Genomic DNA, 53,932 nt, shown 5'->3' with positions numbered 1-53,932 from the left:
TCGCGAATTTCGCGACGCTGGGCCTGACGAACGCCCTGGTGATTGGTGGCGCCGAGCTCGACCGGAACTTCAAGCTGGCCGCGACCAACATCCCGAACATCGACGTGCTGCCCATCCAGGGCATCAACGTATACGACATTCTGCGCCGCGGCACGCTGGTCCTTTCGAAGGCCGCCGTCGAGGCTCTCGAGGAGCGCTTTAAATGACCGACCTTCGTCACTACGACGTAATCGTCAGCCCGGCGATCACCGAAAAGTCGACCATGGCTTCCGAGCAGAACCAGGTCGTCTTCAACGTCGCCAAGAAGGCGTCGAAGCCGGAAATCAAGGCCGCCGTCGAAGCGCTGTTCGGCGTCAAGGTGATGGCCGTGAACACGCTTGTCCGCAAGGGCAAGATCAAGCGCTTCCGCGGCACGATCGGCCGCCAGAGCGACGTCAAGAAGGCGGTAGTGACGCTGGCCGACGGCCAGTCGATCGACGTCGCGACGGGTCTCTGAGCAAGGCCGCGAGGACAGGACAATGGCACTTAAAAAATTCAACCCGATAACGCCGAGCACCCGTCAGCTGGTCATCGTCGACCGCTCGGGCCTCTACAAGGGCAAGCCCGTCAAGGGTCTGACCGAGGGCCTGACCAAGTCGGGCGGCCGTAACAATTACGGCCGCATCACTGCACGCTTCATCGGCGGCGGTCACAAGCGTTCGTACCGCATCATCGATTTCAAGCGCCGCAAGTTCGACGTCGTCGGCACGGTCGAGCGCATTGAATACGATCCGAACCGCACCGCCTTCATCGCGCTGATCAAGTATGACGATGGCGAACTGTCCTACATCATCGCTCCGCAGCGCCTTGCCGCAGGCGACAAGATCGTGGCTGGCGAAGCGGTCGACGTGAAGCCGGGCAATGCGATGCCGCTGGCCTCGATGCCGGTCGGCACGATCGTCCACAACATCGAGCTGAAGCCGGGCAAGGGCGCCCAGGTCGCCCGTTCGGCTGGCGGTTACGCCCAGCTCGTCGGCCGCGATCAGGGCATGGCGATCCTGCGCCTCAACTCGGGCGAGCAGCGTGTCGTTCACGGCTCCTGCATGGCTACCGTCGGTGCCGTGTCCAACCCGGACCACGGCAACATCAACGACGGCAAGGCCGGCCGCACGGTTTGGCGTGGCAAGCGCCCGCACAATCGCGGCGTGACCATGAACCCGGTCGACCACCCGCATGGCGGTGGTGAAGGCCGCACCTCCGGTGGCCGCCATCCGGTCTCGCCGTGGGGCAAGCCGACCAAGGGCAAGAAGACGCGGTCCAACAAGGCGACCGACAAGTTCATCCTGCGCTCGCGCCATCAGCGCAAGAGCTAAGAAGAGGTAACGCCAAGTGACTCGTTCTATTTGGAAAGGCCCCTTCATCGACGGCTACCTTCTCAAGAAGGTGGACAAGGTTCGTGAAGGTGGTCGCAATGAGGTGATCAAGATGTGGAGCCGTCGCTCCACCATCCTGCCGCAGTTCGTCGGCTTCACCTTCGGTGTCTACAACGGCCAGAAGCATGTTCCCGTCTCGGTGAACGAGGACATGGTCGGTCACAAGTTCGGTGAATTCGCTCCGACGCGGACCTATTACGGTCACGGCGCGGATAAGAAGGCGAAGAGGAAATAATCATGGGCAAGGCCAAAGCTCCGCGCAGGCTTGCTGACAACGAAGCGCGCGCCGTACTGCGCACGATCCGTATCAGCCCGCAGAAGCTGAACCTGGTTGCCGCGCTGATCCGCGGCAAGAAGGTCGCGACAGCGCTTTCCGACCTGGAATTCTCGGCCAAGCGGATTTCCGGCACGGTCAAGAAGACGCTGGAATCGGCGATCGCCAACGCGGAAAACAACCACGACCTCGACGTCGATGCGCTGATCGTGGCGGAAGCCTATGTCGGCAAGTCGATCGTCATGAAGCGGTTCCATGCCCGGGGCCGTGGTCGCGCCAGCCGTATCGAGAAGCCGTTCTCGCACCTCACGATCGTCGTTCGTGAAGTCGAAGAAAAAGGGGAGGCCGCATAATGGGCCAGAAAGTCAATCCGATCGGTCTTCGCCTCGGCATCAACCGCACCTGGGATTCGCGCTGGTTCGCGAACACCGGCGAGTACGGCAAGCTGCTGCATGAGGACATCAAGATCCGCAAGTACCTCGAGAAGGAGCTCAAGCAGGCTGCCATCTCGAAGGTCGTGATCGAGCGTCCGCACAAAAAGTGCCGCGTCACCATCCATGCCGCGCGCCCGGGTCTGATCATCGGCAAGAAGGGCGCCGACATCGAGAAGCTTCGCAAGAAGCTGATGGAGATGACCAAGTCCGAGACGCACCTCAACATCGTCGAAGTGCGCAAGCCGGAAATCGACGCGACCCTGGTCGCCCAGTCGATCGCCCAGCAGCTCGAGCGCCGCATCGCGTTCCGCCGCGCCATGAAGCGTGCCGTGCAGTCGGCGATGCGCCTCGGTGCCGAAGGCATCCGCATCAACTGCTCGGGCCGTCTCGGCGGCGCCGAAATCGCGCGCATGGAATGGTACCGCGAAGGCCGCGTGCCGCTGCACACGCTGCGCGCCGATGTCGACTACGGCACGGCCGAGGCGAATACGGCGTACGGCATCTGCGGCGTCAAGGTGTGGGTGTTCAAGGGCGAGATCCTCGAGCACGACCCGATGGCTTCGGAGCGCCGCGCGACCGAGGGCGATCATGCGCATGGCGGTGGTGGTGGTGATCGCGAACGCGGTCGTCGTCGCGAAAACGCCTGAGACATTTAGGAATTTGGAGTTAGAACGATGCTGCAGCCAAAGCGCACAAAGTTCCGCAAGCAGTTCAAGGGCCGTATCCACGGTACCGCCAAGGGCGGGACCAACCTGGATTTCGGTGGTTTCGGGCTGAAGGCGCTTGAGCCGAACCGCGTCACCGCGCGCGAGATCGAAGCGGCCCGCCGCGCGATCACCCGCGAGATGAAGCGCGCCGGCCGTGTCTGGATCCGTATTTTCCCGGATCTGCCGGTCACCTCGAAGCCGACCGAAGTCCGCATGGGCAAGGGCAAGGGCGCGGTCGACTACTGGGCGGCGCGCGTCAAGCCGGGCCGGATCATGTTCGAGATCGACGGCGTCAACGAAGAAACCGCCCGTGAGGCACTGCGTCTCGGCGCGGCCAAGCTCTCGGTCAGGACGCGCTTCGTACAGCGCATCGCAGAATAAGGACGGGCTGATCATGAAAGCCGAAGACATCCGGACCAAGACCCAGGACCAGCTGACCGACGACCTGGCCAGCCTGAAGAAAGAGCAGTTCAACCTGCGCTTCCAGAAGGCGACCGGCCAGCTCGAAAAGACCGCGCGCGTGAGGCAGGTCCGCAAGGACATTGCGCGTATCAAGACCATCGCTGCGGAAAAGTCCGCGGCTAAGAAGGCTTAAGGACGAAAACCATGCCAAAGCGCATTCTGCAGGGCACCGTCGTCAGCGACAAGAACGAGAAGACGGTTGTCGTCAAGGTCGAACGGCGCTTCACGCATCCCGTGATGAAGAAGACCGTGCGCATGACCAAGAAGTACAAGGCGCACGACGAGAACAACGCCCACAAGGTTGGCGATCAGGTGTTCATCCAGGAATCGAAGCCGATTTCCAAGGACAAGCGCTGGATCGTCGTGTCTTCGGACCAAGCCTGATCTCTGGGCGTAAACAAACGAATTTTGGACAGACCGGGGAGGGGTGAAGAACCCGTCCCGTTAGAAAAGAAGAAGGCGGCCAGTCATGATTCAGATGCAAACAAACCTCGACGTCGCGGATAATTCCGGCGCCCGTCGTGTCATGTGCATCAAGGTGCTGGGCGGCTCGAAGCGGAAATACGCTTCCGTAGGCGACATCATCGTGGTGTCGATCAAGGAAGCCATCCCGCGCGGCCGCGTGAAGAAGGGCGATGTGATGAAGGCGGTCGTGGTTCGCACGGCCAAGGACATCCGCCGCCCGGACGGCAGCGTGATCCGTTTCGACAAGAACGCGGCCGTTCTTGTCGACAACAAGAAAGAGCCGATCGGCACGCGTATCTTCGGACCGGTTCCGCGCGAACTCCGCGCCAAGAACCACATGAAGATCATCTCGCTCGCGCCTGAAGTGCTGTAAGGAGCCGGACCAATGCAGAAGATTAGAAAAGGCGACAAGGTCGTCGTGCTGGCTGGCAAGGACAAGGGCCGTTCGGGCGAAGTCCTGTCGGTTCAGCCGAAGGACGACACCGCGCTGGTGCGCGGCGTCAACATGATCCGTCGTCACCAGAAGCAGTCCCAGTCCCAAGAGGGCGGGATCATCACCAAGGAAGCGCCGATCCAGCTGTCGAACATCGCGCTGGCCGACCCCAAGGATGGCAAGCCGACCCGCGTCGGCTTCATCTTCCAGAAGGACGGCAAGAAGGTGCGCGTCGCCAAGCGCTCGGGAGAAGTCATCAATGGCTAAGGCTCAAACCAAGCAGGCGACTGCCCAGAACACGCCGCGCCTCAAGCAGGTCTACAACGAGACCATCCGCAAGGCCTTGCAGGAGCAGTTCGGCTACGACAACGAGATGCAGGTTCCGCGCATCGACAAGATCGTGCTGAACATGGGCGTTGGCGAAGCGACCGGCGATTCGAAGAAGCCTTCGATCGCGGCCGAGGATCTGGCGATGATCGCCGGCCAGAAGGCCGTCGTCACCCGCGCCCGCAATTCGATCGCGGGCTTCAAGGTCCGCGAGAAGATGCCGATCGGCGCCAAGGTCACGCTGCGCAAGGAACGCATGTACGAGTTCCTTGACCGCCTCGTGAACATCGCGCTGCCGCGCGTCCGCGACTTCCGCGGACTGAATCCGAAGAGCTTCGATGGCCGTGGCAACTACGCCATGGGCATCAAGGAACACATCGTGTTCCCGGAGATCAACTACGACAAGGTTGATCAGATCTGGGGCATGGACGTCATCGTTTGTACGACTGCGAAGACGGACGACGAAGCCAGGGCACTGCTCAAGGCCTTCAACTTCCCCTTCCGCCAGTAACGGCAGCGAGAAAAGGAAAAATCTGAAATGGCAAAGACCAGCTCAGTCGAGAAGAACAACAGGCGCCGCAAGCTTGCCGACCAGTACGGTCCCAAGCGCGCTGCCCTGAAGGCGATCATCATGGACCAGTCCAAGCCGATGGAAGAGCGCTTCCGCGCTCAGCTCAAGCTTGCCGCCATGCCGCGCAACTCGGCCAAGATCCGCATCCGCAACCGCTGCGAAGTCACCGGCCGCCCGCGTGCCTATTATCGCAAGCTCAAAGTATCGCGCATCGCGCTTCGTGATCTCGGCAATAACGGCCAGATCCCGGGCCTGGTCAAGTCGAGCTGGTAAGGAGGACATAACATGTCATTGAGCGATCCTCTCGGCGATATGCTGACCCGCATCCGCAACGCCTATGGCCGCAAGAAGTCGAGCGTGTCGACGCCGGCCTCGCGTCTGCGCACCCGCGTCCTCGACGTGCTGAAGGCTGAAGGCTATATCCGCGACTACAGCCAGACTGACTTCGACAACGGCAAGTCCGAAATCGAGATCGAGCTGAAGTATTTCGATGGAGCGCCGGTCGTGCGCGAAATCGCCCGCGTCTCGAAGCCGGGCCGCCGCGTTTACGTTTCGGCCAAGTCGATCCCGCATGTCGCCAACGGCCTCGGTATCGCCATCCTTTCGACGCCGAAGGGCGTGATGGCCGACCACGAAGCGCGCGAACAGAACGTCGGTGGCGAGATCCTCTGCCAGATCTTCTGATCCGGCAGCGTGATCCCGAAAAAAATGGAATCCGGTCTTCGGATCGTCCCGAAGACAGAGACCTGAAACAAGAGAAGTGACGAGGACAACAAAATGTCTCGTATTGGAAAGAAACCCGTTTCGCTGCCGCAGGGCGTGACCGCGACCGTCAACGGCCAGACCGTGACGGCGAAGGGCCCCAAGGGCGAGCTGAAGTTCGTGGTCAACGACGAAGTGCTGGTCAAGATGGAAGGCAGCGAGATCGCTGTCGAGCCGCGCGACCAGTCCAAGACTGCCCGCTCCAAGTGGGGCATGTCGCGCACGCAGATCGTCAACATCCTGCAGGGCGTCAAGGACGGCTTCGAGAAGAAGCTCGAGATCACCGGCGTCGGCTATCGCGCGGCCTTGCAGGGCAAGAACCTGCAGCTGGCGCTCGGCTTCAGCCACGACGTCGTCTACGAGACGCCGCAAGGCATCACCATCACCGTGCCGAAGCCGACCGAAATCACCGTTGCCGGTATCGACAAGCAGCAGGTCGGCCAGGTGGCCGCGGAAATCCGCGAATACCGCGGCCCCGAGCCCTACAAGGGCAAGGGCGTCCGCTATGCAGGCGAGAAGATCGTCCGCAAGGAAGGCAAGAAGAAGTAGTGGGTTTGGCCCCGGGAAGGTGCAGACTTTTCGGAAGGGGCCAAGCCAGGAAGTGTAACGCCGCGGGGAGCGGTCGCGGGAGGCGCTTTCGCCTACCGCACAGGGCGGCCCCCGTTTTCTGAAGGCAAGGAAGACCATCATGGGTACCAAGGAAGCCACTCAGCGCCGCGCGCAGCGCGTCCGCCGCCAGATCAAGAAGGTCGCCGGCGAGCGTCCGCGCCTGTCGGTTCACCGCACGTCGAAGAACATCTACGTCCAGGTCATCGACGACGCCAAGGGCCACACCATCGCTGCCGCCTCGACCCTCGAGAAGGACCTCAAGGGTTCGCTCAAAACCGGTGCAGATACCGCTGCCGCTGCCGCGATTGGCAAGCTGATCGCCGAGCGTGCCGCCAAGGCGGGAGTCAAGGAAGTCGTCTTCGACCGCGGCCCGTACATCTATCACGGCCGCGTCAAGGCGCTGGCCGAGGCGGCTCGTGAAGGCGGCTTGAGCTTCTAAGCCTGATCCGGACCGAAAGTCGGCAGAAAGTTGCAGACTTTTCGAAACGGATCATGCAAGGGAGTGATGATTTTCACCGTCGGCGACCCGCAATGAGGCGTCGGCATTCAGCAACCCGTGCTTCCGGAAAAGAACAAGGAACAGGATATGGCACAGGAACGTAGGGATGGCGGCCGCGGCCGCGATCGTGAAGAACGCGATGACGGCATGGTCGACAAGCTCGTCCACATCAACCGTGTCGCCAAGGTCGTCAAGGGCGGCCGCCGCTTCGGTTTTGCAGCACTCGTCGTCGTCGGCGACCAGAAGGGCCGCGTCGGCTTCGGTCACGGCAAGGCGCGCGAAGTGCCGGAAGCCATCCGCAAGGCAACCGAATCGGCCAAGCGCGACATGATCTTCGTGCCGCTGCGCTCGGGCCGCACGCTGCACCACGATGTCGAGGGACGCTGGGGCGCCGGCCGTGTTCTCCTGCGCGCCGCCAAGCAAGGTACCGGCATCATCGCCGGCGGCCCGATGCGTGCCGTCTTCGAGACGCTCGGCATGCATGACGTGGTCGCCAAGTCGATGGGTTCGTCGAACCCTTACAACATGGTTCGCGCCACTTTCGACGCGCTGAAGAGCCAGATGCATCCCAAGGATGTGGCTGCCGCGCGCGGCATCAAGTATTCGACCCTTCAGGCCCGCCGCGGCACCGCCGTCGCGGCTGAAGAATAGTCGATCTGACCAGGGATTTTGACCATGGCCAAGAAAGCAACCAAGACCATCACCGTTGAGCAGATCGGCTCGCCGATCCGTCGCCCGAAGGAACAGCGCGCGACGCTGGTCGGCCTCGGCCTCAACAAGATGCACAAGCAGCGCACGCTGGAAGATACGCCTTCCGTGCGCGGCATGATCGCTGCCGTCCAGCATCTCGTCCGCGTCGTGGACGAGGGCTGAGCACAGGCGCAGGAGAAGCAAGATGAAACTCAACGATCTGCGTGACAAGGACGGCGCGACGCATTCGAAGAAGCGTCTCGGCCGCGGCATCGGCTCCGGTTCCGGCAAGACTGCCGGTCGCGGCGTCAAGGGCCAGAAGGCGCGCTCCGGCGTCGCCGTCAACGGCTTCGAGGGTGGCCAGATGCCGCTCTATCGGCGCCTGCCGAAGCGTGGCTTCAACAACATCTTCGCCAAGAGCTTCACCGTCGTCTCGCTGGCCCGTATCCAGGCCGCTGTAGACGCCAAGAAGCTCGATGCGAAGGCGACCGTGACGGCCGAGGCGCTGGTAGCCGCCGGCGTCATCCGTCGCGTGAAGGACGGCGTGCGCGTGCTGTCGGACGGCGATCTCAAGGCGAAGCTCGCCTTTGACGTCGCCGGGGCCTCCAAGGCCGCGATCGAGAAGATCGAAAAGGCCGGCGGTTCGGTCAAGCTGCCGCAAGAGGCGGCCGCCGAGTAACAGCAATTTGAAGCGCGCTCGGCAAGGCCGGATCCGGTTTTGCTTTCGATCGCGCTTCGACCTGTTCAATATGGCGGCCGCGTCAACGCGGCCGCTTGCATGTTTACAGTCCGGAGCTTATCTCGTGAGCTTCGGTGACACGCGCCGCCTGACCTTAGGGCCATCAAGCGTGACCAAGCGGAGAATCGGGCATGGCTTCGGCTGCTGAACAACTAGCCTCGAATCTGAATTTCTCAGCCTTCGCCAAAGCGGAGGACCTGAAGAAACGAATCTGGTTCACCGTCGGCGCGCTGCTCGTCTACCGCCTCGGCACCTACATCCCGCTTCCCGGCATCAATCCCGATGCCTTCGCGCAGGCCTTCTCTTCGCAGAGCAAGGGCGTGCTGGGCATGTTCAACATGTTCGCCGGCGGCGCCGTGCAACGCATGGCGATCTTCGCGCTCGGCATCATGCCTTACATTTCCGCTTCCATCATCATGCAGCTGATGACCTCGGTCATCCCGTCGCTGGAAGCGCTGAAGAAGGAAGGCGAGCAGGGCCGCAAGGTCATCAACCAGTACACGCGCTACGGCACGGTGCTCCTGGCGCTGGTGCAGGCCTATGGTATTTCGGTCGGGCTTGAAGGCGGCAACGGCATCGTCAGCGATCCCGGCATGTTCTTCCGCATCTCGACCGTCGTCACGCTGGTCGGCGGCACCATGTTCCTGATGTGGCTCGGCGAGCAGATCACCGCGCGCGGCATCGGCAACGGCATTTCGCTGATCATCTTCTCCGGCATCGTCGCCGGCCTGCCGCATGCCATTTCCGGCACGCTGGAACTCGGCCGCACCGGAGCGCTGTCGACCGGCCTGATCCTGGCGATCATCGTGCTGGCCATCGTCGTCATCGCGCTCATCGTCTTCTTCGAGCGCGCCCAGCGGCGTCTGCTGATCCAGTATCCGAAGCGTCAGGTCGGCAATCGCATGTTCCAGGGCGACACTTCTCACCTGCCGCTCAAGCTCAACACGTCGGGCGTCATCCCGCCGATCTTCGCCTCGTCGCTGCTCTTGCTGCCGGCCACCGTCGCCGGCTTCTCGCAGACCACGAACATGCCGGCCTGGGCCAGCACCATCCTGGCCTCGCTCGGCCATGGCCAGCCGCTCTATATGTTGTTCTACGCGGCGATGATCGTGTTCTTCGCCTTCTTCTACACCGCGATCGTCTTTAACCCGAAGGACACCGCCGACCAGCTCAAGAAGCACTCCGGCTTCATCCCCGGCTATCGTCCGGGCGAGCGCACCGCCGACTATATCGACTACGTTCTTACCCGCATCACTGTCGTCGGTGCCATCTATCTGGTGCTGGTCTGTCTGCTGCCGGAGTTCCTGATCTCGGCGACTGGCGTACCATTCTACCTTGGTGGCACATCGCTTCTGATCGTGGTCAGTGTCACGCTCGACACGGTTGCGCAGATTCAGGGCCACCTGATCGCGCACCAGTATGAAGGCCTGATCAAGAAGTCGAAGCTGCGCGGGGGGAAGAAAGCCAGATGAGGTTGATTTTGCTTGGGCCGCCAGGAGCGGGCAAGGGGACACAAGCACAAAGACTGGTAGAGAGACACGGCATCCCCCAGCTTTCCACGGGGGACATGCTGCGCGCCGCGGTCCAGGCCGGTACCGAAGTCGGCAAGCGCGCCAAGGCGGTCATGGATGCCGGCGAGTTGGTCTCGGATGCCATCGTCAACGCCATCGTGGCCGAGCGCATTGACCAGCCCGATTGCGCCAATGGTTTCATCCTCGACGGCTACCCGCGTACGCTGGTGCAGGCTGATGCGGTTGAATCGATGCTTGACGAACGTGGCATCGCGCTCGACACCGTCATCGAGCTTGTCGTCGATGACAAGGCGCTGGTCGGCCGCATCGTCAAGCGCGCCGATGAGGCCAAGGCAGCCGGTCAGCCGGTGCGCAAGGACGACAATCCGGCGGTGTTCGAGGAGCGCCTGCGGGAATATTACAAGAAGACCGCTCCGCTGATCGGCTATTATTATGCCAAGCGCCGGCTGAAGAGCGTGGACGGCATGGCTGGTATCGATGCCGTGACGTCGGAGATCGAAGCCGTGCTCGCGGCGACGGTGAAAGAGGCCGCCTCGGCCAAATAGCGATTGTGCTTGACTGAAGCGGTCCGCTGGGGTATGGCGGCCCGTCTTCCTGTCAGGCATGGAGTTTGCTTGCCCGCAAGGGCGGGGCAGCCGTTTTTGACCAGGAAACTCCCGCAAGGGCCGGCCTCCACCGGACGCGGGGCAACGCAGACAGCGCCGGGCCTACCTTGTTTTGAAGGTGGCCGGCCCATATGGAGATGAGAAGAACATGGCTCGTATAGCCGGCGTCAACATTCCGACCAACAAGCGCGTTGTCATCGCGCTTCAGTACATTCACGGCATCGGCAAGAAGTTCGCCCAGGAAATCGTCGACAAGGTCGGCATCCCGGCCGAGCGCCGCGTCAACCAGCTGACCGACGCGGAAGTGCTGCAGATCCGCGAGACGATCGACCGCGACTATCAGGTCGAGGGCGACCTGCGCCGCGAAGTGTCGATGAACATCAAGCGGCTCATGGACCTCGGCTGCTACCGCGGCCTGCGTCACCGTCGCTCGCTGCCGGTTCGCGGCCAGCGGACGCACACCAATGCACGCACCCGCAAGGGCCCGGCCAAGTCGATCGCCGGCAAGAAGAAGTAATTTAGGGCAGTAAGGGAGTAAGGGAGTAGGGGAGTAAGGCAGTAGGGAATGCCCGGCAATCGGGTCGCACTTTCCCTACTCCCTTACTGCCCTATTCCCCACTCCCTTACCAAGGTGGAGCCGCTGGCATTACGGCGGTGTAGAGATCAACTGAAAGGAATACCATGGCCAAGGAAGCCGCTCGTGTTCGCCGTCGCGAACGCAAGAACATCTCGTCGGGCGTTGCCCACGTCAATTCGACCTTCAACAACACCATGATCACCATCACTGACGCACAGGGCAATTCGATCGCCTGGTCGTCGGCCGGCGCCCAGGGCTTCAAGGGTTCGCGCAAGTCGACCCCCTTCGCCGCCCAGATGGCTGCCGAGGATGTTGCCAAGAAGGCCCAGGAACACGGCATGCGCATGCTCGAGGTCGAGGTCTGCGGACCCGGCTCCGGCCGTGAATCGGCGCTGCGCGCCCTGCAGGCGGCTGGCTTCACCATCACCTCGATCCGTGATGTGACCCCGATCCCGCACAATGGCTGCCGTCCGCGCAAGAAGCGTCGCGTCTAGGGAATTACCGAACGCCGCGTGAACGCCAGAAGCGTTCCTCCGCGGTTTTCCAGGTCGCCCGCCACGATTGGATGGTGGCGGGTCAACGGAAGGAAAGCATCATGATCCAGAAAAATTGGCAGGAACTGATCAAGCCGAACAAGATCGAGTTCTCGTCGAAGAAGAAGACGCTGACCACGCTGGTGGCCGAGCCGCTCGAACGCGGCTTCGGCCTCACGCTCGGCAACGCGTTGCGTCGCGTGCTTCTGTCCTCGCTGCGCGGCGCGGCAGTCACCGCCGTACAGATCGACGGCGTCCTGCATGAATTCTCGTCCATCGCCGGCGTGCGCGAGGACGTGACCGACATCGTCCTCAACATCAAGGAAATCGCCATCCGCATGGAAGGCGACGGCCCCAAGCGCATGGTTGTGCGCAAGCAGGGCCCGGGTGCGGTTCTCGCCGGCGACATCCAGACGGTGGGCGACGTCGAGATCCTCAATCCGGATCACGTCATCTGCACGCTGGACGAGGGCGCTGAAATCCGTATGGAATTCACTGTCGATACCGGCAAGGGTTACGTGCCGGCCGACCGCAACCGCGCCGAGGATGCGCCGATCGGCCTGATCCCGGTCGACAGCCTCTATTCGCCGGTCAAGAAGGTCTCCTACAAGGTCGAGAACACCCGTGAGGGCCAGGTTCTCGACTACGACAAGCTGACCATGACCATCGAGACCGACGGTTCGATCTCGGGCGAGGACGCGGTGGCTTTCGCCGCCCGCATCCTGCAGGACCAGCTTGGCCTGTTCGTCAATTTCGACGAGCCGCAGAAGGAAGTCGCCACCGAAGCCGTCACCGAGCTTGCCTTCAACCCGGCGCTGCTCAAGAAGGTCGACGAACTCGAGCTTTCGGTGCGTTCGGCCAACTGCCTGAAGAACGACAACATCGTCTACATCGGCGATCTCATCCAGAAGACCGAAGCCGAGATGCTGCGTACCCCGAACTTCGGCCGCAAGTCGCTGAACGAGATCAAGGAAGTCCTGGCGGCGATGGGCCTGCACCTCGGTATGGAAGTGCCGGACTGGCCGCCGGAAAACATCGAAGACCTCGCCAAGCGTTACGAAGATCAATATTGAGGCTCCGAGGAGCTTCTCGAACCTGGAATGAAGGAGAAGAGCCATGCGCCATGGATTTAAAGGCCGCCGGTTCGCCCGCAGCATAAGCCATCGCAAGTCGATGTTTGCCAACCTTGCCGTGTCGCTGCTCGAACACGAGCAGATCGTCACCACCTTGCCCAAGGCGAAGGACCTGCGTCCGATCGTCGAGAAGCTGGTGACGCTCGGCAAGCGCGGCGACCTGCACGCCCGCCGCCAGGTGATCGCGCAGATCGGCAATGAAGGCGTCGTCAAGCGCCTGTTCGACACCATCGCGCCGCGCTACGCCACCCGCAACGGCGGCTATCTGCGCATCATGAAGGCGGGCTTCCGCCACGGTGACAATGCCGCGATGGCGGTCATCGAATTCGTAGACCGCGACACGGAGGCCAAGGGCGCCGGCGACCGCGCCCGCCTCGAAGCCGAAGGCACCGATGCGGAAGCCGCAGTCGCTTAAGGCTTCGCTTTTCAAATGATTTAAAGGGGCCTGCGGGCCCCTTTTTCATATTCTGGCTGCCTCGGCTGCTCCTGCGTCAAAATAATTCGATTTAATCGCCTTAGCCTTTCATTTTGCACATTCGTCGGGACAATGCGCCCCAACTCGCACGGAGGATTCGCAATGCGCGCTAAAAGACTGTCCCTGGTTCTGCTCTGCGCCTTTATGGCGTTCGCAACCACGCCGACAGTCCGGCAGGCATTGGCCGAGGATGCCCCCAAAGCCGATCCGGGCCTCTCCGACGTGCTCACCGACCTGCTGCACGGCGTCGAGGGCGAAAACGCCACCTCGGGCCCCGACAAGCGCGTGCCGTTCGGCCGTGAGGAGGTGCAGTTGTCGTTCGCGCCATTGGTCAAGCAGACGGCGCCAGCCGTGGTCAATGTCTATGCCTCGCAAACGGCCAAGGTCGTTTCGCCCTTCGAAGGCGATCCGTTCTTCGAAGAATTCTTCGGTCGCGCGCAGCCGCGCGCGCAGTCCTCCCTGGGCTCGGGCGTGCTTGTCGATCCGAGCGGCGTCATCGTCACCAATTTCCACGTCATCAAGAATGCCGACGAGGTGAAGGTCGCGACCGCCGACGGGCGCGAATTCACCAGCAAGGTGATGCTCAAGGACGAGACGCTCGATCTTGCCGTGCTCAAGATCGAATCCGACAAGCCATTCCCGGTCATCGCCATCGGCGATTCCGATGCGCTCGAAGTCGGTGACCTTGTGCTGGCCATCGGCAATCCTTTCGGTGTCGGGCAGACCACCACGAGCGGCATCGTTTCCGCACTTGCCCGCAGCCATATAGGCGTTTCGGATTCGGGTTATTTCATCCAGACGGACGCTGCCATCAATCCCGGCAATTCCGGCGGCGCGCTGATCAACATGGGCGGCCAGCTGGTCGGCATCAACACCGCCATCTTCAGCCGCAGCGGCGGCTCGATCGGCATCGGCTTTGCCATTCCTGCCAACATGGTGCGCGCTTTCGCCGATGCCGCCAAGGCCGGTCTCGATTTCTTCGAGCGGCCTTACATCGGGGCCGAGTTCGAAGCGGTGACGCCGCAGATCGCTGAATCGCTCGGCATGGAAAAGCCTGCCGGCGCGCTGGTCTCGTCCGTTGACGCGTCCGGACCGGCCGGCAAGGCCGGATTGAAGCCTGGCGATGTCGTCCTGCAGATCAACGGCAGGCCGGTCGAGAGCATCGAGGCACTGGACTATCGCATGGCGACGCTGTCGATCGGTACAAAGGCCAATTTCGCGGTGCTGACCAAAGGCCAGCAGGCGGCGATGGACATCGCGCTGGAACGCGCGCCCGAGGGTGCAAAACCCTCGGAGGTGACGCTGCATGGCCGCAGCCCCTTCTCGGGCGCCAAGGTTGCGGAATTATCGCCGCGGCTGGCTCAGAAGCTCGGCCTGCGCACCGACATCAAGGGCGTCACCGTGGTCGACATCAATCGCGATTCGCCGGCCGCCGATTTCGGCTTCCAGCCGGGCGACATCGTGCGCGAGGTCAACGGCACGACAATCGATACGGCGGCGACGCTGGCGCAGGCTTCCCAGCAGGATACGCGCTGGTGGCGCTTTACCGTCGAGCGCGGCGGGCAGATACTGCGCCAGGTGTTGCGTTACTGAGCTCGATCGCTGAAGAGATCGCGCTCCAAACCCAAAAAGAAGTGCATGGCCGATCTGTTCAGTGTCGATGAACCGGAAAAGGCGCCGCCAGGCCGGCCGCTGGCAGACAGGCTGCGCCCGAAAAACCTTGGCGAGGTCGTCGGCCAGGAGCATCTGACCGGCCCCGATGGTGCGCTGACCCGGCTGATTAATTCCGGTTCGCTCGGCTCCATGATTTTCTGGGGGCCGCCCGGCACCGGCAAGACCACGGTGGCGCGCCTGCTTGCCGGTGAAACCAGCCTTGCCTTCGAGCAGATTTCGGCGGTTTTCTCCGGCGTAGCCGACCTGAAGAAAGTGTTCGAGGCGGCCAAGCTGCGCCGCGCCAATGGCCGCCAGACCCTGCTGTTCGTCGACGAGATCCACCGCTTCAACCGCGCCCAGCAGGACGGCTTCCTTCCAGTCATGGAAGACGGCACCGTCGTGCTCGTCGGCGCTACCACCGAAAATCCGTCCTTCGAGCTCAATGCAGCTCTGCTGTCGCGTGCGCGCGTGCTGGTTTTCCATTCGCTTGGCGAGGAAAGCATCGCAAAGCTTCTGGCCAGGGCCGAAGAGACGGAGGGCAGGGCGCTGCCGCTCGATGATGAGGCGCGAGCGATGCTCATCCGCATGAGCGACGGCGATGGCCGGGCCTCGCTGACGCTGGCGGAAGAAGTGTGGCGCGCCGCCAAACCAGGCGAAGTGTTCGGCCCCGAAGGCTTGCAGCGCATCATCCAGCGTCGGGCGCCGATCTACGACAAGGGCCAGGACGGTCACTACAATTTGATCTCGGCGCTGCACAAATCCGTGCGCGGCTCCGATCCCGATGCCGCGCTCTACTACCTCGCGCGCATGTTCGACGCCGGCGAGGATCCGCTCTATCTCGGCCGCCGGCTGGTGCGCATGGCGATGGAGGACATCGGGCTGGCCGATCCGCAGGCGCTGGTCGTCGCCAACGCGGCCAAGGACGCCTACGATTATCTGGGTTCGCCCGAGGGCGAACTCGCCTTCGCCGAGGCCACCGTCTATCTCGCCACGGCGCCCAAATCCAACGCGGTCTACACCGCCTTCAAAGCGGCCACGCGCGCTGCCAAGGAGCACGGTTCGCTGCTGCCGCCCAAGCACATCCTCAACGCGCCGACAAAGTTGATGAAGGACGAAGATTACGGGGCCGGCTACCGCTATGATCATGACGAACCGGACGCGTTTTCCGGCCAGGACTATTTTCCGGAAAAGATGGGCCGCCAGACCTTCTACGACCCACCCGAACGCGGTTTCGAGCGCGATATCAGGAAACGGCTCGACTACTGGGCAAAGCTGCGCAAAGAGCGGGAATAGCAGGCTTGCGGCGGCCGGTGGCGGTTGCGGTACGAAACGAGGCGCGTGAGCCAGAGGTGCCGGCCACGCAGGCGCCTGAACCGCCGCCGCCCGCTCCCGCTGCCGTTCAGCCTCGACCTCCCGCTGCACCGGCCATGATCCGCCCGACGCAGATGCTGTCGGCCAGGGCGCTCGCTGATCCGCGCAGCCGGCAGGCGCGCGCCGATCTCAAAACCTTCGCCTCGGATGAGCGCATGGTGCAGTTGTGCAATCTCGAGGCCATGGATCAGATCCGCCAATGGCGCGCGGATTTCCAGCCGGACCGGGTGGTGCCTTATGCGACGGCACAGGAAAAGGTCACCGGGACGACAATCGCCGCAAACGGTGCGGCTTTCCGCAGTCGCGGAAAATGGTATGGTCTGAAATTCAGATGCCAACTGGCTGGGGGCGGCGAAAGCGTCGTCGGCTTTCAATTGGCGATCCCGTGCCCAGGGAAAAATGGGATGAGCTTGGCTTGCCGGCGGTGCATTGACCCCAACCGGCAAACTTGACAAGGCAGTCAGCCGGCCACGATGCCGTGGCCGTTGTGCGGCAACCCAAAAGACCTTATCAAGGCGCACGGCCGGGCGGTGGTCGTTGTCGTGATTTTGGCACTATTCATTCGCAACAGGATCGCGCTCGGCGCGTGGAAAAATGACAAAAACCCTTCGCAAGACCCTTCGCAAATTCGCCATTGCCATCCCGCTCCTTGCCCTTGGCTTCTATTTCATTCCGATCCTCACGACGATTTTCGTGGTTTGCGGCCTGATCGACGTGCTGCGCAACGACCGCAAGAATCTGTCCCTGTTCAGCGGCTATTTCCTGGGCAATGGCCTCTTCACCTGGCTGCTTTCGCCATTCAACCTGCTGGTCGACCTCCTGTGCTACAGAAATCCGGGCGTGTGGAAGCTGGAGCAGTTCCCTCAGGATTATCAGCGCGAAGTCAACGAGGTCTTGGATGTCTTCAAGGCGCGCAAGGCCGAAATCATCGCCGACATCGACGCCAATTTCGGCGCCGGCCGGCGCGGCATGTATGTCTACCAATGGTATGGCAAGCACAGGATAGACAACGTCGCCGAGTTCAACAAGGATTTCAAATACATCAAGACGATTGCCGTCTCGGTCTTCAGCAAGCGCGAATCGACCTCCTGGCACTTCGGACCGTTGCGGCTCAGCCTCCGCATCCTCTACAACCTCATTCCGATGAAGTCAGAGATCTTCGTCGAGTGCGGCAACGTCAAGAACTACTGGTACGACAATCCGCTGTTCATTTTCGACGACACGCTGCTGCATCGCTCGGTCAACGAGTATGACGGTCGTCGCTACTGCGTATTCATGGACATTATCAGGCCGTCCCCGGTCCCCAGGCTCATCGCCGGCCTTCTCGCCATCGTCTCGGTGAGCGTCGAGAGGATCAATTCGATGTTCTACAAGAACTGGAAGATGATCGGCTCGACCAAGCCGAAAAAAGCAGAAACCACCTGAGCTGGCAAGTTTTCGAACGTAGCCGGCGCGCCGGATAGGTATGAATAGTCGGGGACAGTATACGGCGATGTTCAATCTGCTTCTCGTGGCCGCCGGCGGCGGCATTGGCGCCGGCGTTCGCCATCTGACCAATATGGGCTCGCTGCGCCTTGTCGGTCCCAACTATCCCTGGGGCACGATGGCGATCAACATCGTCGGTTCGTTCGCGATGGGCCTGTTCATCGCCGCCCTGGCGCGCCGCGGCGGGTCTAACGAACTCAGGCTGTTTGTTGCCACCGGCATCTTAGGCGGCTTCACGACCTTTTCCGCCTTTTCGCTCGATTTCGCGACCTTGTGGGAGCGGGGAGCCACCTTGCCGGCGTTTGGATATGCGCTGGCCAGCGTGATTGGCGCCATCACTGCCCTGTTTTTGGGTCTTTGGCTCGCAAGAAGCCTGCCTTAATGCTATTGCCGCGCCGAGAGCAGGCCTGGGCCTGCCAGGAAACGGGTAAGCGAAAACAATATGGCAGGCGTTGAACAGATCACGGTGGAGGCCGGCGAGGCGGGCATGCGGCTCGACCGCTGGTTCAAGACCCATTTCCCGGGCCTTGGCTTTGGTCATCTGCAGAAGCTGCTTCGGTCCGGGCAGATCCGCGTCGACGGCGGCCGCGTCAAGGCCGACACCCGTGTCGAGCCTGGCCAGACGGTGCGCATTCCACCGCTGGAAGTGGACAAGAAGGGCGAAAGCCCGCTGACCGGCCATTCGATCCGCAACCAGGGCGACGCCGACGTCCTGGCAAAAATGCTGATCCATGAGGATCCGAAGGTCTTCGTCTTCAACAAGCCGGCTGGTCTTGCCGTGCAGGGCGGCTCGGGCGTCACCCGTAACGTCGACGACATGTTGGAAACCTGGCGCAACCAGAAGGGCGAGAAACCGCGGCTGGTGCACCGGCTCGATCGCGACACGTCTGGCGTGCTGGTCGTCGCCCGCACCCGGCTGGCGGCGATGAAGCTCTCCGAGGCGTTTCGCGCCCGCGAAACCAAGAAGACCTATTGGGCCCTGGTCAAGGGCGTGCCGCCCAAGCGCGAGGATAAGATATCGACCTGGCTGATCAAGGAAGCCACGCCGGATGGCGATCGGGTGCGCATTGCCAAGCACGGCGAAAAGGGCGCCGACCATGCCGTATCCTACTATCGCATCATCGAGCAGGCGGCGCAGGCGCTGACCTGGCTGGAGATGGAGCCCTATACCGGCCGCACCCATCAGTTGCGCGTTCATGCCGCCCATATCGGTTGTCCCATCATCGGCGATCCCAAATATTTCGAGGCCGACACCAACTGGGATTTTCCGGGGGGGATGCAGAATCGCCTGCATCTGCACGCGCGCCGCATCGTCATCCCGCATCCGGACCAAGGTTTCATCGACGTCACCGCGCCTATGCCGCCGCATATGCGCCAGAGCTGGAACCTGATCGGCTTCGACGACGCCAGTGCGGAGGATTGACCATGAGCGGCGCTGCCGATGCGCTCGACCGTCGCGATACGGTTGACATGGCGGCCGCCGCCATAATGGTCGGCCTGACGTTCTCCTGGGGCCTGAATTACGTCGCTGCCAAGATCTCCTATGCCGGCTATGATCCGGTTTTCCTGTCGATCGCGCGCTCGGTTATCGGCGGGCTCTGCGTCTTCCTCTGGTGCCGCTGGCGCGGCATTGCGCTTTTCAACGGGGACGGGACATTGCTCGCGGGCATTGCAGTCGGCGTGCTCTTCGGCATCGAGTTCCTCTGCCTTTATGTCGGGCTGGAGCACACCACGGTCGCCCGCAACACGCTGCTGGTCAACACCATGCCGTTCTGGATGCTGCTGGGAGGGCATTTCCTGCTCGGCGAGCCGATCAGCCTGCGTAAATCCCTTGGCCTTCTGCTTGCCTTTGCCGGCCTCGCCGCGGTCTTTTCCGACAAGCTCGGCGGCGGCGGGGACATGCTGTTCGGCGATCTGCTGAGCCTTGGCTCCGGATTCGTCTGGGCCTTGACCAATATCCTCATCAAGCGCTCGAAGCTGGTCGAGACGAGCGCCGAAAAGCTGCTGCTCTATCAACTCTCCGGCGCTGCGATGGTCGGCGTCCTGGTGTTGCCTCTGGCCGGCCCCTCCGTGCGCGATCCCACGCTGTTGCCGACTTTGGCCCTGCTTTTCCAGGCACTCTATATCGTCGCCTTCACCTATGTGTTGTGGTTCTGGCTGCTGCGGCGCTATCCCGCCTCCAGCCTGTCGAGTTTCACGTTCCTGTCGCCGGTCTTCGGCGTGCTGTGCGGCGCCCTGTTCTTGAACGAGCCGCTGACCATACGCATTTTTCTGGCACTTGGTCTCATTGCCGCCGGTCTGGTCATCGTCAACAGGCCGCCGCGCCAGCAGACGGCCGAAGGAGGCTGACATGCGCGATATCCTCAGCGATCTCGAGGCGGGGAAACTGCTCTCCGACCCCGATCCGGTGCGCCGCGCCCAAATCCAGATGAAGAAGCCGCTGCCGAAGCGTTTTTACAAGACCGTTTCGGTCGCGCGCGTCGATGCTGGCTTTGCCGTCCATCTCGACGGCAAGCCGGTGCGCACGCCGGGCAAGGCGCTGCTGACGCTGCCGACCGAGAAGGCGGCATCGCTGGTCGCCGATGAATTCGCCGCCCAGGGCGAGACCATCGATCCGGTGTCGATGCCGGTGATGCGTCTCGTCAACACCGCGCTCGACGGCGTCGCCAGCGATCCGCAGGCGGTGGTGGAGGACATACTGCGCTTTGCCTCGTCGGATCTGCTCTGTTATCGCGCCGACGCACCACAAGGCTTGGTCGAGCGGCAGAACGAGCTGTGGGATCCTGTCCTCGACTGGGCGCAGGCAGCACTCGGCGCTCGCTTCAACCTTGCCGAGGGCATCATCCACGTCGAGCAACCGCGCGAAACTATTGCTGTGCTGGGTGTGCATCTTGCCCAGCGCACCGAGCCGCTGCGCCTGGCAGCGATCCACGTCATGACCTCGCTGACCGGTTCGGCGCTGCTGGCGTTGGCCGTGGAGTTCGGCGAACTCGGCGGTGAGGCGGCCTGGACTGCCGGCCATGTCGACGAGGATTGGCAGATCGAGCATTGGGGACAGGATGCGGAAGCTGTCGCGCGCCGCTCCGCCCGCAAGCGCGACATGATGGCTGCCGTCGGTCTGATCGAGGCGCTCGAAGGCTGACCGGCCACCGCACCGCACCTAATACCAAAGTCATAATCCCAAAGTCATCTGCCGTTGGCAGGCGCTTTCTGTCATTTTTCCCGTGATTGCTGCCGCGAGTCTGCGTTCGGAAGAGAATGCGAACGCAAGGGCGCTGCATCGAGCACAAGGGTCTCACGGGAGGAGCATCTCAATGGCTATCGCATCGACCGCCAGCGGAAAGAGCCGCGGCATGACGCGAGAGGAGAAGAAGGTCATCTTCGCTTCTTCGCTCGGCACCGTTTTCGAGTGGTACGATTTTTATCTCTACGGGTCGCTGGCGGCTTTTATTGGTTCGACCTTTTTCAGCCCGACCATTCCGGAAGCGACGCGCAATATTTTCGCGCTGCTGGCTTTCGCCGCCGGCTTCCTCGTCCGTCCGTTCGGCGCTTTGCTGTTCGGCCGCATCGGCGACCTTGTCGGCCGCAAATATACCTTCCTCGTCACCATGACGATCATGGGCCTGTCGACCTTCCTGGTGGGCTTGCTGCCTGGTTATGCGAGCCTCGGCATCGCGGCTCCGGTGATCCTGATCATCCTGCGCATGCTCCAGGGCTTGGCACTGGGCGGCGAATATGGCGGCGCGGCCACCTATGTCGCCGAGCATGCGCCGGACGACCGGCGCGGCTACTATACGTCGTGGATCCAGACGACCGCCACACTCGGCCTGTTCCTGTCGCTGATCGTCATCCTGATCGTCCAGGGCTCCATGAGCAAGGAAACCTATGCCGCCTGGGGCTGGCGCGTTCCTTTCATCGTGTCGTTCCTGTTGCTCGGCATTTCCATCTGGATCCGGCTGTCGCTTTCCGAATCCCCCACCTTCCAGCGCATGAAGGAAGAGGGCAAGGGTTCCAAGGCACCGCTCTCGGAAGCCTTCGGCCAGTGGAAGAACGCCAAGATCGCGCTGCTGGCACTGCTCGGCCTTACGGCTGGCCAGGCCGTGGTCTGGTATAACGGCCAGTTCTACGCCCTGTTCTTCCTCCAGAACGTGTTGAAGCTGGACGCACAGTCGGTCAACATCATGATCGCCATCGCGCTTGCGCTGGGCTCCATCTTCTTCGTCGTGTTCGGCTGGCTCTCCGACAAGATCGGCCGCAAACCGATCATCATGGCCGGGCTCGCACTGGCGATCGTCTGCACCTTCCCGCTGTTCAAGGCATTGACCTGGGCCGCCAATCCGGCCCTTGCCGAGGCACAGCAGAGCACCCGCGCGACGGTGACCGCGGCACCCGGCGACTGCAGGTTCCAGTTCAATCCGGTGGGCACCGCCAAGTTCACGACGTCTTGCGACATCGCGACCTCGTTCCTGACCAAGAACTCGGTGCCCTATGACGTCGTTTCCACGGCGGCACCCGGTACGGCTGCTTCGGTCAAGATCGGCAATGAAACGGTGGCATCCTACGATGCTGTCGCCGCGGGCGACCAGGCCAAGGCCAAGGAGGCCGCCTTCGTCAAGGCCGTCAACATGTCGCTGCAGGACGGCGGATATCCGCTGAAGCGTGCTGCGATCAAGATACCGGACCAGAAGCTCGACGCGTTTGTCGCTGCCAATCCCGAACTGAAGCTCGACGCCGCCGCCATCCGCGCCGGCGAGAAGGCGACGGTTCCTACCGATCAGGCTATCAAGGACAAGCTTTTGACCGCCGACGAGGCTGCCGGTGCGCCTGAGGTCACCGTCTACAACATACCCGGCGGCGGTGCCTTCGCCATGTTCGCCGACCCTGCGGCCGTGAACTGGCCTATGACGATCGCCATCCTGTTCGTCCTCGTCCTGTTCGTGACCATGGTCTACGGTCCGATCGCGGCCATCCTGGTCGAGATGTTCCCGACCCGCATCCGCTACACCGGCATGTCGCTGCCCTACCATATCGGCAATGGCTGGTTCGGCGGGTTGCTGCCGGCGACGGTGTTCGCGCTCAGTGCCTACAGGGGCGACATCTATTATGGCCTCTGGTATCCCGTGATAATCGCGGCGATGTCGCTCGTCATCGGCATGATCTTCGTCAAGGATACGCTGGGCACGAACCTGGAGACCAAGCAGTAACGGGTCGGATCCACATGCATGAGAAAACCCGGCGCGAGCGATCGCGCCGGGTTTTCATATCGAGGCTGAAGATGCGTTCAGCTCTTCGGCTGCTGGTTTTCTTCCTCGACAGCGGCCTCGTGATACCAGCCATCGAAATCGGCATGCGTGTTACGCAGCGAGGCAAGCTCTGCCGCGAACTTGGCCTTCGCGCCTAAATTTGAGGCAGATACGCGGCCTGCAAGCGGGAACATCAGGATCTTTGCCGACGGACGGGCGAGGGTGACTTCCATTGGCGGTCTCCTTTCTTCTCCGAGGGTCAGTTGATTCAGCTTTTCCTCAAAATAGGTTCTGCGATTCATTTAGGCAATATGCTTATGAAAAGATCAGTTATTGCCTATTATTTGCGCAATCTCTGCGTCTGATCGATCCCGGCGCATTGCTGGGGCGGTGCAGTGAATTCACGGGAATCTTACGACCATTTTGTCGCACCGGTCGATGCCAGAGTGGCATATGAATTGCTTTTTACCACTCGGCAGGTCGGCTTGCTCCGGCCATGCGTCGACACCGCGTGCGGTGGTCAAGCACAACGAGAGGCTCTAGAATGACCAAATACAAGCTCGAGTATATCTGGCTCGACGGATACACCCCGGCCCCCAATCTTCGCGGCAAGACCCAGATCAAGGATTATGCCGAGTTCCCGAAGCTCGACCAGCTGCCGCTGTGGGGCTTCGACGGCTCGTCCACCATGCAGGCCGAGGGCCGAAGCTCCGATTGCGTGTTGAAGCCGGTCGCGCTTTATCCCGATCCGGCCCGCACCAACGGCGTTCTCGTCATGTGCGAAGTCATGATGCCCGATGGCGTCACGCCGCACGTGTCCAACAGCCGCGCGACCATTCTCGACGACGAGGATGCCTGGTTCGGTTTCGAGCAGGAGTACTTCTTCTACAAGGATGGCCGTCCGCTCGGTTTCCCCGAGAGCGGTTATCCCGCCCCGCAGGGCCCGTACTACACCGGCGTCGGCTATTCGAACGTCGGCAGCATCGCGCGCCAGATCGTCGAAGAGCATCTCGACCTCTGCCTTGCCGCGGGTATCAACCATGAAGGCATCAACGCCGAAGTGGCCAAAGGCCAGTGGGAATTCCAGATTTTCGGCAAGGGCTCCAAGAAGGCCGCCGATCAGATGTGGATGGCCCGCTACCTGCTCCAGCGCCTCACCGAAAAGTACGGCATAGATATCGAGTTCCACTGCAAGCCGCTCGGCGACACCGATTGGAACGGCTCGGGCATGCATTGCAACTTCTCGACCAAATATATGCGCGAAGTCGGCGGCAAGGGTTATTTCGAGGCCCTGATGGCGCAGTTCGAAAAGAACCTGATGGACCATATCGCCGTGTACGGCCCGGACAACGACAAGCGTCTGACCGGCAAGCACGAGACGGCCCCCTGGAACAAGTTCAGCTATGGTATCGCAGACCGCGGCGCCTCGATCCGCGTGCCGCATTCCTTCGTCAAGAATGACTACAAGGGTTATCTGGAAGACCGCCGCCCGAACTCGCAGGGCGACCCCTACCAGATCGCTTCCCAGGTCCTGAAGACGATCTCGCAGGTTTCGACAGGCGTATCGGTTTCGGCCGCTGCTTGATATTTCACGTCGGGCCTCAAGATCCCCGACAACCATGACGCGAGCCCCGGCGGGAGTTGCCGGGGCTTTTTCGTGTGACGATGGCGGGCACTATCGCATGCCGCTGTTTCCGTTCGCCGCTCCTCGTCTTCCTGGCTCCTGGCCTGGCAAAGCAAATTCCCCCAAAAAAAGTCAGGTTAAAAAGGGCGGCTCAAACCCATCCCGACAAGGCGGCTTTGGGCTGACGAAAGCATACCTTGGCGCCGGGCCGCAGGCTTCGAAATCCTCGAAAAAGCCCGGAAATCCGGCCATTCCGGCAAGAATGCCTGTCGACCGATCCTTTCATAAGCCCCTGTTCATACACCAAAATCGACCGTCTCGACGCCCGGCAGGCGACATTGACAGGCTGCGGCCCAACATGCGTATTCGCAGGCATTGGGGGATACGCCAAGCGGTGCTGTTCGAACGGGGCGGGGTTTCTTGAACGACAGCATTGGCGGGGGCGCCGGACGAGCGGGCATTGCAGCCTGAGGCAGTGTGCCGCTCGCTCCTGGCTTATCCCTTTACTTGCAAAAAGCGCATGCCGGATCGCGTGGCAGCCCAGCTTGGCTGGCTCAAGCCGGTCTGTGCCTCAGCGCAATCGACACGTGTGACGTGACCAGCCGACGGAACCTCAGCAGCCGGTGCGCCTTTCCAGTCGCTGGATCGGGCAGCATCCGATCGAACGCGTCAGTGTCCGCGGATTTGGCTGAACGGAAGCCTCGATATGAGCAAACAAAGAGGCCGGAAGAGGTTCATCTTCCGGCCTCGCATTTGCAGGCTGAATTGAAGCCGCTGGATCCGGGTTATGCCGGGTCCAGGGAGATCAAAAATCAGACCGAATAGTACATGTCGTATTCGACGGGATGCGGTGTCATTTCGAAGCGCATCACCTCGGCCATCTTCAACTCGATGTAGCTGTCGATCTGGTCGTCGTCGAAGACGCCGCCGGCCTTCAGGAAGCCGCGGTCCTTGTCGAGGCTCTGGAGCGCCTCACGCAGCGAGCCGCAGACGGTCGGGATCTTCTTCAGCTCCTTCGGCGGCAAATCGTAGAGATCCTTGTCCATCGGCTGGCCGGGATGAATCTTGTTCTTGATCCCGTCGAGGCCGGCCATCAGCATGGCGGCAAAGGCGAGATAGGGGTTCGCGCCCGGATCGGGGAAGCGGACCTCGACGCGCTTCGACTTTGGCGACGAGCCGAACGGGATGCGGCAGGATGCCGAGCGGTTGCGCGCCGAATAGGCGAGCAGCACCGGCGCCTCGTAGCCCGGCACCAGGCGCTTGTAGGAATTGGTCAGCGGGTTGGTGAAGGCGTTGATGGCCTTGGCGTGCTTGATGATGCCTCCGATATAGAACAGGCAGCTTTCCGAGAGGCCGGCATACTCGTTGCCGGCGAAGGTCGGCTTGCCTCCTTTCCAGATCGACTGGTGGACATGCATGCCCGAGCCGTTGTCGCCGAAGATCGGCTTCGGCATGAAGGTAGCGGTCTTGCCATAGGCATTGGCGACCTGATGCACGACATATTTGTAGATCAGCATCTTGTCGGCGTTGCGGACCAGCGTGTCGAACTTGATGCCGAGTTCGTGCTGGGCCGCAGCCACCTCGTGGTGATGCTTCTCGACTCGCACGCCCATCTCGGCGAGCACGGTCAGCATCTCGGAGCGCATGTCCTGCGCCGAATCGATCGGCGGCACCGGGAAATAACCCCCTTTGATGCGCGGACGGTGGCCGAGATTGCCGGTTTCGTAGTCGGTGTCGTCATTGGACGGCAGTTCGGTGGAATCGAGCCTGAAGCCGGTGTTATAGGGATCGGCTTTGTACTTGACGTCGTCGAAGACGAAGAACTCGGCTTCCGGGCCGACATAGATGGTGTCGCCGATCCCTTCCGACTTCATGTAGGCCTCCGCCTTCTTGGCAGTGCCGCGCGGGTCGCGGTTGTAGGATTCGCCCGAAACCGGATCGAGGATGTCGCATAGGATGACCATGGTCGACTGCGCGAAAAACGGATCCATGTGGACCGTTTCAGGATCGGGCATCAGCACCATGTCGGACTCGTTGATCGCCTTCCAGCCGGCGATCGAAGAACCATCGAACATCACGCCATCGGCGAACATGTCTTCCTCGACCTCGATGACATCCATCGTCACGTGCTGCAGCTTGCCCTTCGGGTCGGTGAAGCGCAGGTCAACGAACTTCACATCGTTGTCCTTGATCTGCTTCATGATGTCTTTGGCTGTCGTCATGTCATGTATCCCTGTGGTGACGTTTTTTAATAATGACGTTTCGGAAGATGGGCGAGGTGTCAGACCGCATCCATGCCGGTTTCGCCGGTGCGGATGCGCACAACTTCCTCGATGTTCGAGACGAAGATCTTGCCGTCGCCGATGCGCCCAGTCTGGGCCGCCTTGCGGATGGCTTCGATGGCGCCTTCGACCGCATCGTCGCCGAGCACGACCTCGATCTTCACCTTGGGCAGGAAGTCGACGACATATTCGGCGCCGCGATAAAGCTCGGTGTGGCCCTTCTGGCGTCCAAAACCCTTGGCCTCGGTCACGGTGATGCCTTGCAGTCCGGCCTCCTGAAGCGCTTCCTTCACTTCGTCCAGCTTGAATGGCTTGATGATCGCTTCGATCTTTTTCATGTAAAAAGTGGCCTCCACTGCCAAAAAAACGGGTTGTGAGCCCCGCTTGCGCCTCCATCAAGCACGAATTGTGCCAATTGGCGGGATTTCAAGCGGTGTCATTCGATTCCAGAACATGCCGCACGAAGATGCAAATTCGCATCGTTCACTGCATCCAGCGCGCGACGGATGCTGCAGCCTACGCGGCGTCGGTGTTTATGTCTGCCCGATATTTAGGCGTATTGCTTATTTGGTGGGCATTGCTCAGCTTGGCTGGGACCGCGCCAACTCCTCTGCGTTTGCGTCGAGCCGAAAACTGGACAATGCTTTATCGAATGCGGATCGGCAATCCATGAGCAACGAACTTCTTTCTCCCGAGGAGATGAGCGAGGCGGATCGGTTGACGATTGCCGCCGGCGCAATCGACGGCATCGGCCTGATGCGCCGTGCAGGCGAAGCCGTCGCGGCCGAAATTTTCAGGCGCGATCCGGCAGCGAAGCGGGTCCATGTGCTTTGCGGTCCCGGCAACAATGGCGGCGATGGCTATGTCGTGGCCCGCTGCCTGGCAACCGCTGGCGTCGACACGGTGGTCTGGGCGACGGGCACGCCGAAGCCGGGCAGCGATGCCGCGCTTGCCGCCGGCGAATGCCCGGTCAAACCTCGGCCGCTGGCGAATTTCGCGGCCGAAGCCGGCGCTGTCGTCGTCGACGCTCTTTACGGAGCAGGGCTGTCCAAACCGCTGTCCGGTGAAGCGGCGAGAACGGTTGGCGTGGTGACAAGCCTGGCCTTGCCGGTCGTCGCGGTCGATCTGCCATCAGGCGTTTCCGGGGACAGCGGCCAAGTGCTCGGCCATGCTTTTCGGGCTGGGGTCACCGTCACCTTCGCCCGCAAAAAACCTGGTCATCTTTTGCTGCCCGGGCGCGAGCTGTGCGGGGAGATCGTGCTCGCCGATATCGGTATCGCCGATGGTCTCATTGCCCGGATTCGGCCCCAGGCGTTCGAGAACTCGCCGGCGCTTTGGCTCAGCGCCTTTCCGATTCCGGGCGTCGATACGCACAAGTACAAGCGCGGCCATGTCGGCGTCTTTTCCGGCGGCCCGAGCGCCACTGGCGCGGCGCGGCTTGCGGCGCTTGCCGCGGCGCGAAGCGGGGCAGGGGCGGTCACCGTCCTGTCCCCGGCGAAAGCCATGCAGGTCAATGCCGCGCATCTGACCTCGATCATGCTGCGCAAAGCAAATGACAGCGCCGACATCGACGCCTTCATCGGCGAACGCCGGCCCTCCGCTTTTGTACTGGGCCCTGGCTTCGGTGTCGGTGAAAGAACGCGGAATTTTGCTCTCACGCTGCTTGCCGCTGGCCAGCAGCGGAACGTTTCCGCCTCGGTCGATGGTCTGGTGTTCGACGCCGACGCGATCACCTCGTTTCGCGAGAAGCCGGATGTCCTGTTCGAAGCCTCGCGCCAGCCGAGCGCGCCGTCGCTGGTGATGACGCCGCATAAAGGCGAGTTCGCCAGGCTGTTTGCTGACATCGCGGGTGGCGCCGTTTCGTCCAAGTTGGGCAGGGCTCGTATGGCCGCCACCCGTGCCAATGCCGTGATCGTCTATAAGGGCGCCGACACCGTAATCGCTGCTCCCGATGGCAAGGCCGCGATAAACTCCAATGGCGCGCCGTGGTTGGCAACCGCCGGTTCGGGCGACGTGCTCTCGGGGCTCGTGGCCGGCTTCCTGGCGCAAGGCATGCCGGCCTTCGAGGCGGCGTGCGCGGCGGTATGGATCCATGCCGAGGCCGGCAGCCGGTTCGGGCCGGGGCTGATCGCCGAGGATTTCCCGCTGGCGCTGGTGCCTGTGCTGCGTGAACTGGTGGCGGCTCGCGGCGCGCGCTGACTTGCCGCGACATTCAGCTTACAGCGGAATGTTGTCGTGCTTTTTCCAGGGGTTCTGCATGTCCTTGTTGCGCAGCATTCGCAGCGCGCGGGCGATGCGGCGGCGGGTCGAATGCGGCATGATCACCTCGTCGACATAGCCGCGCTCGGCGGCGACGAAGGGCGACAGGAAGCGGTCTTCGTAAGCCTTTGTATGAGCTGCGATCTTTTCGGCGTCTCCGATGTCCTTGCGATAGATGATCTCGACCGCGCCCCTGGCGCCCATCACGGCGATCTGCGCCGTCGGCCAGGCATAGTTCATATCGCCACGCAGGTGTTTCGAAGCCATCACGTCATAGGCGCCGCCATAGGCCTTCCTGGTGATGACGGTGATCTTCGGCACGGTCGCCTCGGCATAGGCGAAGAGCAGTTTGGCGCCGTGCTTGATCAGCCCGCCATATTCCTGCGCCGTGCCCGGCAGGAAGCCCGGAACGTCGACGAAGGTGACGATCGGGATCGAAAAACAGTCGCAGAAGCGCACGAAGCGCGCCGCCTTGCGGCTGGCGTCAGAATCGAGCACGCCGGCCAGCACCATGGGCTGGTTGGCGACGAAGCCGACCGTGCGGCCTTCAATACGTCCGAAGCCGGTGACGATGTTCTTGGCGAAACTTTGCTGGATCTCGAAGAAATCACCCTCGTCGGCGACTTTCAGGATCAGCTCCTTGATATCGTAAGGCTTGTTCGCGTTGTCGGGGATCAGCCGGTCGAGCGACAGATCGTGATCGGTGACCGACTGGTAGCATTCGATCTCGGGAATCTCCGATGTGTTCGAGGCCGGCAGCAAATCGACCAGCCGGCGCATCTGCAGCAGTGCTTCGACGTCGTTGTCATAGGCGCCGTCGGCGATCGAGGATTTCGTCGTGTGAACGGAAGCGCCGCCGAGGCTCTCGGCGGTCACCGTCTCGTTGGTGACGGTCTTCACCACGTCCGGTCCAGTAACGAACATGTAGGAGGTGTCGCGCACCATGAAGATGAAGTCGGTCATGGCCGGCGAATAGACGTCGCCGCCAGCGCAAGGCCCCATGATCACGGAAATCTGCGGAATGACGCCCGACGCCAGCACATTGCGCTGAAAGATCTCGGCGTAGCCGCCGAGTGCAGCCACGCCTTCCTGGATGCGGGCACCGCCGGCATCGTAGAGGCCGATGATCGGCGCGCGGTTGCGCAGCGCCATCTCCTGCACCTTGATGACCTTTTCGGCATGCGCTTCCGACAGCGAGCCGCCGAACACGGTAAAATCCTTGGCGAAAAGGTAGACGGGACGGCCGTTGACGGTGCCCCAGCCGGTGACAACGCCATCGCCGGCGATCTTGGTCTTTTCCATGCCGAAGTCGGTCGAACGGTGCTCGACATACATGTCGAACTCCTCGAACGAACCCTCGTCGAGAAACACCTCGATGCGTTCGCGGGCGGTGAGCTTGCCCTTCTTGTGCTGCGCGTCGATGCGAGCCTGACCGCCGCCCATGCGGGCGATCTCGCGACGACGCTCGAGTTCCTTCAGCACGTCCTTCATTCTCGATCTCCTGCGCGGGCTGCTTTGTGGTAATGATGCCCGCAGGTGAGCGCAAGCGTCGCTTTTTCGAGGCGTTTTGTTGCGCTGCAACATGATGCCCTTGCATTTCAGAGCGAACTCAGCCATATGCACGGCATAGGCGCTTGGGCCGGACCGATCCGGCCTTCTCCTCGAATGAGACTGGTTGCGTCTGTTTTCCCTCTTTCCTGCTGATCGGCCCCGATTGGTTAGCAAGGTGGCGAAAAAGCCCCGTGGCATGATGCCTGCGGGCACGACAGCGCAGCCGCGCGGACGAACACGTCCGCCGCCTTGTCGTTCCATGACAATTGATTCGACGGCAGGTTGCGCCCTGCCGCCATTGATGTTTGCGGCCAGAGGCCGCGTGAAAGAAGAATATTTTGACCAACGAAAACACTTTGCCCGGCAACGACACTGGAGAACTCTCCGGTTTCGCAGCACTGGGAATTACGGGTGCGCTGCTCAAGGCCACCCATGCCGCCGGCTTCACCGATCCGAAGCCGATCCAGGCTCAGGCGATCCCGCCGCAGATGGAAGGCCGTGACATTTTCGGCATCGCCCAGACCGGCTCCGGCAAAACTGCGGCCTTCGCGCTGCCGATCCTGTCGAAGATCATTGCGCTCGGCACCAAGCGCCGGCCGAAGACGGCACGCGCGCTGATCCTGGCGCCGACTCGTGAGCTCGCCGTGCAGATCGAGGACACCATCAAGATCCTCGCCAAGGGCGCGCATGTCTCGACCGCGCTCGTGCTGGGCGGCGTCTCGCGCTTCAGCCAGGTGAAGAAGGTTGCGCCTGGTGTCGACATCCTGATCGCCACGCCTGGCCGGTTGACCGATCTGGTGCGCGAAGGCGACCTCATGCTTGCCGACACCAAATGGCTGGTGCTCGACGAGGGCGACCGCATGCTCGACATGGGCTTCATCAATGACGTCAAGCGCATCGCCAAGGCGACCGCGCCGGACCGTCAGACGGTGCTGTTCTCCGCGACTATGCCCAATGAAATCGCCGAACTGGCGAAAGGCCTGCTGAAGAACCCAATCCGTGTCGAAGTCGCGCCGCAAAGCACGGCGGCGGCCGAGATCGCGCAGAGCGTCGTCCTTGCCCGCACCAAGCAGAAGCGCCAAGTGCTGTCGACGATGCTCGCCGACGAGACGATGAAGTCCGTCATCATCTTTTCGCGCACCAAGCACGGCGCCGACCGGGTAACCAAGGACCTCGAGCGCGACGGCTTCAAGGCCGCTGTCATCCACGGCAACAAGTCGCAGAATGCGCGGCAGAAGGCACTGAACGATTTCCGCGAGGGTTCGGTGCGCATTCTGGTGGCCACCGATATCGCCGCGCGCGGCATCGACGTGCCCGGCATCAGTCATGTCGTGAATTTCGACCTGCCTGATGAGGCGGAGAGCTATGTCCACCGCATCGGCCGCACCGGCCGCAACGGCCGGGACGGCATTGCGATTACGCTCTGCGATCCGTCCGAGAACAGCAAGCTGCGCCAGGTCGAACGCATCATCCGCGCCAAGCTGCCTGTTGTCGCCGACCATCTCGGCAGCCCCGATCCGCAGCGCAACCCGGCTGAGAAGAACGAGCGCTTCGAGCCTGCCAATGACCGAAACGACCGCAATGGCCGTCGCGACGGCAGGCGGCCGGGCGGCCAGAACAACGGCTCCGGCAAGAAGCGCTTCGGTGACAAGCCGGCCTTCGCTGGCGACCGCAAACCGGAAGGCGCCAAGCCCTTCAAGGGCAACAATAAACGCCGCTTCGGCGGCAAGCGGCCCGCGGCGCGGGCCGCGTAGGCAGGCCGCTTCGTATTGGCCGGGCATTTGCGTGCCCGGCTGGTCACCAGTGAGATAAAGGGCGACCGCGGTGAGGCTGCGGTCGCCCTTTCCGTATGGAAGCTCGGGCTACTTCGCGACCGCCTCGATCCAGACGGCAATTCTTTGTGCAAGGAAGGTCGTGGTCGATGGCGACAGGGCGTCGCCGGCGATGACGTGGTTGTCGGGATCGCCGGTATCGTCGACCGGAACCAGCTCGTGCGGCGCGCCCCAACGCCCGGCGATTTCACGCGTGCGGTCAGGCCGCACCACGCTGTCCGAATCCGAAAAGATGAAGAGGGCAGGGACCACCGCTTTCTCCACCGGCGCGCCATAGGCAAGTTCCGTCAGCGCCTGCATCGGCAGCGTCGCGGCAAGGGGATATCTGGTGGTCCAGAATTTCTCGTGCAGCGCGTTGCGCGGCATGAAGCTGCGCTCCTTGCCGGCGACGAGTTCGGCTATTTGTTTGCCCCATCGCATGGTCAGGATCCCGGCGCCCGACGCCTTGACGCCGAAATTCGGCGAGATGAACGCGATCGCCGCCACGCCGTCCGAAGCACCCGGTTGTGTTGCCGCCCAGGCCGCCAGCGAGCCGCCGGTCGAGGTGGAGATGACGATCACCTTGTCGCCGATGGCCCGGCCGATCGCGAGCGCCTCCTCATAGTCGTTGATCCAGGCATTGAGGCTGCCTTGCGTCATGGCCGCGCCATCCTGCCCGTGGCCGGTGAGGCGGGTGAAGAACAGATTGGCGTCGAGTTGGTCGGCAACCTCGTCGGGCAGCGGGCGGAGCTCGCCCTTCGACGCCGAAAAGCCGTGGATATAGACGATGGACAGCCGTGTCCTGGCGTGCACCATCGGATTGGCCCAGATGATCTCTTTCTCCAGCCCGTCACGGATGCCGGATATCGCCGCTTCCGTCCTGGCCACATAGGCCTGCGGATCGTCGCCGATTGCGGATGGATCGAAGCGGATCGTGGTGTCGACGGGAACCCGCGGGCCGAGCACGAAGGCCAGTGCGAGGATGGCGACTAACCCCAGCACAGCAAGCACGATTCGTCGCCCCATCGCAGACTCCAAACGCAACAACAACAAACCTACGGCGGTGGCGGGGAACAGGCAACGACCGGCCCGGCGATGAAGCCGCCGATCCGCTGGCTTCTATTCGCTCGGCGGCTTGCGGTCGTAATTCAGCGGCCGTGCCTTCCAGCTCGTCATGAGGCTGATCACGCCTCGGTACACCGGTCTCGGCAACAGGCTGAGCAGCTTCAGGGGCCAGCTCGTCCGGCGCGGGAATGTGACCTCGAAGCCGCCGGATTTGATACCCCGCACCATGCGCCGCGTCGCTCGGCTGACCGGCATCAGCCCCGGCATGGGCAGCATGTTCTTCTCGGTCAGCGGTGTGTCTATGAAGCCCGGATTCATGACCTGGACGCGCACGTTCATCTTGTCGAAATCGTATTTCAGCGATTCGGCCAGGATGTTGATCGCCGCTTTGGTGCCGCCATAAGCGGCCGTCGTCGGCCAGCCGAAATAAGCGGTGACCGAGCCGACCAGCACGATATGGCCGCGCGCCCGCACCCGCATGCGTTCGACGACCGGCACCAGCCCGTTGATGATGCCGAAATAGTTGACCTCGAAAGACCGGCGAAAATCGCTGACGACGAGAGCCTCGCCAGGCGTGGAAATGTAATTGCCCGCGTTTAAGACGGCGAGCACGATGGGGCCAAGCTCGTTTTCGATCGCAGCGACGGTTCTCGCCATGCGCGGCTCGTCGGTCACATCGCAGGGAAAAGCCTTGACCTTGCCTGGCATCTGCGCGGTCTCGACAATGAGCGTGTCGATCGGATCGCCATCGGGTGCGGTTACGGCCACCGCATAGCCCTGGGACGCAAGATCCCTGGCCAGCGAACGGCCGATGCCGCTGCTGCCTCCCGTGACCCAGGCGACGCCATGCTTCGGGTCGGCCCGATAAAGTGTCATGCTGCGCCCCGTCGAATTGTTCTTGGCTTTTGCTCTAACCGCGAAGAAATCGAATGAAAAGAGCGGTTTTCGATGCCGGTCCCAAATGAACCGCGCGGATACGCCCGGCACCAGGGAGAGGCCGGCGCAAATGCAGTGCAGAAAATGCGACTGGACCAGGCAAATTCTTGCCTTGAAACCGAAGCTTCGGGTTTCTAGGGTTTCGCCGCAGCTACACAAGGACTCCCGAATGCCCCGCTCCGTGATCGACGCTATCGGCAACACGCCATTGATCCGCCTCAACAGGGCTTCGGAAGAAACCGGCTGCGAGATCCTGGGCAAGGCCGAATTCATGAATCCCGGACAGTCGGTCAAGGACCGCGCCGGCCTGTTCATCATCCGCGATGCCGAAGAGCGTGGGCTGCTCAGGCCGGGCGGCGTCATTGTCGAGGGCACGGCCGGCAATACGGGCATCGGGCTGACGCTGGTCGCCAAGGCGCTCGGCTACCGCACCGTCATCGTCATTCCCGAAACGCAGAGCCAGGAGAAGAAGGACACGATCAAGCTGCTCGGCGCCGAGCTGATCGAGGTTCCGGCCGTGCCGTACAAGAACCCCAACAATTACGTGAAATTGTCGGGGCGGCTGGCTGAGCAAATGGCGCGTTCGGAGCCGAACGGCGCTATCTGGGCCAACCAGTTCGACAATGTCGCCAACCGCGACGGGCACATCCGCACCACGGCGCAGGAGATCTGGAGCCAGACCGGCGGCAAGGTCGACGGCTTCGTCTCGGCGGTCGGCTCGGGCGGAACGCTGGCCGGCGTCGCTTTCGGACTGAAGGCGAAAAGCAAGGACGTAAAGATCGCTCTCGCCGATCCGCTGGGCGCTGCGCTCTACAGTTTCTATACCAGCGGTGAGCTGAAATCCGAGGGCAGTTCGATCACCGAAGGCATCGGGCAGGGACGCATCACCGCCAACCTCGATGGGTTCACGCCCGACTTCTCGTTCCAAATTCGTGATGAGGATGCGTTGCCGATCGTCTTCGACCTGGTCCAGGAGGAAGGCCTTTGCGTCGGCGGTTCGACCGGCATCAACATAGCGGGCGCGATCCGACTGGCGCGTGAACTCGGCCCCGGCCATACCATCGTGACCATTCTTTGCGACTACGGCACACGCTACCAATCGAAACTGTTCAATCCCGAATTCCTGCGCGAAAAGAAGCTGCCGGTGCCCGGCTGGATGGAAGAGAAATCAGATATTTCCGTGCCGTTTGAAAAGGTCGTGTGATGGCGCACAAGACCGAAGCGCTGTTTCGCGACGACGCCTATCTCAGGACGGCCGATGCCGTGGTGGTCGCCGTCAACGAGCGCGGCGGCATCGTTCTGGACCGCACCATCTTCTATGCCACCTCGGGCGGGCAGCCGGGCGATAGCGGCTATCTCCAGCGCGCCGATGGCAGCCGCATCGTCCTGGCCGCTACCATCACCGGGGAAACAAAGGACGAGATCATCCACGTGCCGGCGCCGGAACAAGCCGCGCCTGCGGTCGGCGAGCGCCTGAAGCTCGCAATCGACTGGGAGCGACGTCATCTCTTGATGCGCATGCATGCCGCTTGCCATTTGCTCACCGTCGTCTGCCCGTTTCCGATCACCGGCGCGGCGGTTTCGGAAGACGACAGCCGTGTCGATTTCGACATTCCCGACGCCAGCTTCAGCAAGGAAGACGTGACGGCTGGCCTGATGGGCCTGGTGCGGGCCGATCATCCGATCTTTACCAGGCTGATCAGCGACGAGGAACTGGCCGCCAATCCGGGTCTCGTGAAGTCCAAGAATGTCCGTCCGCCGCTAGGTACCGGCAAAATCCGGCTGGTCTGCATCGGCGAGAATGCTTCGGTGGACAGTCAGCCCTGTGGTGGCACCCATGTCAAAAGCACCGGCGAGATCGGCGAAATCCATATCGGCAAGATTGAGAAGAAGGGGCGTGAAAACCGGCGCTTCCGCATCCGGTTTGGACCGATGCCCCAAACATGATCTCGAAAGCTACGATGTTTTCGGACAAGATCATGCGGCAAGGCAAGACAACGTCTGGTCAATGGCGGCAGGAGAACCACAATGGCTGAAGACAGTCCTTTCACCGTCGACGCGGACTGGTTGCAGGAGCGTTTGGGCCAGCCTGGCCTGACGATTGTCGATGCATCCTGGTATCTTCCGGCGCAAAACCGCGACGCGCGCGCCGAGTATGACGCTGGGCACATTCCGGGCGCCCGCTTCCTGGATCAGGACGCGGTCTCCGATCCGGACGCCGCGCTGCCGCATACGCTGCCGTCGCCGCAGCATTTCGCGCAGTATGTCGGCGCGATGGGCGTTTCGGCAGATGACACGATCATCGTCTATGACGGCCCGGGCTTTTTCTCGGCACCTCGGGCTTGGTGGATGTTCCGGGTGATGGGCGTCTTCCAGACCTATATCCTTGACGGCGGTTTCGATGGCTGGAAAGCGGCAGGTCGGCCGGTGACGGCCGAACCGACCAAAATCGCGCCAAGCGTGTTCCACGCCGATTTCGACGCCGGCCGGGTCGCCAGCCTTGCCGAGATGCGCCGCATCGTCGAAACCCGGGAAAGCCAGATTGCCGATGCACGCGGGGCAGGACGCTTCACCGGCGCGGAGCCGGAGCCGCGTGCGGGCGTCCGTTCCGGCCATATGCCGGGCGCGCGCAACTTGCCTTATTCGGCGCTGTCGGAAAACGGCGTGCTTCTGCCGAAGGAGCGGTTGCGCAAGGTGGTCGAGGACGCCGGCCTCGATCTGTCGAAGCCAATCGTCACTTCCTGCGGCTCCGGCGTTACGGCGGCGGTGATCACGCTTGCGTTGGAAACGCTTGGCCATACCGACAACAGGCTTTACGACGGCTCATGGACCGAATGGGGCGGTCTCTCCGACACACCAGTCGTGACAGGCAAGGAATGACGATGGAAAACGGCGAGCTGAAGGACATCGAAGTCACGGTGACGTTCCTCGAGATGCATGCGCCACCGGCCGTGTCGCCGCCCATGCCCTACAACCGCCAGGTCGCACTCCTGAAAACTAAGGACATTCCGCTGCATTTCTACCGGTACCTGATGGATCGGGTGGGGCGTAAATGGCACTGGGTCAATGTGCTGAGGCTGGATGACGACGAGCTTTCGGCCGGCGTCCACCGCGAGGATCGCGACATCAGGGTGCTCTATCTCGATGGCGCACCCGCCGGTTTTTTCGACCTCAAGCCGCATCTGCCGGAAGAAGTCGAGCTTGCCTATTTCGGCATGATGGAGCACGCCACCGGGCAAGGCATCGGCCGCTGGTTCCTGGGATCGGCGATCGCCGCGGCTTGGTCGTATGGACCGAAGCGGGTGACGGTGCAGACCTGCACGCTCGACCATCCTGCTGCCTTGCCGCTCTACCAGAAGCTCGGCTTCGCGCCGGTGGCGCAGAAGAAGGAGACCGTTCACCCTCTGCCCTTCGCCGAGCGCTCGGCCAGCGTCATGCGGCCATAGCGACGCCCTCACAAAAGCTGAACCTCTCGTTCATCCGCGCTTCAGCCTGTCTCTGCCATCTTGCCCGCACATAATACGGGCCGAAGGAGAAAAGACATGCTGACCCGCCGTACCCTTGCCGCCGCGCTGATCGCGGCAATCGCAATGCCCGGTCTCGCCGCCGCGCAGGCGACAACGCCTTCGGCCGCAACCATCGAACGAAAGCTCGAGGCGGCACCCCGCGTGAAGCTGCGCCCGAACGAGCGCGTCACCATCCGTGAGTTCAAGCGCCGGCCGGACCTGCGCCGCATGGCCCGGTCGATCGATATCCAGTCGATCAATTTCGCTTTCGGCTCGGCCGCGATCTCCAGCTCGCAATACGACAAGATCGACACTATCGCCGATGCGTTGCAGCGTATCCTGCGCCGCAACCCCGGGGCGCGCGTCCTCATCGAGGGCCATACCGACGCCGTCGGCTCCTTCCAATCGAACCGGATCCTGTCGGAACAGCGCGCCGCCTCGCTGAAGCGCACGCTGGTGCGCGAGTTCGGCGTGCCGGCCTATGCTTTGGAGACGGTCGGTTATGGCGAGGAATTCCTGCTGGTGCAGACGCAGAACGAAAACTGGCGGAACCGGCGGGTCACCCTCCGTCGCTTTGACGACTTCATTCGCTGAGGGAGTTCCGACAATCCGGTGAAGTTCGCCTTGCCTTGGTCGGCTGGAACAAGCCGACCAAGGGCCAATGATTGTCAGGAATCGGGTGGGAGGCGGGGGCTGATGCGCATAATTTCCGATCAACGACATCGGAGATTTTCGCCATGACCATCCAGTTCAAAGCCTTGCCGACACAAGATGTACGAGCGCTTCAGCGCGGCGGGCCCGATGCCTATGGAAACACGCCCGAGCGTAAGGTCTCCGACGGCGACGGCATGCCATGCCGGCATTGCCTGAAGAACATCGCCGACGGAGACGACTATCTCATCCTGGCCTACCGGCCATTCCCCAAACTTCAGCCCTATGCCGAGACCGGACCGATCTTCCTTCACGCGCAGGAATGCGAGCGCGCCGCGGAATCTCAGGCACTTCCCGAAATTCTCGAAGGCCCGGACTATATAGTGCGCGGCTACGGCAGGGATGACCGCATCGTCTATGGCAGCGGTGGCGTCATTGCGACCGATGCGATCGCCGCGCGCGCCGAGGCTCTCTTGGAACGCGACGAGATTGCCTACGTGCATGTCCGCTCGGCGCGCAACAATTGCTTCCAGTGCCGGATCGAACGTGTCTGACGGGCGCATGTGGCGGTGCGATAGCGGAGCGCTGTCGTACTCCTGTCATACCATTGCGGTACACGGGTAGCCGTCGATCGATTTGTCGACTGCGGATGAACCGGCGGCAAATCTCGACATCGAGGAAGCGGGGCCTTGGCTCCGCTTTTTTGTTTGCCTGAACCTTCCACAGAAATTTTCTGCGCAAAGAAGCATATGGGCTTCGACTATTTGCCTGGAGGGCTCAGTTAAACTTGCAATTGGCGCCGAGACGCAGGTTGCAGCGCATGTTTCAGGCCCGAGCCTGGTGCAGGCCTGACAGCCGCCAATCTGGAAAGAAAAAACCCGCCGGGAATGACCGGCGGGCTGACGGGAGGCAGGTATCCTCTCAGGAGAATCAGGCCGCGAGAACCGCCTTCGGCTCGACCAGTTCGTAGCCGAGCGCTTCGGCGACCGCACGGTTGGTGATCTTGCCTCTGTGGACGTTGAGTCCATTACGCAGATGATGGTCGTCGACCAGCGCCTTCAGGCCCTTGTCGGCGAGCTGAAGGCCATAGTGCAGCGTCGCGTTGTTGAGTGCATGTGCTGAGGTGACCGGCACGGCGCCCGGCATGTTGGCGACGCAGTAGTGGATGACGCCGTCGACCTCGTAGGTCGGCTCGGCATGCGTGGTCGCGTGCGAGGTCTCGAAGCAGCCGCCCTGGTCGATGGCGACGTCGACCAGCACCGACCCCTTCTTCATGCCCGAAAGCATTTCGCGCGAGACCAGCTTCGGCGCCGCAGCACCCGGGATCAGCACGGCGCCCACGACGATGTCGGCGGAAAAGCACTCTTCTTCCAGAGCCTCCACGGTCGAATAGCGGGTGTGGACGCGGCCGGCAAAGAGGTCGTCGAGCTGGCGCAGGCGCGGGATCGAGCGGTCGATGATGGTGACGTCGGCGCCCAGGCCAGCCGCCATCCTGGCCGCGTGCAGGCCGACGACGCCGCCGCCGAGCACGGTGACCTTGCCGGGCAGCACGCCGGGCACGCCGCCGAGCAGCACGCCGCGGCCGCCATTGGCCTTCTGCAGCGCCGTGGCGCCGGCCTGGATCGACAGGCGGCCGGCGACTTCCGACATCGGCGCCAGCAACGGCAGGCCGCCCCGGTCGTCGGTCACCGTTTCATAGGCGATGGCGGTAACGCCCGAAGCGAGCAGGCCCTTGGTCTGTTCCGGATCCGGAGCAAGGTGAAGATAGGTGTAGAGGATCTGGCCATCGCGCAGTTGGGCCCATTCGTTAGGCTGCGGCTCCTTGACCTTGACGATCATATCCGACTTGGCGAACACATCGGCCGCCGTCTTGGCGATGGTGGCGCCGGCAGCGCGATAGGCGTTGTCGTCGGCTCCGATGCCGGCCCCGGCGCCGGTCTCGACCAGCACCTCATGTCCGTGGGCGACATATTCGCGGACCGAGCCGGGCGTAAGTCCGACGCGATATTCATGGTTCTTGATTTCCCGGGGGCAGCCGACGCGCATTTTCTTTTCTCCTGACACGGCCCTTCGGGGCTCGTTCCCTGTATTGACGCAGTCAACCACGAATCGTTGCGTAAGTGTTTGCGAATGCACTTGCAGGAGGGTTCGTTATTCGATAATTGTTGCGTAGAATGCGCAAAAATTCGCAGGAATCACGAAGAATGCCACTCGACAGGATTGATATCGCCATTCTGGAGACCTTGCAGAAGGATGGCAGGATGCCGAACGCCGCCCTTGCCGAAAGGGTCGGCCTGTCGCAGTCGGCCTGTTCGCGCCGGCTCGACAATCTGGAGAAATCCGGAACCATCCGCGGCTATCATGCCCGGCTTTCCAATGCAGCACTTGGTCACCAGATGACGGCGATCGTGCACATATCGCTGTCGGGCCAGTTCGAGAAGACGCTGTCGGATTTCGAGGCTGCGATCAAGCGCTGCCCGAACGTGCTGTCCTGCCACCTGATGTCGGGCGAGTACGACTACATTCTCAGAATCGCTGCCAAGGACCTTGCCGACTACGAACGCATCCACAAGGAATGGCTGTCGGCGATGCCGCATGTGACGAAGATCAATTCGTCTTTTGCCCTGCGCGAAATCGTCGACCGGACGGCGATGGGCCTGAAGCCCGAAATGGCCTGAGCATTCTCAGCCTTCCATGCCTTCAGCCGTCTACGCCTTGGCAGCCTCCGTCACGATCCGGTCCATCGGGATATCGTGCGGCTGCGGGTAGATGGTGGCGATGCGCTGCAATTCGTAGCCGACGCCGATGACCAGCGGCTTGAACGGCATCGCCGCCAGCGTTCGGTCATAGAACCCGCCGCCATAGCCCAGGCGATAATTGCCGGAATCGATGCCGACGATCGGCGAGATGACGATGTCGGGCAAGACCGGTTCGCCCTCGGCCGGAATCGGAATGTTCCACACGCCCTTCTCCAGCCGGTCGCCCGGAACATAGGCCCGGAAGATCAGCGGCTGTGCCTTTTCGATGACGACGGGCAGCGCGGTGCGCCCGCCTCGTTCATTGATGGCGGCCATCCATGGCCGCAGGTCCGGCTCGCCGCGAAACGGCCAATAGAGGCTGACCATGCGGCCGTCGATATCGCCGATCGCCGCGTCGAGGGCTCCGGCGATGCTCTGCGACATCGCCGTTCGCGCATCGGCGGAAACCGCGAGACGCGCCGCGATCAGGCGTTCCCGTTCGGCCTTGCGCCATCGTCTGACGTCGGTCCAATCGGATATCGGCGCGTGAAACGCGGGATCGAGTTCGTGCATGAAGCATGGCGGCGAGGAATATTGCGCCGGACCCTGGTCGTCGTGATCGTTGGCCATGCTTCACCTCATCGCTGTTTTCCATAACGCTATACCCGGCGGGGGGATGCGACATGTGCATTCACGACATGGAACGACGAGTCTCGGGCACGGCCTTCGTGTTGTTGCATTGCACAAAAGCTCCTACATCAAAGGCATGCGATATTGCTGGTCAGGGTGAATGCGATGGATCAAGCCAATCACCATGTCGTCGTCGTAGGGGCGGGGTTCGGCGGCCTCGAATTCACCCGCGCTCTCGCCGGTGCGTCCGTGCGCATCACCATGATCGACAAACGCAATCACCATCTTTTCCAGCCGCTGCTCTACCAGGTCGCAACGACAGCGCTGGCGACCTCGGAGGTCGCCTGGCCGATCCGCCACCTGCTGCGCAAGCGCAAGGACGTGACGACGCTGCTCGCCAATGTCACCGGCATCGACCGAGCCGGAAAACGCGTGCTGCTCGATGACGGCAGCACCGTCGCCTACGACACGCTGGTGCTCGCCACCGGCGCCCGACACGCCTATTTCGGCCACGACGAATGGGAGCCGTTCGCGCCAGGGCTGAAGACGCTGGAGGACGCCACCACCATCCGACGGCGCATTCTGCTCGCCTTCGAGCAGGCCGAACGGGAAACCGATCCTGCCAGGCGCCAGGCGCTGCTGACGATCGCGATCGTCGGCGGCGGTCCGACCGGTGTCGAACTTGCCGGCACCATTGCCGAACTGGCGCACGACACACTGCGCGGCGAATTCCGCAACATCGACACGCGCGAGACGCGTGTGGTGCTGATCGAGGCTGGCGACCGCATATTGGCCAATTTCGCACCGAAACTGTCCGATTATGCCGGAAAGGCGTTGAAGCGGCTCGGCGTGACGATCGAACTCGGCCGGGCGGTCACGCGCTGCGACGCCGAGGGCGTCGTCTTCGGCGACACGCATCTGCCGGCGAGGACCATATTGTGGGCGGCGGGCGTTGCCGCTTCGCCGGCAGCCGAATGGCTGGGCGCCGCCGCCGACCGGGCGGGAAGGGTGCTGGTTGAACCCGATCTCACCGTGCCGGGCAGCCCCGAGATTTTCGTCATCGGCGACGCCGCTCTCGTGCTGCGGCCCGATGGACGGCCAGTTCCCGGCGTGGCGCCTTCCGCCAAGCAGGAGGGCCGCCATGTTGCCGCGACCATCAAGGCCAGGCTTGCCGGCGATACGAGCGTACGGCCGTTCCACTACAAGCATGCCGGTGACCTGGCCACGATCGGCAAGCGCGCCGCGGCGATCGATTTCGGCTGGATCAGGCTGACCGGCTGGCCGGCCTGGTGGCTGTGGGGACTGGCGCACATCTATTTCCTGATCGGCTTCCGCAACCGGCTCGCGGTGTCGCTGAGCTGGCTATGGATCTACGTCACGGGCCAACGCAGCGCCCGCCTGATCACGCAGGGCGACGACGACAAGGGCTGATCTTCCGCGCTTGCGCCCGTTCATCCGCGCGTCATCTGTTGCTGATCTGACAGCTCCGACGCGCGCAACTTCTTGAATGGACTCGAATAGGTTTCAGCGCGAAGTTCGCTTCGGGCAGGGTCTTTCGTGTCGTCGAAAAGGAGAAAACATGTCGCAGCCGCTCCATTCCGTCTCCCGCCGCGGTCTCCTCGCGGGCGCCGCCGCCACGGGCGCGCTAATTGCGCTTCACCCTTTCTCCGCCCGCGCCCAGGCCAACCAGGCGCATCTCCGGATCATGGAGACCACCGACATCCATGTGAATGTGCTGCCCTATGACTATTACGCCGACAAAGCGAATGACACGATGGGACTGTCGCGCACGGCCTCCCTGATCGACGCGGTGCGCAAGCAAGCCGTTAATTCGATGCTGATCGACAATGGCGACCTGCTGCAGGGCAATCCGATGGGCGACTACATCGCCTATGAGAAGGGCATGAAGGACGGTGACCTGCATCCGATCATGAAAGGCATGAACCTGCTCGGCTACGAGTGCTCGACGTTGGGCAACCACGAATTCAACTACGGCCTGTCCTTCATGGACAAGGTTCTGGCCGGCGCCAATTTCCCCTTCGTCTGCGCCAACCTGATCCGCGGCACCGAGCTTGCCGCGAACCCGCGCGACGACAAGCTCTACCTCAAGCCCTACGTCATCCTCGACAAGAAGATCAGCGACGGTTCAGGCACCGAGCAACCGATCAGGATTGGCATCATCGGCTTCGTGCCGCCGCAGATCATGGTCTGGGATCTCAAGAACCTCGAAGGTAATGTCAGAACGCGCGACATTGTCGAGGCCGCCAAGGCCTGGGTGCCGCAGATGAAGGAAGAGGGCGCCGACATTATCATCGCGCTCTCGCATTCTGGCATCGACGTCAAGCAGGGCGATATGATGGAGAACGCATCGTTCTTTGTCGCCGGCGTCGAAGGCATCGACGCGGTGTTCACGGGTCACCAGCATCTGGTGTTCCCTGGCAAGAAGGATTTTCAGGCGCTCGAAGGCGTCGATGCGCAAAAGGGTACGCTGCAGGGCAAGCCGGCCGTCATGGGCGGCTTCTGGGGCTCGCATATGGGCCTGATCGACCTGATGCTGGAGCGCGACGGCTCGAAATGGAAGATCGTGTCCGCCACCTCGGAAGCGCGGCCGATCTTCGAACGTGTCGACAACAAGAACAAGCCGACTGTCGCGGACGACAACCGCATCATCGCCGCGCTCGAGCAGGACCACCAGGCAACGCTCGCCTATGTGCGTCGTCCCGTCGGCAAGACCGCAGCGCCGCTCTATTCCTATTTCGCGCTGGTCGCCGACGATCCGTCGGTTCAGGTCGTCAGCCAGGCGCAGACCTGGTACCTTCAGGACATCCTGAAAAACACACAATGGAAGGACGTGCCGCTGCTGTCGGCGGCAGCCCCCTTCAAGGCCGGCGGGCGCAACGGCGCCGACTACTACACCGATGTGCCGGCAGGCGACATCGCCATCAAGAACGTCGCCGACCTCTACCTTTATCCCAACACCGTGCGGGCCGTTGAGATCACCGGAGCGCAGGTCAAGGAATGGCTGGAAATGTCGGCCGGCATCTTCAACCGGATCGAACCTGGCAAGGCCGACCAGGCGCTCATCAACACCGACTTTCCGTCCTACAATTTCGATGTTATCGACGGCGTCACCTACAGAATAGATCTGTCGCAGCCGCCGAAATACGATGCCAAGGGCGGGCTGGCGAATGCTAGTGCCAATCGCATCGTCGGCCTGATGTTCGACGGCAAACCGATTGATCCCAATCAGAAATTTGTCGTTGCAACGAACAATTACCGGGCCGGCGGCGGCGGCAATTTTCCTGACATCGACGCTTCCAAAATTATCTACGAAGCGCCAGACACCAACCGCGACGTCATCGTCCGCTACATCGTCAAGCAGGGCACCATCAACCCGTCGGCGGACGGCAACTGGTCGTTCGCGCCGCTGCCCGGAACCAGCGTCGTGTTCGAGACAGGGCCCCAGGCGAAGGACCTCATCGCCGAAGTGAAGTCATTGAAGATCGAGCCGGCGGGCGCCGGCGAGGCAGGATTTGCGAAATACCGCATCCTTCTCTGACCGCCATTCGCAATTGGGACGCGGGCCATTTCTGGATCATGTCCGGCCAGTCGCCGGCGACGAGATCGAAGGCGCGCCGGCATAGATTTGGCAGTTCCAGGTGCCGAGAGCTCACATACCGGACGAGGGTCGACACGGATCCCATCTTTGCCTGGCGGAAACGTCTATGAGCACAGCCGGGCTTATGCGATAGATTAGCCATGCGTTATGTCATCGTCATCGCCGCCGTTGCGTTCTTCCTGATCTGGGACGGTCTCTACAACCAGGGCCGGTACCTCGATATGACGGTGAGGAATGTCTCTCACGTGGTGCGTTACGTCACCGGCAAGGTCTAGTCCCGTTCAGGTCTCATGCATCCCGGGCGCGTCGCAAGGACGCGCGGCACCCTGAACGGTTGACCTGACGGTTTCGTCGTCACAAAAGACCCCGGATTTTTGATCGAGGAGGCGGGGTTGATCCGGCATATCGTTTTCTTCAGCGCGCGGCGTGGCGAGGATGTGGAGGCAGTGCGCTCTGGGCTGCTGGCGCTCGGCGGCATTCCCCATTCCAGCCTGTTCGAGGTGACGCTGAACACCAAGGTCGATCCGCTGTCGGATGAGATCGACGTGGTCGTCTATGCCGAATTCACGGATGCCGCCGCATTGGCCGCCTACAAGGCGCATCCGCTCTATGCGCAGACCACCAGCAGGGTCAAGCCATTGCGCGAACTGCGTTATTCCGCCGATGTGGTGGCCGGAAGCTGATTCGAGCGCCCTTGAACCCTTTTGCGCAATGATGCACACCGCGCTGGCATGATCCAAACACCACCCACAGGCACTCATCCGCTCGATCACCTCGTGCTGCCGACCTCGAGCCTGGATGTGGCGCGGGCGCGGCTAACGGCCCTCGGCTTCATCGTCGCGCCGACAGGCATCCATCCATTCGGCACGGAAAATTGCTGCGTCTTCCTCGCGGACGGCACCTATCTGGAACCGCTGGCTGTAGGCGATGATCAGGCCGCGATGAAGGCCGCCGGCCAGGGCAATGTCTTCGTCGCGCGCGACCGGCTCTATCGTGACCGCAATGGCAATGAAGGTTTTTCCGCCGTGGTCCTGACCACGGACGACGCCGATGCGGACCATGCACGCTTTGTCGATGCGAGCCTGTCGGGCGGGGACATGCTGGGCTTTTCGCGGGCGTTCACCGGCGCTGCCGGCAAAAGCGACATGGCGTCATTCAAACTGGCCTTCGCGTCGACCGGGGGTTCAACCGATGCGTTCCTGTTCGCCTGCCAGCGCGTCAACGCGCCGGAAGTGGACCGCACAGCGCTGCAGGCTCATGCCAACGGTGCCACGGGAATTGTCGAGATCGTGGCGATCAGCGACGAGCCCGCCGAGCAGCGCCGGCTGATTTCCGTGGCAGTAAACGATCCGACGGCTGACGCGCGCGCCTCCATTTTTCGTCTACCTAACGCTATCTTGGCTGTACTCGACCCGGCCTCTTTCACGGCACGCTTTGGCGTGCCCGCCGGTAAGCCGACGCAACTCCGCTTCGCGGCAGTCGTCTTTTCGGTTCGGCGTGCCGCTGTGGCGGCAGGTCTGCTTGCAGCCAATTCCATCAGATACGATATGTCGGGCAGTGATATCGTCGTGCAGCCGACATCCGGGCAGGGCGCGGCCTTCATCTTTCGGGAGATACAATGAGCAACGCCTTGGCGCCCAATTCATCGGTAACCGTCGGCAATGTCGTCTTCGACAACGCAGCACCGCTGTCGCTGATTGCCGGCCCCTGCCAGTTCGAATCACGCCAGCATGCCTTCGACATGGCCGGCGCGCTGAAGGAATTGACAGGCAGGTTGGGCATCGGCCTCGTCTACAAGACCAGCTACGACAAGGCCAACCGCACCTCCCTGTCGGCTACACGCGGTGCCGGCATGGAAGCGGCGCTCCCGGTCTTCGACGAGTTGCGCAAGGAATTCTCCTTGCCGGTACTGACCGACGTCCACACCGAGGAACAGTGCGCCATCGTTGCGCCGCATGTCGACGTGCTGCAGATCCCGGCCTTCCTGTCGCGCCAGACCGACATGCTGGTTGCCGCCGCAAGGACGGGCAAGGTGATCAACGTCAAGAAGGGACAGTTCCTCGCGCCCTGGGACATGAAGAACGTGGTGGCCAAGATCACCGGCTCCGGCAACCCCAATGTCTTGACCACCGAGCGCGGCGCCTCGTTCGGCTACAACACGCTTGTCTCGGACATGCGGGCCCTGCCCATTATGGCCGACATCGGCGCGCCTGTGATTTTCGACGCCACCCATTCGGTCCAGCAGCCGGGCGGGCAGGGTGGTTCCTCCGGCGGCGAACGCCGCTTTGTCGAGACCTTGGCCCGCGCGGCTGTCGCTGTCGGCGTTGCCGGCGTCTTCATCGAGACCCACCAGGATCCGGATAATTCGACCTCGTCCGACGGACCGAACATGGTGCCGCTGAAGGACATGCCGGCACTTCTGGAAAGGTTGATGGCGTTCGATCGGGTAGCGAAGGCCCGCTGACCCGGCGCAGCTGAAGGTCGTCGCCGCGGAGGGCATATATCGGCCTGCCACGTCAGTAAGAAGTCACCTTTATACAGGTGGAAAAAGTCGAACAGACCGGCGGAAAAGTCGGGAACCTTCGATCTCGCCCCTCATTGTGAAAGTCCAGAGCAACGACAATGAGGAGCACATCATGACAACCCAGGCAGGACACACAGAGGCTATCGCTGCTTCGCGGGTCATCGGCACATCCGTCTATAACACCGAAGGCACGAAGATCGGCAGCATCGAGGACGTCATGCTCGACAAGCTGTCCAACGGCATCATGTTCGCTGTGATCGGTTTTGGCGGCTTTCTCGGCATGGGTGAAAAATATCACGCCATCCCGTGGGCGAGTTTGGATTACGATGAGGATAGGGGCGGCTATGTCGTGCCATTCTCGAAGGACCAGCTGAAAGCCGCTCCCGCCTATTCGATCAACGAGCTGACGGGCGCCGATGGCGAGGCCGCACGTGACGCCTCCTACAATTACTACAAGGTCGAGCCTTACTGGCATTGACCGGCCAGCCTGACGTGAAAAGGCCCCCGCAAACCAGCGGGGGCCTTTTACATGATCGCCTGCCGTGCTTACTCCGCGCTGCGGAGGGTCGACAGTTGCACCGCGCCCTGTGGAGGCTGCTGGTTGTCGCAGGACGTCAGGAACGCCGCCGCGATCAGGAACAAACTCACGATACCGCTTAACTCGGACATGGCGAAACTCCTCCTGTTTCGCCCCGCGCAACCGCCATCATAGACCGGCGGCCATCCTATGGCGCATGACTTATGATGACAGGAATTTGCGCTTCGTGAATCGCGCCGGCGGCAATAATTGGCGGTGGCCCGATTGCCTTTTGCGCCGCTTTGGCTAAGACGGGCGCGACGTTTCGTCAGATCAATCGGGGACATCGCAATGACCGCCATCATCGACATTGTCGGGCGTGAAATCCTGGACAGCCGTGGAAATCCGACCGTCGAGGTCGATGTCGTGCTCGAAGACGGTTCGATGGGCCGCGCGGCCGTGCCGTCTGGAGCTTCCACCGGCGCGCATGAAGCCGTCGAACTGCGCGACGGCGGCGCCCGCTATCTCGGCAAGGGCGTGCTGCGGGCCGTCGAGGCGGTCAACGGCGAACTGTTCGAGGCAATCGGCGGCATGGAAGCCGAAAACCAGATCCACATCGACCAGACCATGATCGAACTCGACGGCACGCCCAACAAGAGCCGGCTCGGCGCCAACGCTATTCTCGGCGTGTCGCTGGCGGTGGCCAAGGCCGCGGCCGAAGCCGCCGGCCTGCCGCTCTATCGTTACGTCGGCGGCACCAAGGCGCATCTGCTGCCGGTACCGATGATGAACATCATCAATGGCGGCGCCCATGCCGACAACCCGATCGATTTCCAGGAATTCATGATCCTGCCGGTCGGTGCGCCAACGCTGCGCGAAGGCGTGCGCTGGGGTTCTGAGGTCTTCCACACGCTGAGGAAGAAGCTGAAGGACGCCGGCCACAACACCAATGTCGGCGACGAAGGCGGCTTTGCCCCGAACCTGAAGAGCGCGCCGGTGGCGCTCGATTTCATCATGGAGTCGATCGAGCAGGCCGGCTTCAAGCCGGGCGAGGAGATTGCGCTCGGCCTCGATTGCGCTGCGACGGAATTCTTCAAGGACGGCAACTACGTCTATGAAGGCGAGAAGAAGACACGCGATCCGAAGGCGCAGGCGAAATACCTGGCCAAGCTCGCCGCCGATTATCCGATCATTTCGATCGAGGACGGCCTTGCCGAGGATGACTGGGAAGGCTGGAAATATCTGACCGACCTGATCGGCAAGAAGACGCAGCTCGTCGGCGATGATCTCTTCGCCACCAATACGGCGCGCCTGCGCGATGGCATCCGCATGGGGGTCGCCAATTCGATCCTGGTCAAGGTCAACCAGATCGGATCGCTGACCGAGACGCTCGATGCCGTCGAGACCGCGCACAAGGCCGGCTACACCGCCGTCATGTCGCATCGCTCGGGCGAGACCGAGGATTCGACCATCGCCGACCTCGCCGTCGCCACCAATTGCGGGCAGATCAAGACCGGATCGCTGTCGCGTTCCGACCGCATGGCCAAATACAACCAGCTCATCCGCATCGAGGAAGAACTCGGCAAGCAGGCGCGCTACGCCGGCAAGTCGATGTTGAAGGGCTGAGCCGGAGCATCTGACACAGGGATGGCGGTGAGGGGCGGGAATTCCCGCCCTTTTTCGTTGGAGCGCCTGTGGACGCGTCATCCGTAACCGTCCGTTAAGCACAATGGAGCGAAAAAGACCGTGGTCGCCCGAGTTCGCGACTGCGAGGGAACGGACGATGTGGACGCGTCAGCACAAACAGAGAAACACCGGCCGGCTGATCATCCCCTCGCTCTGCGCGGTGTTCCTGGCCTATTTCGGCTTTCATGCCTATCACGGCGAGTTCGGCATCAATTCGAAATACCAGCTGGAGGCCGAGACTGTTGCCCTGCAGGCCCAGCTCGATGCGATCAAGGCGCGCAGGATGGAGCTGGAACGGCGCGTCAAGCTGATGCACGACGGCACGCTGGAGAAGGACATGCTCGACGAGCAGGCGCGTAAGGCGCTGAATTTGTCCCAGGCCGACGAAATCACCATCATGTTGCCGGTCTCGGCAAAGTAACCAATATCAGGTTAATCACCAATATTTTCAATGATTCTAATTGCTTAGTCGCATGCCAGCTATGCAATTTCGACATGGCGGAACACGTTCTCACGTGTTAGCCTCCCCAAAATCAGTGGGGAGAGCTGATCTCCCCTGAGCAGATTTCATCTTGCTCGAGCAGATTTCATCTTGCTCGAAATGTCCGCGAAGAGACGCCAACAGGGAGTGATGCATGGCAACCGCAGCCAGGAAAGCGCCTGCCAAATCGAAATCCGACGGCAAATCGGGCCTTTCCGCGCCCAAACCAGTGGAATTCACCAAGGACGAGGAGCTTGCCGCCTACCGGCACATGCTGCTTATTCGCCGTTTCGAGGAAAAGGCCGGCCAGCTTTACGGGATGGGCTTCATCGGCGGCTTCTGCCATCTCTACATCGGCCAGGAAGCGGTCGTCACCGGTATGAAGATGGCGCTGATCGACGGTGACCAGATGATCACGGCCTACCGCGACCACGGTCATATGTTGGCGATGGAACTGTCGCCGCGTGGCGTCATGGCCGAACTGACCGGCCGCCGAGGCGGCCTGTCGAAGGGCAAGGGCGGCTCCATGCACATGTTCTCCAAGGAGAAGCATTTCTACGGTGGCCACGGCATCGTCGGCGCCCAGGTGTCGCTCGGCACGGGCCTGGCCTTTGCCAACCGCTATCGCAGCAACAACAATGTCACGCTGACCTATTTCGGCGACGGGGCCGCCAACCAGGGCCAGGTCTACGAAAGCTTCAACATGGCTTCGCTGTGGAAGCTGCCGGTGATCTACATCATCGAGAACAACCGCTATGCCATGGGCACCTCGGTATCGCGCTCCTCGGCGGAGACCGACTTCTCGAATCGCGGCGCCTCGTTCAAGATTCCCGGCATCCAGGTCGACGGCATGGACGTGCGTGCTGTCAAGGCCGCCGGCGATCTCGCCACCGAATGGTGCCGTGCCGGCAATGGGCCGCTGATCCTCGAAATGCAGACCTACCGCTATCGGGGCCATTCGATGTCCGACCCGGCGAAATACCGCTCCAAGGAAGAAGTGCAGAAGATGCGCTCCGAGCATGACCCGATCGAGCAGGTCAAAGCGCGGCTGATCCAGAAGAAGTGGGCAAGCGAGGACGAATTGAAGACCATCGACAAGGAGGTTCGCGACGTCGTCGCCGATGCCGCCGAGTTTGCCCAGCACGACGCCGAGCCGGATCCGTCCGAGCTCTGGACCGACATCGTATTGTAACGGGAGGGCAAGGACATGCCGATCGAAATTCTCATGCCCGCCCTTTCGCCGACCATGGAAGAGGGCAATCTTTCCAAGTGGTTGAAGAACGAGGGCGACAAGGTCGTCGCCGGCGACGTCATCGCCGAGATCGAAACCGACAAGGCGACGATGGAAGTCGAAGCTGTCGATGAGGGCACGCTTGCCAAGATCGTGGTTCCCGCAGGCACCGAAGGCGTCAAGGTCAACGCGGTGATCGCCGTGCTGGCTGTCGATGGCGAAGACGTCGACAAGGCCGGCGAAGGCATCGGTGAAGAGCCCGCCAAGACTGAGGCAAAGGCGCCGACACCGGCACCCGCTGCGGCCAAGAGCGAGGCAGCGGCGCCTGTGGCGGCCGCGCCGAAGACGGAAGTCGCCGCCGATCCTGACATACCCGCCGGGACCGAGATGGTCTCGACCACGGTGCGCGAAGCGCTGCGCGATGCGATGGCGGAGGAAATGCGCCGCGACGGCGATGTCTTCGTCATGGGCGAGGAAGTTGCCGAGTACCAGGGCGCCTACAAGATCACCCAAGGCCTGCTGCAGGAGTTCGGACCGCGTCGCGTCGTCGACACGCCGATCACCGAGCACGGCTTTGCCGGCGTCGGGGTCGGTGCGGCGATGGCTGGGCTGAAGCCGATCGTCGAATTCATGACCTTCAACTTCGCCATGCAGGCGATCGACCAGATCGTCAACTCGGCCGCCAAGACGCTCTACATGTCCGGCGGACAGATGGGCGCGCCGATCGTCTTCCGCGGGCCGAACGGCGCGGCGGCTCGCGTCGCCGCCCAGCATTCTCAGTGCTACGCCGCCTGGTACAGCCACATACCAGGCCTGAAGGTGGTGATGCCTTATACCGCCGCCGACGCCAAGGGACTGCTCAAGGCGGCGATCCGCGATCCGAACCCGGTCATCTTCCTCGAAAACGAAATCCTCTACGGCCAGTCCTTCGACGTGCCGAAGCTGGACGACTTCGTGCTGCCGATCGGCAAGGCGCGCATCCACAAATCAGGCAAGGACGTCACCATCGTCTCCTTCGGCATTGGCATGACCTATGCGGTCAAGGCCGAAGCGGAACTGCGCGGCATGGGCATCGACGCGGAGATCATCGATCTCAGGACCATCCGTCCGCTCGACTTCGACACCATCATCGCCTCGGTGAAGAAGACCAACCGGCTGGTCGTGGTGGAAGAAGGCTTCCCGCAGAACTCGGTCGGCGACCATGTCGCCAACCAGGTGTCGCAGCGAGCCTTCGATTTCCTCGACGCGCCGGTCATCACCATCGCCGGCAAGGACGTGCCGATGCCCTATGCGGCCAATCTCGAAAAGCTGGCTTTGCCGAATGTCGGCGAGGTCATCGAGGCCGTCAAAGCCGTCTCATATCGCTGAACCGGGCGGGAGGACACAATGCCAATCAACATCACCATGCCGGCCCTCTCGCCCACCATGGAAGAGGGCAATCTGTCGAAGTGGCTCGTGAAGGAGGGCGACAAGGTTTCGCCCGGCGATGTCATTGCCGAGATCGAGACCGACAAGGCGACGATGGAAGTCGAAGCCGTCGATGAGGGCACGGTGGCGAAACTGGTCGTTCCCGCCGGCACCGAAGGCGTCAAGGTCAATGCGCTGATCGCCGTGCTTGCCGCCGAGGGTGAGGACGCAAGTGCCGCCGCGAAAAGCGGTGGCGATGCCGCACCGGCGAAAGCGGAGCCTCCCAAGGCTGAGACATCGAAGACCGAGAGTCCCACCTCTCCGTCCGATGGGGGAGGTCGCGCCGCGGGTGAACCCACCGCCGCGCCCCCCACCCCGGCCGGAAGGCCTGCCGACCCTCCCCACAAGGGGGAGTGTGAAGGG

At 62.2% G+C, this 53,932-nt stretch carries 65 protein-coding genes (1 of these 65 cut by a window edge); 56 read left to right on the top strand and 9 right to left on the bottom strand.

Annotated features, from left to right (window positions below; translation table 11 throughout):
• From rplD to FJ946_RS23330, 34 genes are all read left to right on the top strand, one after another.
• Positions 1 to 206 carry the 3' end of a 50S ribosomal protein L4 gene (gene rplD, locus FJ946_RS23495; RefSeq protein WP_140501259.1) on the top strand. The gene continues 415 nt to the left of window position 1, outside the view, so 206 of the gene's 621 nt are visible here — the last part of the coding sequence; its start codon lies off the left edge, out of view; the stop codon is at positions 204 to 206.
• Positions 203 to 496 (top strand): 50S ribosomal protein L23, encoded by a 294-nt coding sequence (locus FJ946_RS23490; protein ID WP_006205465.1) that lies wholly within the window; start codon positions 203 to 205, stop codon positions 494 to 496. The genes rplD and FJ946_RS23490 overlap by 4 nt, the downstream gene beginning before the upstream one ends.
• A 22-nt stretch (positions 497 to 518) precedes the next feature.
• Positions 519 to 1,352: a 50S ribosomal protein L2 gene (gene rplB / locus FJ946_RS23485; protein WP_140501261.1), complete on the top strand. Its 834-nt coding sequence runs from the start codon at positions 519 to 521 to the stop codon at positions 1,350 to 1,352.
• A 16-nt stretch (positions 1,353 to 1,368) separates the two neighbouring features.
• Positions 1,369 to 1,647, top strand: a complete 279-nt coding sequence (rpsS, locus tag FJ946_RS23480; protein WP_006205463.1) for a 30S ribosomal protein S19 — start codon at positions 1,369 to 1,371, stop codon at positions 1,645 to 1,647.
• Between the two features lie 2 nt (positions 1,648 to 1,649).
• On the top strand, positions 1,650 to 2,039 hold the full coding sequence (gene rplV / locus FJ946_RS23475; RefSeq protein WP_006205462.1) for a 50S ribosomal protein L22: 390 nt from the start codon (positions 1,650 to 1,652) through the stop codon (positions 2,037 to 2,039).
• Positions 2,039 to 2,767 (top strand): 30S ribosomal protein S3, encoded by a 729-nt coding sequence (gene rpsC, locus FJ946_RS23470; RefSeq protein WP_140501263.1) that lies wholly within the window; start codon positions 2,039 to 2,041, stop codon positions 2,765 to 2,767. The genes rplV and rpsC overlap by 1 nt, the downstream gene beginning before the upstream one ends.
• Before the next feature lie 27 nt (positions 2,768 to 2,794).
• Entirely contained in the window at positions 2,795 to 3,208 is a 414-nt protein-coding gene (gene rplP, locus FJ946_RS23465) for a 50S ribosomal protein L16 (RefSeq protein WP_027026963.1), read from the top strand.
• 13 nt (positions 3,209 to 3,221) lie between these two features.
• On the top strand, positions 3,222 to 3,422 hold the full coding sequence (gene rpmC, locus FJ946_RS23460; protein ID WP_006205459.1) for a 50S ribosomal protein L29: 201 nt from the start codon (positions 3,222 to 3,224) through the stop codon (positions 3,420 to 3,422).
• A gap of 11 nt (positions 3,423 to 3,433) precedes the next feature.
• Positions 3,434 to 3,673, top strand: a complete 240-nt coding sequence (rpsQ, locus tag FJ946_RS23455; protein ID WP_010909280.1) for a 30S ribosomal protein S17 — start codon at positions 3,434 to 3,436, stop codon at positions 3,671 to 3,673.
• 85 nt (positions 3,674 to 3,758) lie between these two features.
• On the top strand, positions 3,759 to 4,127 hold the full coding sequence (rplN, locus tag FJ946_RS23450) for a 50S ribosomal protein L14 (RefSeq protein ID WP_006205457.1): 369 nt from the start codon (positions 3,759 to 3,761) through the stop codon (positions 4,125 to 4,127).
• Positions 4,128 to 4,139: 12 nt separating this feature from the next.
• Positions 4,140 to 4,454: a 50S ribosomal protein L24 gene (rplX, locus tag FJ946_RS23445; RefSeq protein WP_006205456.1), complete on the top strand. Its 315-nt coding sequence runs from the start codon at positions 4,140 to 4,142 to the stop codon at positions 4,452 to 4,454.
• Positions 4,447 to 5,025, top strand: coding sequence for a 50S ribosomal protein L5 (gene rplE, locus FJ946_RS23440; RefSeq protein WP_023717521.1), 579 nt, complete (start codon positions 4,447 to 4,449; stop codon positions 5,023 to 5,025). Before rplX ends, rplE begins: the two co-directional genes overlap by 8 nt.
• Before the next feature lie 27 nt (positions 5,026 to 5,052).
• Positions 5,053 to 5,358, top strand: a complete 306-nt coding sequence (rpsN, locus tag FJ946_RS23435) for a 30S ribosomal protein S14 (protein ID WP_013895695.1) — start codon at positions 5,053 to 5,055, stop codon at positions 5,356 to 5,358.
• Positions 5,359 to 5,370: 12 nt separating this feature from the next.
• On the top strand, positions 5,371 to 5,769 hold the full coding sequence (gene rpsH, locus FJ946_RS23430; RefSeq protein WP_006205453.1) for a 30S ribosomal protein S8: 399 nt from the start codon (positions 5,371 to 5,373) through the stop codon (positions 5,767 to 5,769).
• 93 nt (positions 5,770 to 5,862) lie between these two features.
• The gene (rplF, locus tag FJ946_RS23425; RefSeq protein WP_140501269.1) at positions 5,863 to 6,396 is read left to right on the top strand and encodes a 50S ribosomal protein L6; all 534 of its coding nucleotides are present in this window, start codon (positions 5,863 to 5,865) and stop codon (positions 6,394 to 6,396) included.
• A gap of 139 nt (positions 6,397 to 6,535) precedes the next feature.
• Entirely contained in the window at positions 6,536 to 6,895 is a 360-nt protein-coding gene (gene rplR / locus FJ946_RS23420) for a 50S ribosomal protein L18 (protein ID WP_140501271.1), read from the top strand.
• Positions 6,896 to 7,042: 147 nt separating this feature from the next.
• Positions 7,043 to 7,606 carry a 30S ribosomal protein S5 gene (gene rpsE / locus FJ946_RS23415; protein WP_006333394.1) on the top strand — a complete coding sequence of 188 codons (564 nt, stop codon included), beginning with the start codon at positions 7,043 to 7,045 and terminating at the stop codon, positions 7,604 to 7,606.
• Positions 7,607 to 7,630: 24 nt separating this feature from the next.
• Positions 7,631 to 7,828: a 50S ribosomal protein L30 gene (gene rpmD, locus FJ946_RS23410; protein WP_006205449.1), complete on the top strand. Its 198-nt coding sequence runs from the start codon at positions 7,631 to 7,633 to the stop codon at positions 7,826 to 7,828.
• Positions 7,829 to 7,850: 22 nt separating this feature from the next.
• Positions 7,851 to 8,324 (top strand): 50S ribosomal protein L15, encoded by a 474-nt coding sequence (gene rplO / locus FJ946_RS23405; RefSeq protein ID WP_140501273.1) that lies wholly within the window; start codon positions 7,851 to 7,853, stop codon positions 8,322 to 8,324.
• 191 nt (positions 8,325 to 8,515) lie between these two features.
• Entirely contained in the window at positions 8,516 to 9,856 is a 1,341-nt protein-coding gene (gene secY / locus FJ946_RS23400; protein WP_140501275.1) for a preprotein translocase subunit SecY, read from the top strand.
• Positions 9,853 to 10,461, top strand: coding sequence for an adenylate kinase (locus FJ946_RS23395; protein ID WP_140501277.1), 609 nt, complete (start codon positions 9,853 to 9,855; stop codon positions 10,459 to 10,461). Before secY ends, FJ946_RS23395 begins: the two co-directional genes overlap by 4 nt.
• A 208-nt stretch (positions 10,462 to 10,669) precedes the next feature.
• Positions 10,670 to 11,038 (top strand): 30S ribosomal protein S13, encoded by a 369-nt coding sequence (gene rpsM / locus FJ946_RS23390; RefSeq protein WP_006205445.1) that lies wholly within the window; start codon positions 10,670 to 10,672, stop codon positions 11,036 to 11,038.
• Positions 11,039 to 11,202: 164 nt separating this feature from the next.
• Positions 11,203 to 11,592: a 30S ribosomal protein S11 gene (gene rpsK / locus FJ946_RS23385; protein WP_006205444.1), complete on the top strand. Its 390-nt coding sequence runs from the start codon at positions 11,203 to 11,205 to the stop codon at positions 11,590 to 11,592.
• Between the two features lie 101 nt (positions 11,593 to 11,693).
• Complete coding sequence (locus FJ946_RS23380) at positions 11,694 to 12,704, top strand: DNA-directed RNA polymerase subunit alpha (protein WP_023682599.1); 1,011 nt, start codon at positions 11,694 to 11,696, stop codon at positions 12,702 to 12,704.
• Between the two features lie 43 nt (positions 12,705 to 12,747).
• Positions 12,748 to 13,179 (top strand): 50S ribosomal protein L17, encoded by a 432-nt coding sequence (gene rplQ, locus FJ946_RS23375; RefSeq protein ID WP_140564596.1) that lies wholly within the window; start codon positions 12,748 to 12,750, stop codon positions 13,177 to 13,179.
• A 162-nt stretch (positions 13,180 to 13,341) separates the two neighbouring features.
• On the top strand, positions 13,342 to 14,832 hold the full coding sequence (locus tag FJ946_RS23370; RefSeq protein WP_140501281.1) for a DegQ family serine endoprotease: 1,491 nt from the start codon (positions 13,342 to 13,344) through the stop codon (positions 14,830 to 14,832).
• A gap of 45 nt (positions 14,833 to 14,877) precedes the next feature.
• Positions 14,878 to 16,185 (top strand): replication-associated recombination protein A, encoded by a 1,308-nt coding sequence (locus FJ946_RS23365; RefSeq protein WP_140557280.1) that lies wholly within the window; start codon positions 14,878 to 14,880, stop codon positions 16,183 to 16,185.
• A 134-nt stretch (positions 16,186 to 16,319) separates the two neighbouring features.
• A complete protein-coding gene (locus FJ946_RS23360; RefSeq protein WP_246673007.1) occupies positions 16,320 to 16,715 on the top strand; it encodes a DUF930 domain-containing protein in 396 nt (131 codons plus the stop codon).
• A 142-nt stretch (positions 16,716 to 16,857) separates the two neighbouring features.
• Positions 16,858 to 17,688 carry an aspartyl/asparaginyl beta-hydroxylase domain-containing protein gene (locus tag FJ946_RS23355; protein WP_140501286.1) on the top strand — a complete coding sequence of 277 codons (831 nt, stop codon included), beginning with the start codon at positions 16,858 to 16,860 and terminating at the stop codon, positions 17,686 to 17,688.
• 67 nt (positions 17,689 to 17,755) lie between these two features.
• Positions 17,756 to 18,130, top strand: coding sequence for a fluoride efflux transporter CrcB (crcB, locus tag FJ946_RS23350; RefSeq protein ID WP_140501288.1), 375 nt, complete (start codon positions 17,756 to 17,758; stop codon positions 18,128 to 18,130).
• 60 nt (positions 18,131 to 18,190) lie between these two features.
• Entirely contained in the window at positions 18,191 to 19,171 is a 981-nt protein-coding gene (locus tag FJ946_RS23345) for an RluA family pseudouridine synthase (protein ID WP_140564595.1), read from the top strand.
• A 2-nt stretch (positions 19,172 to 19,173) separates the two neighbouring features.
• A complete protein-coding gene (locus FJ946_RS23340; RefSeq protein ID WP_140564593.1) occupies positions 19,174 to 20,097 on the top strand; it encodes a DMT family transporter in 924 nt (307 codons plus the stop codon).
• Between the two features lies 1 nt (position 20,098).
• The gene (locus tag FJ946_RS23335; protein WP_140564591.1) at positions 20,099 to 20,890 is read left to right on the top strand and encodes an ATP12 family chaperone protein; all 792 of its coding nucleotides are present in this window, start codon (positions 20,099 to 20,101) and stop codon (positions 20,888 to 20,890) included.
• Positions 20,891 to 21,062: 172 nt separating this feature from the next.
• A complete protein-coding gene (locus tag FJ946_RS23330) occupies positions 21,063 to 22,952 on the top strand; it encodes an MFS transporter (protein WP_140525514.1) in 1,890 nt (629 codons plus the stop codon).
• 77 nt (positions 22,953 to 23,029) lie between these two features.
• Here FJ946_RS23330 and FJ946_RS23325 read toward each other — a convergent pair whose 3' ends face one another.
• The gene (locus tag FJ946_RS23325) at positions 23,030 to 23,224 is read right to left on the bottom strand and encodes a DUF2735 domain-containing protein (RefSeq protein ID WP_140501298.1); all 195 of its coding nucleotides are present in this window, start codon (positions 23,222 to 23,224) and stop codon (positions 23,030 to 23,032) included.
• Positions 23,225 to 23,535: 311 nt separating this feature from the next.
• Here FJ946_RS23325 and FJ946_RS23320 point away from each other — a divergent pair, with 311 nt between their 5' ends.
• Positions 23,536 to 24,576 carry a glutamine synthetase beta-grasp domain-containing protein gene (locus FJ946_RS23320; RefSeq protein ID WP_140564590.1) on the top strand — a complete coding sequence of 347 codons (1,041 nt, stop codon included), beginning with the start codon at positions 23,536 to 23,538 and terminating at the stop codon, positions 24,574 to 24,576.
• Between the two features lie 851 nt (positions 24,577 to 25,427).
• Here the strand turns inward: FJ946_RS23320 and glnA are convergent.
• Together glnA and FJ946_RS23310 are read right to left on the bottom strand one after the other, a co-directional pair.
• Complete coding sequence (gene glnA / locus FJ946_RS23315; RefSeq protein WP_140515442.1) at positions 25,428 to 26,837, bottom strand: type I glutamate--ammonia ligase; 1,410 nt, start codon at positions 26,835 to 26,837, stop codon at positions 25,428 to 25,430.
• Positions 26,838 to 26,896: 59 nt separating this feature from the next.
• The gene (locus FJ946_RS23310; RefSeq protein WP_006205430.1) at positions 26,897 to 27,235 is read right to left on the bottom strand and encodes a P-II family nitrogen regulator; all 339 of its coding nucleotides are present in this window, start codon (positions 27,233 to 27,235) and stop codon (positions 26,897 to 26,899) included.
• Positions 27,236 to 27,566: 331 nt separating this feature from the next.
• Between FJ946_RS23310 and FJ946_RS23305 the strand changes: the two genes are divergently transcribed.
• A complete protein-coding gene (locus FJ946_RS23305; protein WP_140564588.1) occupies positions 27,567 to 29,096 on the top strand; it encodes an NAD(P)H-hydrate dehydratase in 1,530 nt (509 codons plus the stop codon).
• 18 nt (positions 29,097 to 29,114) lie between these two features.
• Here the strand turns inward: FJ946_RS23305 and FJ946_RS23300 are convergent, their stop codons facing one another.
• A complete protein-coding gene (locus FJ946_RS23300; RefSeq protein ID WP_140515440.1) occupies positions 29,115 to 30,647 on the bottom strand; it encodes an acyl-CoA carboxylase subunit beta in 1,533 nt (510 codons plus the stop codon).
• 398 nt (positions 30,648 to 31,045) lie between these two features.
• Here FJ946_RS23300 and FJ946_RS23295 point away from each other — a divergent pair, with 398 nt between their 5' ends.
• Entirely contained in the window at positions 31,046 to 32,461 is a 1,416-nt protein-coding gene (locus FJ946_RS23295) for a DEAD/DEAH box helicase (RefSeq protein WP_140515439.1), read from the top strand.
• A gap of 108 nt (positions 32,462 to 32,569) precedes the next feature.
• Here the strand turns inward: FJ946_RS23295 and FJ946_RS23290 are convergent, their stop codons facing one another.
• Entirely contained in the window at positions 32,570 to 33,544 is a 975-nt protein-coding gene (locus tag FJ946_RS23290; protein WP_140501310.1) for an alpha/beta fold hydrolase, read from the bottom strand.
• Positions 33,545 to 33,637: 93 nt separating this feature from the next.
• The gene (locus FJ946_RS23285; protein ID WP_140501312.1) at positions 33,638 to 34,459 is read right to left on the bottom strand and encodes an SDR family oxidoreductase; all 822 of its coding nucleotides are present in this window, start codon (positions 34,457 to 34,459) and stop codon (positions 33,638 to 33,640) included.
• A 229-nt stretch (positions 34,460 to 34,688) separates the two neighbouring features.
• Between FJ946_RS23285 and FJ946_RS23280 the strand changes: the two genes are divergently transcribed.
• The 6 genes from FJ946_RS23280 (at position 34,689) to FJ946_RS23255 (ending at position 39,230) form a co-directional block, all read left to right on the top strand.
• Positions 34,689 to 35,723 carry a cysteine synthase A gene (locus FJ946_RS23280; RefSeq protein ID WP_140501314.1) on the top strand — a complete coding sequence of 345 codons (1,035 nt, stop codon included), beginning with the start codon at positions 34,689 to 34,691 and terminating at the stop codon, positions 35,721 to 35,723.
• Positions 35,723 to 36,466 (top strand): alanyl-tRNA editing protein, encoded by a 744-nt coding sequence (locus tag FJ946_RS23275; protein ID WP_140501316.1) that lies wholly within the window; start codon positions 35,723 to 35,725, stop codon positions 36,464 to 36,466. Before FJ946_RS23280 ends, FJ946_RS23275 begins: the two co-directional genes overlap by 1 nt.
• A gap of 81 nt (positions 36,467 to 36,547) precedes the next feature.
• Complete coding sequence (gene sseA, locus FJ946_RS23270) at positions 36,548 to 37,399, top strand: 3-mercaptopyruvate sulfurtransferase (RefSeq protein WP_140515435.1); 852 nt, start codon at positions 36,548 to 36,550, stop codon at positions 37,397 to 37,399.
• Positions 37,400 to 37,401: 2 nt separating this feature from the next.
• Positions 37,402 to 37,965: a GNAT family N-acetyltransferase gene (locus FJ946_RS23265; protein WP_140564586.1), complete on the top strand. Its 564-nt coding sequence runs from the start codon at positions 37,402 to 37,404 to the stop codon at positions 37,963 to 37,965.
• A gap of 96 nt (positions 37,966 to 38,061) precedes the next feature.
• A complete protein-coding gene (locus FJ946_RS23260) occupies positions 38,062 to 38,619 on the top strand; it encodes an OmpA family protein (protein WP_140501321.1) in 558 nt (185 codons plus the stop codon).
• A gap of 143 nt (positions 38,620 to 38,762) precedes the next feature.
• Positions 38,763 to 39,230 carry a DUF1203 domain-containing protein gene (locus tag FJ946_RS23255; protein WP_140525509.1) on the top strand — a complete coding sequence of 156 codons (468 nt, stop codon included), beginning with the start codon at positions 38,763 to 38,765 and terminating at the stop codon, positions 39,228 to 39,230.
• Between the two features lie 376 nt (positions 39,231 to 39,606).
• Here the strand turns inward: FJ946_RS23255 and ald are convergent, their stop codons facing one another.
• On the bottom strand, positions 39,607 to 40,722 hold the full coding sequence (ald, locus tag FJ946_RS23250; protein ID WP_140501325.1) for an alanine dehydrogenase: 1,116 nt from the start codon (positions 40,720 to 40,722) through the stop codon (positions 39,607 to 39,609).
• A gap of 158 nt (positions 40,723 to 40,880) precedes the next feature.
• Between ald and FJ946_RS23245 the strand changes: the two genes are divergently transcribed.
• The gene (locus FJ946_RS23245) at positions 40,881 to 41,354 is read left to right on the top strand and encodes an Lrp/AsnC family transcriptional regulator (protein WP_140501327.1); all 474 of its coding nucleotides are present in this window, start codon (positions 40,881 to 40,883) and stop codon (positions 41,352 to 41,354) included.
• Positions 41,355 to 41,384: 30 nt separating this feature from the next.
• Here FJ946_RS23245 and FJ946_RS23240 read toward each other — a convergent pair whose 3' ends face one another.
• A complete protein-coding gene (locus tag FJ946_RS23240) occupies positions 41,385 to 42,044 on the bottom strand; it encodes a 5-formyltetrahydrofolate cyclo-ligase (protein ID WP_140515432.1) in 660 nt (219 codons plus the stop codon).
• 165 nt (positions 42,045 to 42,209) lie between these two features.
• Between FJ946_RS23240 and FJ946_RS23235 the strand changes: the two genes are divergently transcribed.
• The 7 genes from FJ946_RS23235 (at position 42,210) to FJ946_RS23210 (ending at position 48,665) form a co-directional block, all read left to right on the top strand.
• A complete protein-coding gene (locus FJ946_RS23235) occupies positions 42,210 to 43,475 on the top strand; it encodes an NAD(P)/FAD-dependent oxidoreductase (RefSeq protein ID WP_140564585.1) in 1,266 nt (421 codons plus the stop codon).
• A gap of 148 nt (positions 43,476 to 43,623) precedes the next feature.
• Positions 43,624 to 45,603, top strand: coding sequence for a bifunctional 2',3'-cyclic-nucleotide 2'-phosphodiesterase/3'-nucleotidase (locus FJ946_RS23230; protein WP_140564583.1), 1,980 nt, complete (start codon positions 43,624 to 43,626; stop codon positions 45,601 to 45,603).
• A gap of 200 nt (positions 45,604 to 45,803) precedes the next feature.
• On the top strand, positions 45,804 to 45,938 hold the full coding sequence (locus FJ946_RS31480; RefSeq protein ID WP_263483007.1) for a hypothetical protein: 135 nt from the start codon (positions 45,804 to 45,806) through the stop codon (positions 45,936 to 45,938).
• Between the two features lie 117 nt (positions 45,939 to 46,055).
• The gene (locus FJ946_RS23225; RefSeq protein WP_140501335.1) at positions 46,056 to 46,346 is read left to right on the top strand and encodes a Dabb family protein; all 291 of its coding nucleotides are present in this window, start codon (positions 46,056 to 46,058) and stop codon (positions 46,344 to 46,346) included.
• A gap of 48 nt (positions 46,347 to 46,394) precedes the next feature.
• Complete coding sequence (locus FJ946_RS23220; protein ID WP_140564730.1) at positions 46,395 to 47,285, top strand: VOC family protein; 891 nt, start codon at positions 46,395 to 46,397, stop codon at positions 47,283 to 47,285.
• The gene (kdsA, locus tag FJ946_RS23215; protein ID WP_140525506.1) at positions 47,282 to 48,127 is read left to right on the top strand and encodes a 3-deoxy-8-phosphooctulonate synthase; all 846 of its coding nucleotides are present in this window, start codon (positions 47,282 to 47,284) and stop codon (positions 48,125 to 48,127) included. The genes FJ946_RS23220 and kdsA overlap by 4 nt, the downstream gene beginning before the upstream one ends.
• 172 nt (positions 48,128 to 48,299) lie before the next feature.
• On the top strand, positions 48,300 to 48,665 hold the full coding sequence (locus FJ946_RS23210) for a PRC-barrel domain-containing protein (RefSeq protein ID WP_140501340.1): 366 nt from the start codon (positions 48,300 to 48,302) through the stop codon (positions 48,663 to 48,665).
• Between the two features lie 68 nt (positions 48,666 to 48,733).
• Here the strand turns inward: FJ946_RS23210 and FJ946_RS31475 are convergent, their stop codons facing one another.
• Positions 48,734 to 48,856 carry a hypothetical protein gene (locus FJ946_RS31475; protein ID WP_263483006.1) on the bottom strand — a complete coding sequence of 41 codons (123 nt, stop codon included), beginning with the start codon at positions 48,854 to 48,856 and terminating at the stop codon, positions 48,734 to 48,736.
• Between the two features lie 199 nt (positions 48,857 to 49,055).
• Between FJ946_RS31475 and eno the strand changes: the two genes are divergently transcribed.
• The 5 genes from eno to FJ946_RS23185 all read left to right on the top strand — a co-directional run.
• On the top strand, positions 49,056 to 50,330 hold the full coding sequence (gene eno, locus FJ946_RS23205; RefSeq protein WP_140732266.1) for a phosphopyruvate hydratase: 1,275 nt from the start codon (positions 49,056 to 49,058) through the stop codon (positions 50,328 to 50,330).
• 157 nt (positions 50,331 to 50,487) lie between these two features.
• Positions 50,488 to 50,811 (top strand): septum formation initiator family protein, encoded by a 324-nt coding sequence (locus FJ946_RS23200; protein ID WP_140501344.1) that lies wholly within the window; start codon positions 50,488 to 50,490, stop codon positions 50,809 to 50,811.
• Positions 50,812 to 51,025: 214 nt separating this feature from the next.
• Entirely contained in the window at positions 51,026 to 52,063 is a 1,038-nt protein-coding gene (gene pdhA / locus FJ946_RS23195; RefSeq protein ID WP_140501346.1) for a pyruvate dehydrogenase (acetyl-transferring) E1 component subunit alpha, read from the top strand.
• Positions 52,064 to 52,078: 15 nt separating this feature from the next.
• Positions 52,079 to 53,470 carry a pyruvate dehydrogenase complex E1 component subunit beta gene (locus tag FJ946_RS23190; protein ID WP_140501348.1) on the top strand — a complete coding sequence of 464 codons (1,392 nt, stop codon included), beginning with the start codon at positions 52,079 to 52,081 and terminating at the stop codon, positions 53,468 to 53,470.
• Between the two features lie 18 nt (positions 53,471 to 53,488).
• Positions 53,489 to 53,932: biotin/lipoyl-containing protein (locus FJ946_RS23185; protein ID WP_246686322.1), on the top strand; the 444-nt coding region annotated here is incomplete at its 3' end.

This window comes from Mesorhizobium sp. B2-4-7, from assembly GCF_006442685.1.
GTDB lineage: Bacteria > Pseudomonadota > Alphaproteobacteria > Rhizobiales > Rhizobiaceae > Mesorhizobium.
The sequence above is the reverse complement of the archived record's forward strand: the minus strand, read 5'-3'. Positions and strand labels throughout refer to the sequence as shown.

Excerpts from the sequence above, each read along its gene's own strand:
- FJ946_RS23490 (WP_006205465.1), top strand. The coding sequence starts at position 203 with ATGACCGACCTTCGTCACTACGACGTAATCGTCAGCCCGGCGATCACC.
- rplB (WP_140501261.1), top strand. The coding sequence starts at position 519 with ATGGCACTTAAAAAATTCAACCCGATAACGCCGAGCACCCGTCAGCTG.
- rplV (WP_006205462.1), top strand. The coding sequence starts at position 1,650 with ATGGGCAAGGCCAAAGCTCCGCGCAGGCTTGCTGACAACGAAGCGCGC.
- rpsC (WP_140501263.1), top strand. The coding sequence starts at position 2,039 with ATGGGCCAGAAAGTCAATCCGATCGGTCTTCGCCTCGGCATCAACCGC.
- rplP (WP_027026963.1), top strand. The coding sequence starts at position 2,795 with ATGCTGCAGCCAAAGCGCACAAAGTTCCGCAAGCAGTTCAAGGGCCGT.
- rpmC (WP_006205459.1), top strand. The coding sequence starts at position 3,222 with ATGAAAGCCGAAGACATCCGGACCAAGACCCAGGACCAGCTGACCGAC.
- rpsQ (WP_010909280.1), top strand. The coding sequence starts at position 3,434 with ATGCCAAAGCGCATTCTGCAGGGCACCGTCGTCAGCGACAAGAACGAG.
- rplN (WP_006205457.1), top strand. The coding sequence starts at position 3,759 with ATGATTCAGATGCAAACAAACCTCGACGTCGCGGATAATTCCGGCGCC.
- rplX (WP_006205456.1), top strand. The coding sequence starts at position 4,140 with ATGCAGAAGATTAGAAAAGGCGACAAGGTCGTCGTGCTGGCTGGCAAG.
- rplE (WP_023717521.1), top strand. The coding sequence starts at position 4,447 with ATGGCTAAGGCTCAAACCAAGCAGGCGACTGCCCAGAACACGCCGCGC.
- rpsN (WP_013895695.1), top strand. The coding sequence starts at position 5,053 with ATGGCAAAGACCAGCTCAGTCGAGAAGAACAACAGGCGCCGCAAGCTT.
- rpsH (WP_006205453.1), top strand. The coding sequence starts at position 5,371 with ATGTCATTGAGCGATCCTCTCGGCGATATGCTGACCCGCATCCGCAAC.
- rplF (WP_140501269.1), top strand. The coding sequence starts at position 5,863 with ATGTCTCGTATTGGAAAGAAACCCGTTTCGCTGCCGCAGGGCGTGACC.
- rplR (WP_140501271.1), top strand. The coding sequence starts at position 6,536 with ATGGGTACCAAGGAAGCCACTCAGCGCCGCGCGCAGCGCGTCCGCCGC.
- rpsE (WP_006333394.1), top strand. The coding sequence starts at position 7,043 with ATGGCACAGGAACGTAGGGATGGCGGCCGCGGCCGCGATCGTGAAGAA.
- rpmD (WP_006205449.1), top strand. The coding sequence starts at position 7,631 with ATGGCCAAGAAAGCAACCAAGACCATCACCGTTGAGCAGATCGGCTCG.
- rplO (WP_140501273.1), top strand. The coding sequence starts at position 7,851 with ATGAAACTCAACGATCTGCGTGACAAGGACGGCGCGACGCATTCGAAG.
- secY (WP_140501275.1), top strand. The coding sequence starts at position 8,516 with ATGGCTTCGGCTGCTGAACAACTAGCCTCGAATCTGAATTTCTCAGCC.
- FJ946_RS23395 (WP_140501277.1), top strand. The coding sequence starts at position 9,853 with ATGAGGTTGATTTTGCTTGGGCCGCCAGGAGCGGGCAAGGGGACACAA.
- rpsM (WP_006205445.1), top strand. The coding sequence starts at position 10,670 with ATGGCTCGTATAGCCGGCGTCAACATTCCGACCAACAAGCGCGTTGTC.
- rpsK (WP_006205444.1), top strand. The coding sequence starts at position 11,203 with ATGGCCAAGGAAGCCGCTCGTGTTCGCCGTCGCGAACGCAAGAACATC.
- FJ946_RS23380 (WP_023682599.1), top strand. The coding sequence starts at position 11,694 with ATGATCCAGAAAAATTGGCAGGAACTGATCAAGCCGAACAAGATCGAG.
- rplQ (WP_140564596.1), top strand. The coding sequence starts at position 12,748 with ATGCGCCATGGATTTAAAGGCCGCCGGTTCGCCCGCAGCATAAGCCAT.
- FJ946_RS23370 (WP_140501281.1), top strand. The coding sequence starts at position 13,342 with ATGCGCGCTAAAAGACTGTCCCTGGTTCTGCTCTGCGCCTTTATGGCG.
- FJ946_RS23365 (WP_140557280.1), top strand. The coding sequence starts at position 14,878 with ATGGCCGATCTGTTCAGTGTCGATGAACCGGAAAAGGCGCCGCCAGGC.
- FJ946_RS23360 (WP_246673007.1), top strand. The coding sequence starts at position 16,320 with ATGATCCGCCCGACGCAGATGCTGTCGGCCAGGGCGCTCGCTGATCCG.
- FJ946_RS23355 (WP_140501286.1), top strand. The coding sequence starts at position 16,858 with ATGACAAAAACCCTTCGCAAGACCCTTCGCAAATTCGCCATTGCCATC.
- crcB (WP_140501288.1), top strand. The coding sequence starts at position 17,756 with ATGTTCAATCTGCTTCTCGTGGCCGCCGGCGGCGGCATTGGCGCCGGC.
- FJ946_RS23345 (WP_140564595.1), top strand. The coding sequence starts at position 18,191 with ATGGCAGGCGTTGAACAGATCACGGTGGAGGCCGGCGAGGCGGGCATG.
- FJ946_RS23340 (WP_140564593.1), top strand. The coding sequence starts at position 19,174 with ATGAGCGGCGCTGCCGATGCGCTCGACCGTCGCGATACGGTTGACATG.
- FJ946_RS23335 (WP_140564591.1), top strand. The coding sequence starts at position 20,099 with ATGCGCGATATCCTCAGCGATCTCGAGGCGGGGAAACTGCTCTCCGAC.
- FJ946_RS23330 (WP_140525514.1), top strand. The coding sequence starts at position 21,063 with ATGGCTATCGCATCGACCGCCAGCGGAAAGAGCCGCGGCATGACGCGA.
- FJ946_RS23325 (WP_140501298.1), bottom strand. The coding sequence starts at position 23,224 with ATGGAAGTCACCCTCGCCCGTCCGTCGGCAAAGATCCTGATGTTCCCG.
- FJ946_RS23320 (WP_140564590.1), top strand. The coding sequence starts at position 23,536 with ATGACCAAATACAAGCTCGAGTATATCTGGCTCGACGGATACACCCCG.
- glnA (WP_140515442.1), bottom strand. The coding sequence starts at position 26,837 with ATGACGACAGCCAAAGACATCATGAAGCAGATCAAGGACAACGATGTG.
- FJ946_RS23310 (WP_006205430.1), bottom strand. The coding sequence starts at position 27,235 with ATGAAAAAGATCGAAGCGATCATCAAGCCATTCAAGCTGGACGAAGTG.
- FJ946_RS23305 (WP_140564588.1), top strand. The coding sequence starts at position 27,567 with ATGAGCAACGAACTTCTTTCTCCCGAGGAGATGAGCGAGGCGGATCGG.
- FJ946_RS23300 (WP_140515440.1), bottom strand. The coding sequence starts at position 30,647 with ATGAAGGACGTGCTGAAGGAACTCGAGCGTCGTCGCGAGATCGCCCGC.
- FJ946_RS23290 (WP_140501310.1), bottom strand. The coding sequence starts at position 33,544 with ATGGGGCGACGAATCGTGCTTGCTGTGCTGGGGTTAGTCGCCATCCTC.
- FJ946_RS23285 (WP_140501312.1), bottom strand. The coding sequence starts at position 34,459 with ATGACACTTTATCGGGCCGACCCGAAGCATGGCGTCGCCTGGGTCACG.
- FJ946_RS23280 (WP_140501314.1), top strand. The coding sequence starts at position 34,689 with ATGCCCCGCTCCGTGATCGACGCTATCGGCAACACGCCATTGATCCGC.
- FJ946_RS23275 (WP_140501316.1), top strand. The coding sequence starts at position 35,723 with ATGGCGCACAAGACCGAAGCGCTGTTTCGCGACGACGCCTATCTCAGG.
- sseA (WP_140515435.1), top strand. The coding sequence starts at position 36,548 with ATGGCTGAAGACAGTCCTTTCACCGTCGACGCGGACTGGTTGCAGGAG.
- FJ946_RS23265 (WP_140564586.1), top strand. The coding sequence starts at position 37,402 with ATGGAAAACGGCGAGCTGAAGGACATCGAAGTCACGGTGACGTTCCTC.
- FJ946_RS23260 (WP_140501321.1), top strand. The coding sequence starts at position 38,062 with ATGCTGACCCGCCGTACCCTTGCCGCCGCGCTGATCGCGGCAATCGCA.
- FJ946_RS23255 (WP_140525509.1), top strand. The coding sequence starts at position 38,763 with ATGACCATCCAGTTCAAAGCCTTGCCGACACAAGATGTACGAGCGCTT.
- ald (WP_140501325.1), bottom strand. The coding sequence starts at position 40,722 with ATGCGCGTCGGCTGCCCCCGGGAAATCAAGAACCATGAATATCGCGTC.
- FJ946_RS23245 (WP_140501327.1), top strand. The coding sequence starts at position 40,881 with ATGCCACTCGACAGGATTGATATCGCCATTCTGGAGACCTTGCAGAAG.
- FJ946_RS23240 (WP_140515432.1), bottom strand. The coding sequence starts at position 42,044 with ATGGCCAACGATCACGACGACCAGGGTCCGGCGCAATATTCCTCGCCG.
- FJ946_RS23235 (WP_140564585.1), top strand. The coding sequence starts at position 42,210 with ATGGATCAAGCCAATCACCATGTCGTCGTCGTAGGGGCGGGGTTCGGC.
- FJ946_RS23230 (WP_140564583.1), top strand. The coding sequence starts at position 43,624 with ATGTCGCAGCCGCTCCATTCCGTCTCCCGCCGCGGTCTCCTCGCGGGC.
- FJ946_RS31480 (WP_263483007.1), top strand. The coding sequence starts at position 45,804 with ATGCGTTATGTCATCGTCATCGCCGCCGTTGCGTTCTTCCTGATCTGG.
- FJ946_RS23220 (WP_140564730.1), top strand. The coding sequence starts at position 46,395 with ATGATCCAAACACCACCCACAGGCACTCATCCGCTCGATCACCTCGTG.
- kdsA (WP_140525506.1), top strand. The coding sequence starts at position 47,282 with ATGAGCAACGCCTTGGCGCCCAATTCATCGGTAACCGTCGGCAATGTC.
- FJ946_RS23210 (WP_140501340.1), top strand. The coding sequence starts at position 48,300 with ATGACAACCCAGGCAGGACACACAGAGGCTATCGCTGCTTCGCGGGTC.
- FJ946_RS31475 (WP_263483006.1), bottom strand. The coding sequence starts at position 48,856 with ATGTCCGAGTTAAGCGGTATCGTGAGTTTGTTCCTGATCGCGGCGGCG.
- eno (WP_140732266.1), top strand. The coding sequence starts at position 49,056 with ATGACCGCCATCATCGACATTGTCGGGCGTGAAATCCTGGACAGCCGT.
- FJ946_RS23200 (WP_140501344.1), top strand. The coding sequence starts at position 50,488 with ATGTGGACGCGTCAGCACAAACAGAGAAACACCGGCCGGCTGATCATC.
- pdhA (WP_140501346.1), top strand. The coding sequence starts at position 51,026 with ATGGCAACCGCAGCCAGGAAAGCGCCTGCCAAATCGAAATCCGACGGC.
- FJ946_RS23190 (WP_140501348.1), top strand. The coding sequence starts at position 52,079 with ATGCCGATCGAAATTCTCATGCCCGCCCTTTCGCCGACCATGGAAGAG.